Origin of the sequence: Chitiniphilus eburneus, assembly GCF_005048205.1 — a bacterium.
GTDB lineage: Bacteria > Pseudomonadota > Gammaproteobacteria > Burkholderiales > Chitinibacteraceae > Chitiniphilus > Chitiniphilus eburneus.
This window is the reverse complement of record NZ_SUMF01000008.1, coordinates 1-54966: the sequence shown is the minus strand read 5'-3', so window position 1 is coordinate 54966 and position 54966 is coordinate 1. Positions and strand designations below refer to the sequence as shown.

General features: G+C 63.6%; 59 protein-coding genes and 1 tRNA gene (1 of these 60 only partly in view). 32 read left to right on the top strand and 28 right to left on the bottom strand.

Annotated features, from left to right (window positions below; genetic code table 11):
* The 4 genes from FAZ21_RS09320 to argF form a co-directional block, all read right to left on the bottom strand.
* Window positions 1-190, bottom strand: the 5' portion of a protein-coding gene (locus FAZ21_RS09320; protein WP_211243420.1) for a DUF2788 domain-containing protein. 17 nt of this gene lie to the left of the window's left edge; 190 of the gene's 207 nt are visible here — the first part of the coding sequence; it begins with the start codon at window positions 188-190; its stop codon lies off the left edge, out of view.
* A gap of 57 nt (window positions 191-247) precedes the next feature.
* Window positions 248-1465, bottom strand: coding sequence for an argininosuccinate synthase (locus tag FAZ21_RS09315; RefSeq protein WP_136773172.1), 1218 nt, complete (start codon window positions 1463-1465; stop codon window positions 248-250).
* A 78-nt stretch (window positions 1466-1543) separates the two neighbouring features.
* A complete protein-coding gene (gene leuE / locus FAZ21_RS09310; protein ID WP_211243419.1) occupies window positions 1544-2170 on the bottom strand; it encodes a leucine efflux protein LeuE in 627 nt (208 codons plus the stop codon).
* Window positions 2171-2177: 7 nt separating this feature from the next.
* Window positions 2178-3092, bottom strand: a complete 915-nt coding sequence (gene argF, locus FAZ21_RS09305) for an ornithine carbamoyltransferase (RefSeq protein ID WP_136773171.1) — start codon at window positions 3090-3092, stop codon at window positions 2178-2180.
* Window positions 3093-3279: 187 nt separating this feature from the next.
* Here argF and FAZ21_RS09300 point away from each other — a divergent pair, with 187 nt between their 5' ends.
* Window positions 3280-3588 (top strand): DUF3579 domain-containing protein, encoded by a 309-nt coding sequence (locus FAZ21_RS09300; RefSeq protein WP_136773170.1) that lies wholly within the window; start codon window positions 3280-3282, stop codon window positions 3586-3588.
* A gap of 158 nt (window positions 3589-3746) precedes the next feature.
* Window positions 3747-4487: a 3-oxoacyl-ACP reductase FabG gene (gene fabG / locus FAZ21_RS09295; RefSeq protein WP_136773169.1), complete on the top strand. Its 741-nt coding sequence runs from the start codon at window positions 3747-3749 to the stop codon at window positions 4485-4487.
* A 71-nt stretch (window positions 4488-4558) separates the two neighbouring features.
* Here the strand turns inward: fabG and FAZ21_RS09290 are convergent, their stop codons facing one another.
* Window positions 4559-5839 (bottom strand): L,D-transpeptidase family protein, encoded by a 1281-nt coding sequence (locus FAZ21_RS09290; protein ID WP_136773168.1) that lies wholly within the window; start codon window positions 5837-5839, stop codon window positions 4559-4561.
* A complete protein-coding gene (locus FAZ21_RS09285) occupies window positions 5840-6928 on the bottom strand; it encodes a nuclear transport factor 2 family protein (RefSeq protein WP_136773167.1) in 1089 nt (362 codons plus the stop codon).
* 120 nt (window positions 6929-7048) lie between these two features.
* Between FAZ21_RS09285 and FAZ21_RS09280 the strand changes: the two genes are divergently transcribed.
* The 4 genes from FAZ21_RS09280 (at window position 7049) to FAZ21_RS09270 (ending at window position 9305) form a co-directional block, all read left to right on the top strand.
* A complete protein-coding gene (locus FAZ21_RS09280) occupies window positions 7049-7396 on the top strand; it encodes a DMT family protein (protein WP_136773166.1) in 348 nt (115 codons plus the stop codon).
* A gap of 96 nt (window positions 7397-7492) precedes the next feature.
* Complete coding sequence (locus FAZ21_RS20265; RefSeq protein WP_169307323.1) at window positions 7493-7654, top strand: hypothetical protein; 162 nt, start codon at window positions 7493-7495, stop codon at window positions 7652-7654.
* 8 nt (window positions 7655-7662) lie between these two features.
* Window positions 7663-8433, top strand: coding sequence for a histidine phosphatase family protein (locus FAZ21_RS09275; RefSeq protein WP_136773165.1), 771 nt, complete (start codon window positions 7663-7665; stop codon window positions 8431-8433).
* Window positions 8430-9305, top strand: coding sequence for an NAD(P)H-hydrate dehydratase (locus FAZ21_RS09270; protein WP_136773164.1), 876 nt, complete (start codon window positions 8430-8432; stop codon window positions 9303-9305). Before FAZ21_RS09275 ends, FAZ21_RS09270 begins: the two co-directional genes overlap by 4 nt.
* Window positions 9306-9315: 10 nt before the next feature.
* On the opposite strand, the gene FAZ21_RS09265 is transcribed toward FAZ21_RS09270, so the two are convergent.
* From FAZ21_RS09265 to ku, 3 genes are read right to left on the bottom strand one after another with little or no spacing between them, the layout of a single operon-like run.
* Window positions 9316-9753: a low affinity iron permease family protein gene (locus FAZ21_RS09265; RefSeq protein ID WP_136773163.1), complete on the bottom strand. Its 438-nt coding sequence runs from the start codon at window positions 9751-9753 to the stop codon at window positions 9316-9318.
* A 21-nt stretch (window positions 9754-9774) separates the two neighbouring features.
* On the bottom strand, window positions 9775-12336 hold the full coding sequence (gene ligD, locus FAZ21_RS09260; RefSeq protein ID WP_136773162.1) for a DNA ligase D: 2562 nt from the start codon (window positions 12334-12336) through the stop codon (window positions 9775-9777).
* Between the two features lie 13 nt (window positions 12337-12349).
* Entirely contained in the window at window positions 12350-13240 is an 891-nt protein-coding gene (gene ku / locus FAZ21_RS09255; RefSeq protein ID WP_136773161.1) for a non-homologous end joining protein Ku, read from the bottom strand.
* Between the two features lie 212 nt (window positions 13241-13452).
* Here ku and upp point away from each other — a divergent pair, with 212 nt between their 5' ends.
* Together upp and FAZ21_RS09245 are read left to right on the top strand one after the other, a co-directional pair.
* Complete coding sequence (gene upp / locus FAZ21_RS09250) at window positions 13453-14079, top strand: uracil phosphoribosyltransferase (protein WP_136773160.1); 627 nt, start codon at window positions 13453-13455, stop codon at window positions 14077-14079.
* Between the two features lie 373 nt (window positions 14080-14452).
* Window positions 14453-15694 carry a uracil-xanthine permease family protein gene (locus FAZ21_RS09245; protein ID WP_136773159.1) on the top strand — a complete coding sequence of 414 codons (1242 nt, stop codon included), beginning with the start codon at window positions 14453-14455 and terminating at the stop codon, window positions 15692-15694.
* A 73-nt stretch (window positions 15695-15767) separates the two neighbouring features.
* Here FAZ21_RS09245 and FAZ21_RS09240 read toward each other — a convergent pair whose 3' ends face one another.
* Window positions 15768-16340, bottom strand: a complete 573-nt coding sequence (locus FAZ21_RS09240) for a YIP1 family protein (protein WP_169307322.1) — start codon at window positions 16338-16340, stop codon at window positions 15768-15770.
* A gap of 231 nt (window positions 16341-16571) precedes the next feature.
* Here FAZ21_RS09240 and FAZ21_RS09235 point away from each other — a divergent pair, with 231 nt between their 5' ends.
* The 6 genes from FAZ21_RS09235 to yegS all read left to right on the top strand — a co-directional run bounded on the left by FAZ21_RS09235 (window position 16572) and on the right by yegS (window position 25375).
* Window positions 16572-18257: a glutamine--tRNA ligase/YqeY domain fusion protein gene (locus FAZ21_RS09235; RefSeq protein WP_136773157.1), complete on the top strand. Its 1686-nt coding sequence runs from the start codon at window positions 16572-16574 to the stop codon at window positions 18255-18257.
* Entirely contained in the window at window positions 18254-18688 is a 435-nt protein-coding gene (locus FAZ21_RS09230; protein WP_136773156.1) for a hypothetical protein, read from the top strand. The genes FAZ21_RS09235 and FAZ21_RS09230 overlap by 4 nt, the downstream gene beginning before the upstream one ends.
* A 135-nt stretch (window positions 18689-18823) precedes the next feature.
* Complete coding sequence (locus FAZ21_RS09225) at window positions 18824-20548, top strand: ABC transporter ATP-binding protein/permease (protein WP_136773155.1); 1725 nt, start codon at window positions 18824-18826, stop codon at window positions 20546-20548.
* Between the two features lie 55 nt (window positions 20549-20603).
* A complete protein-coding gene (gene hemE, locus FAZ21_RS09220) occupies window positions 20604-21668 on the top strand; it encodes a uroporphyrinogen decarboxylase (protein WP_136773154.1) in 1065 nt (354 codons plus the stop codon).
* 381 nt (window positions 21669-22049) lie between these two features.
* Window positions 22050-24218, top strand: a complete 2169-nt coding sequence (locus tag FAZ21_RS09215) for a primosomal protein N' (RefSeq protein ID WP_136773153.1) — start codon at window positions 22050-22052, stop codon at window positions 24216-24218.
* A 248-nt stretch (window positions 24219-24466) separates the two neighbouring features.
* A complete protein-coding gene (gene yegS / locus FAZ21_RS09210) occupies window positions 24467-25375 on the top strand; it encodes a lipid kinase YegS (protein ID WP_136773152.1) in 909 nt (302 codons plus the stop codon).
* Window positions 25376-25428: 53 nt separating this feature from the next.
* Here the strand turns inward: yegS and FAZ21_RS09205 are convergent, their stop codons facing one another.
* The 4 genes from FAZ21_RS09205 to gspL all read right to left on the bottom strand — a co-directional run bounded on the left by FAZ21_RS09205 (window position 25429) and on the right by gspL (window position 28210).
* The gene (locus FAZ21_RS09205; protein ID WP_136773151.1) at window positions 25429-25767 is read right to left on the bottom strand and encodes a P-II family nitrogen regulator; all 339 of its coding nucleotides are present in this window, start codon (window positions 25765-25767) and stop codon (window positions 25429-25431) included.
* A gap of 152 nt (window positions 25768-25919) precedes the next feature.
* Window positions 25920-26642, bottom strand: a complete 723-nt coding sequence (locus tag FAZ21_RS09200; RefSeq protein WP_136773150.1) for a type II secretion system protein N — start codon at window positions 26640-26642, stop codon at window positions 25920-25922.
* The gene (locus FAZ21_RS09195) at window positions 26639-27118 is read right to left on the bottom strand and encodes a type II secretion system protein M (protein ID WP_136773149.1); all 480 of its coding nucleotides are present in this window, start codon (window positions 27116-27118) and stop codon (window positions 26639-26641) included. The genes FAZ21_RS09200 and FAZ21_RS09195 overlap by 4 nt, the downstream gene beginning before the upstream one ends.
* A gap of 3 nt (window positions 27119-27121) precedes the next feature.
* Window positions 27122-28210, bottom strand: coding sequence for a type II secretion system protein GspL (gene gspL / locus FAZ21_RS09190; protein WP_169307321.1), 1089 nt, complete (start codon window positions 28208-28210; stop codon window positions 27122-27124).
* 181 nt (window positions 28211-28391) lie between these two features.
* Between gspL and FAZ21_RS09185 the strand changes: the two genes are divergently transcribed.
* Together FAZ21_RS09185 and FAZ21_RS09180 are read left to right on the top strand one after the other, a co-directional pair.
* Window positions 28392-28476 (top strand) — tRNA-Leu (locus FAZ21_RS09185).
* 156 nt (window positions 28477-28632) lie between these two features.
* Complete coding sequence (locus FAZ21_RS09180; RefSeq protein WP_136773147.1) at window positions 28633-29664, top strand: tyrosine-type recombinase/integrase; 1032 nt, start codon at window positions 28633-28635, stop codon at window positions 29662-29664.
* On the opposite strand, the gene FAZ21_RS09175 is transcribed toward FAZ21_RS09180, so the two are convergent.
* The 13 genes from FAZ21_RS09175 to FAZ21_RS09120 are packed head-to-tail and all read right to left on the bottom strand — an operon-like array spanning window position 29661 to window position 38718.
* A complete protein-coding gene (locus FAZ21_RS09175) occupies window positions 29661-29951 on the bottom strand; it encodes a helix-turn-helix transcriptional regulator (RefSeq protein ID WP_136773146.1) in 291 nt (96 codons plus the stop codon). The genes FAZ21_RS09180 and FAZ21_RS09175 overlap by 4 nt on opposite strands.
* Window positions 29951-32548 carry a DNA methyltransferase gene (locus FAZ21_RS09170; protein ID WP_136773145.1) on the bottom strand — a complete coding sequence of 866 codons (2598 nt, stop codon included), beginning with the start codon at window positions 32546-32548 and terminating at the stop codon, window positions 29951-29953. The genes FAZ21_RS09175 and FAZ21_RS09170 overlap by 1 nt, the downstream gene beginning before the upstream one ends.
* A complete protein-coding gene (locus tag FAZ21_RS09165; protein WP_136773144.1) occupies window positions 32548-33777 on the bottom strand; it encodes a phosphoadenosine phosphosulfate reductase domain-containing protein in 1230 nt (409 codons plus the stop codon). The genes FAZ21_RS09170 and FAZ21_RS09165 overlap by 1 nt, the downstream gene beginning before the upstream one ends.
* Window positions 33774-34679 (bottom strand): recombination-associated protein RdgC, encoded by a 906-nt coding sequence (locus FAZ21_RS09160; protein ID WP_169307320.1) that lies wholly within the window; start codon window positions 34677-34679, stop codon window positions 33774-33776. Before FAZ21_RS09160 ends, FAZ21_RS09165 begins: the two co-directional genes overlap by 4 nt.
* Window positions 34673-35197 (bottom strand): hypothetical protein, encoded by a 525-nt coding sequence (locus FAZ21_RS20260; RefSeq protein WP_169307319.1) that lies wholly within the window; start codon window positions 35195-35197, stop codon window positions 34673-34675. The genes FAZ21_RS09160 and FAZ21_RS20260 overlap by 7 nt, the downstream gene beginning before the upstream one ends.
* Window positions 35190-35597 carry a hypothetical protein gene (locus tag FAZ21_RS20565; protein ID WP_211243418.1) on the bottom strand — a complete coding sequence of 136 codons (408 nt, stop codon included), beginning with the start codon at window positions 35595-35597 and terminating at the stop codon, window positions 35190-35192. Before FAZ21_RS20565 ends, FAZ21_RS20260 begins: the two co-directional genes overlap by 8 nt.
* On the bottom strand, window positions 35594-36022 hold the full coding sequence (locus FAZ21_RS09150; RefSeq protein WP_211243417.1) for a recombination protein NinB: 429 nt from the start codon (window positions 36020-36022) through the stop codon (window positions 35594-35596). Before FAZ21_RS09150 ends, FAZ21_RS20565 begins: the two co-directional genes overlap by 4 nt.
* Window positions 36022-36252, bottom strand: coding sequence for a hypothetical protein (locus FAZ21_RS09145; protein ID WP_136773141.1), 231 nt, complete (start codon window positions 36250-36252; stop codon window positions 36022-36024). The genes FAZ21_RS09150 and FAZ21_RS09145 overlap by 1 nt, the downstream gene beginning before the upstream one ends.
* Window positions 36249-37040: a replication protein P gene (locus tag FAZ21_RS09140; protein WP_136773140.1), complete on the bottom strand. Its 792-nt coding sequence runs from the start codon at window positions 37038-37040 to the stop codon at window positions 36249-36251. The genes FAZ21_RS09145 and FAZ21_RS09140 overlap by 4 nt, the downstream gene beginning before the upstream one ends.
* Window positions 37006-37950, bottom strand: coding sequence for a hypothetical protein (locus FAZ21_RS09135; protein ID WP_136773139.1), 945 nt, complete (start codon window positions 37948-37950; stop codon window positions 37006-37008). Before FAZ21_RS09135 ends, FAZ21_RS09140 begins: the two co-directional genes overlap by 35 nt.
* Window positions 37947-38246 (bottom strand): hypothetical protein, encoded by a 300-nt coding sequence (locus FAZ21_RS09130; RefSeq protein ID WP_136773138.1) that lies wholly within the window; start codon window positions 38244-38246, stop codon window positions 37947-37949. The genes FAZ21_RS09135 and FAZ21_RS09130 overlap by 4 nt, the downstream gene beginning before the upstream one ends.
* A complete protein-coding gene (locus FAZ21_RS09125; protein WP_136773137.1) occupies window positions 38246-38494 on the bottom strand; it encodes a transcriptional regulator in 249 nt (82 codons plus the stop codon). Before FAZ21_RS09125 ends, FAZ21_RS09130 begins: the two co-directional genes overlap by 1 nt.
* Before the next feature lie 29 nt (window positions 38495-38523).
* Entirely contained in the window at window positions 38524-38718 is a 195-nt protein-coding gene (locus FAZ21_RS09120) for a Cro/CI family transcriptional regulator (protein WP_211243416.1), read from the bottom strand.
* A gap of 84 nt (window positions 38719-38802) precedes the next feature.
* On the opposite strand from FAZ21_RS09120, the gene FAZ21_RS09115 reads away from it, so the two are divergent.
* The 11 genes from FAZ21_RS09115 to FAZ21_RS09070 all read left to right on the top strand — a co-directional run bounded on the left by FAZ21_RS09115 (window position 38803) and on the right by FAZ21_RS09070 (window position 47798).
* The gene (locus FAZ21_RS09115) at window positions 38803-39534 is read left to right on the top strand and encodes a S24 family peptidase (RefSeq protein WP_169307318.1); all 732 of its coding nucleotides are present in this window, start codon (window positions 38803-38805) and stop codon (window positions 39532-39534) included.
* A 380-nt stretch (window positions 39535-39914) separates the two neighbouring features.
* On the top strand, window positions 39915-40289 hold the full coding sequence (locus FAZ21_RS09110; RefSeq protein ID WP_136773135.1) for a hypothetical protein: 375 nt from the start codon (window positions 39915-39917) through the stop codon (window positions 40287-40289).
* Window positions 40286-40417 carry a hypothetical protein gene (locus FAZ21_RS21060; protein ID WP_281279750.1) on the top strand — a complete coding sequence of 44 codons (132 nt, stop codon included), beginning with the start codon at window positions 40286-40288 and terminating at the stop codon, window positions 40415-40417. Before FAZ21_RS09110 ends, FAZ21_RS21060 begins: the two co-directional genes overlap by 4 nt.
* 108 nt (window positions 40418-40525) lie before the next feature.
* Window positions 40526-41332 carry a RecB family exonuclease gene (locus FAZ21_RS09105; protein ID WP_136773134.1) on the top strand — a complete coding sequence of 269 codons (807 nt, stop codon included), beginning with the start codon at window positions 40526-40528 and terminating at the stop codon, window positions 41330-41332.
* A gap of 10 nt (window positions 41333-41342) precedes the next feature.
* Window positions 41343-42350, top strand: a complete 1008-nt coding sequence (locus FAZ21_RS09100) for a recombinase RecT (RefSeq protein WP_136773133.1) — start codon at window positions 41343-41345, stop codon at window positions 42348-42350.
* A 10-nt stretch (window positions 42351-42360) separates the two neighbouring features.
* Window positions 42361-42645 (top strand): hypothetical protein, encoded by a 285-nt coding sequence (locus tag FAZ21_RS09095; RefSeq protein ID WP_136773132.1) that lies wholly within the window; start codon window positions 42361-42363, stop codon window positions 42643-42645.
* Window positions 42642-44414, top strand: a complete 1773-nt coding sequence (locus FAZ21_RS09090; RefSeq protein ID WP_169307316.1) for an AAA family ATPase — start codon at window positions 42642-42644, stop codon at window positions 44412-44414. The genes FAZ21_RS09095 and FAZ21_RS09090 overlap by 4 nt, the downstream gene beginning before the upstream one ends.
* 145 nt (window positions 44415-44559) lie before the next feature.
* The gene (gene dnaN / locus FAZ21_RS09085) at window positions 44560-45621 is read left to right on the top strand and encodes a DNA polymerase III subunit beta (RefSeq protein ID WP_136773130.1); all 1062 of its coding nucleotides are present in this window, start codon (window positions 44560-44562) and stop codon (window positions 45619-45621) included.
* 13 nt (window positions 45622-45634) lie between these two features.
* Window positions 45635-45985, top strand: a complete 351-nt coding sequence (locus tag FAZ21_RS09080) for a hypothetical protein (protein ID WP_136773129.1) — start codon at window positions 45635-45637, stop codon at window positions 45983-45985.
* Window positions 45986-46147: 162 nt separating this feature from the next.
* Window positions 46148-46573, top strand: coding sequence for a hypothetical protein (locus FAZ21_RS09075; protein ID WP_136773128.1), 426 nt, complete (start codon window positions 46148-46150; stop codon window positions 46571-46573).
* Between the two features lie 187 nt (window positions 46574-46760).
* On the top strand, window positions 46761-47798 hold the full coding sequence (locus tag FAZ21_RS09070; protein ID WP_136773127.1) for an SIR2 family protein: 1038 nt from the start codon (window positions 46761-46763) through the stop codon (window positions 47796-47798).
* Window positions 47799-47833: 35 nt separating this feature from the next.
* Here FAZ21_RS09070 and FAZ21_RS09065 read toward each other — a convergent pair whose 3' ends face one another.
* Entirely contained in the window at window positions 47834-48085 is a 252-nt protein-coding gene (locus FAZ21_RS09065) for a hypothetical protein (RefSeq protein WP_136773126.1), read from the bottom strand.
* A 620-nt stretch (window positions 48086-48705) separates the two neighbouring features.
* On the opposite strand from FAZ21_RS09065, the gene FAZ21_RS09060 reads away from it, so the two are divergent.
* From FAZ21_RS09060 to FAZ21_RS09040, 5 genes are all read left to right on the top strand, one after another.
* Complete coding sequence (locus tag FAZ21_RS09060) at window positions 48706-49116, top strand: hypothetical protein (RefSeq protein WP_136773125.1); 411 nt, start codon at window positions 48706-48708, stop codon at window positions 49114-49116.
* 1 nt (window position 49117) lies between these two features.
* On the top strand, window positions 49118-49762 hold the full coding sequence (locus FAZ21_RS09055; protein WP_136773124.1) for a hypothetical protein: 645 nt from the start codon (window positions 49118-49120) through the stop codon (window positions 49760-49762).
* 1 nt (window position 49763) lies between these two features.
* Entirely contained in the window at window positions 49764-51308 is a 1545-nt protein-coding gene (locus FAZ21_RS09050; protein ID WP_169307315.1) for a terminase family protein, read from the top strand.
* On the top strand, window positions 51308-53515 hold the full coding sequence (locus FAZ21_RS09045) for a portal protein (RefSeq protein ID WP_136773123.1): 2208 nt from the start codon (window positions 51308-51310) through the stop codon (window positions 53513-53515). Before FAZ21_RS09050 ends, FAZ21_RS09045 begins: the two co-directional genes overlap by 1 nt.
* Before the next feature lie 134 nt (window positions 53516-53649).
* Complete coding sequence (locus FAZ21_RS09040; RefSeq protein WP_136773122.1) at window positions 53650-54726, top strand: hypothetical protein; 1077 nt, start codon at window positions 53650-53652, stop codon at window positions 54724-54726.
* The last annotated feature ends 240 nt before the right edge of the window (window positions 54727-54966 follow it).

The following is a 54966-nucleotide window of genomic DNA, read 5'->3' as shown; positions in this document are numbered from 1 at the left end:
CGGTCAGAACGGTTTTGACGATGAAGCCGAACATGCCGAAACCCAGCACGAAGAACAATACCAGCGTGCCGTACTTGCCCGCTTTCGAGTCCTTGGCCAGCTTGTAGATGATGAAACCCATATACACGATCAGCGCGGTGCAGAAGATCGAGACGGTAAGCGTGGTGAAGGTTTCTTCGGACATGTTCATGGTGCGGTGCCGGACGATGGGGAAGGGCGGTGCGACCCGAGTCGCACCGCACAGTGGTTAACGGCCCTTTCTGCCCGCGATGCGCATGCGCAACGCGTTCAGCTTGATGAAGCCGCCAGCATCGGCCTGGTTGTAGGCGCCGCCGTCATCGTCGAAGGTGGCGATGGTCTGGTCGAACAGGGTGTCCTTGGAATCGCGGGCCACCACCGATACGCCGCCCTTGTACAGCTTGAGGCGCACCCAGCCGTTGACGCGCTGCTGGGTATGGTCGATCAGGACCTGCAGGGCGCGGCGTTCCGGGCTCCACCAGTAGCCGTTGTAGATCAGCGAGGCATAGCGCGGCATCAGGTCGTCCTTCAGATGCGCCACTTCGCGATCCAGCGTGATCGATTCGATACCGCGGTGCGCCTTCAGCAGAATGGTGCCGCCCGGGGTTTCGTAGCAGCCACGGCTCTTCATCCCGACATAGCGGTTTTCCACCAGGTCCAGGCGGCCGATGCCGTGCTTGCCGCCCAGCTCGTTCAGCTTGGCCAGCACTTCGTGCGCCTTCAGGCGCACGCCGTTCACGGCAACCACATCGCCCTGCTCGAACTCGAGATCGATGAATTCGGGGGTATCCGGTGCGGCTTCGGGGCTGACCGTCCAGCGCCACATGCTTTCTTCCGCTTCCGCCTTCGGGTCTTCCAGGTGGCGGCCTTCGAAGCTGATGTGCAGCAGGTTGGCGTCCATGGAATACGGCGCGCCGCCATTCTTGTGCTTCATGTCGACCGGGATGTCATTGGCTTCGGCATAGGCCAGCAGCTTCTCGCGGGACAGCAGGTCCCACTCGCGCCACGGTGCGATCACCTTCACGCCCGGCATCAGCGCATAGGCGCCCAGTTCGAAGCGCACCTGGTCGTTACCCTTGCCGGTGGCGCCGTGGCTGATGGCATCGGCACCGGTTTCCTGGGCGATCTCGACCAGGCGCTTGGCGATCAGCGGACGCGCGATGGACGTGCCCAGCAGGTATTCGCCTTCGTAGACGGTGTTGGCGCGGAACATCGGGAACACGAAGTCGCGCACGAACTCCTCGCGCACGTCGTCGATGTAGATGTTCTCAGGCTTGATGCCGAACTTCAGCGCCTTGTCGCGCGCGGGGTCGAGTTCCTCGCCCTGGCCCAAGTCGGCGGTGAAGGTGACCACTTCGCAGCCATAGGTATCCTGCAACCACTTCAGGATCACGGAAGTATCGAGGCCGCCGGAATAGGCGAGGACGACTTTCTTAACGTCAGACATGGTATTCCTCAAATTTGAAAAGCCAGTATGTTCCTGCGATCGGCGCGACTGGCGCTGCGCCAACCCGGTAAGCGGTGGTTAGCGGCTGGTGGCGAGCCTGATGCCAAAACTGACGAACAACAGCCCCGTCAGTCTTGCGGCCAGACCCGCCAGCCATCGTCGTTGCGCCAGCCGTTGCACGATGCGGCTGCCGGCAAGGATCAGCACGCTCAGGTAGCTCATGCTGGTGATCTGCACGATCAGGCCCAGCGCGACAAAGGTCACGGCCACATGGGGGTAGCCGGGATCGACGAACTGGGGGAAGAAAGCCATGAAGAACAGGATGGCCTTGACGTTCACCAGCGAGATGCCCAGTGCCTGCCGGAAGGCATGGCCAGACCCGGCCGCCTGCGGTGCCGGCGCCGCTGCGCCGCCCCGGGAGCACAGCAGTTTCAGCCCCAGCCAGGCCAGATAGGCCGCGCCGGCATAACGCACGAAATCGAACGCCACCGGATAGGCATGCATCAGCGAGGCCACGCCCAGCGCGGCAGCGGTCATCAGCACCAGGTCGCCGGCGAACACACCGCCAGCGGCGGCGAATCCCCTGCGCTGACCATGGCGGCCGGCCGTGGAGAGCACGCACAGCGAATTCGGCCCTGGGGTCAGGACAATGACCACGGTGCCGATCAGATAGGTAGCGAGATCGCTGATCCCAAGCAGGCTCACTGGCGCGTCAATCCTCGATCTTGCCGAGCAGCAGGTATTCCATCACTGCCTTCTGGGTATGCATGCGGTTCTCCGCTTCATCCCAGACCAGCGATTGCGGGCCATCGATCACTTCGGGATCGACTTCCTCGCCACGGTGCGCGGGCAGGCAATGCATGAAGACCGCGTCGGCCTTGGCTTGCAGCATCACCTTCTCGTTGACGCGGTAATTGATGAAATCCTTCTTGCGCTGGAGCGTCTCGCGCTCGTAGCCCATCGATACGCTCACATCGGTGGTGACGATATCGGCATTGCGCGCGGCCTGGTATGGATCGTAGAACTGCTCGAAGTGATCGGCGCCATAGGCCTCGTCGCCCAGCAGCGTCATTTCATAGCCGCGCGGGCAGGCCAGGTTCAGTTTGAAATCGAAAATGCGCGCGGCTTGCAGCCAGGTGCGGCTGACGTTGTTGGAGTCGCCGATCCAGGCCACCGTCTTGCCGGTGATGGGACCGCGATGTTCGATATAGGTGAAGATATCCGCCATGATCTGGCAGGGATGGTATTCGTTGGTGAGGCCGTTGATGACCGGCACCTTGGAGTTCTCGGCGAAGCGTTCGATGATGGTCTGCTCGTAGGTGCGGACCATCACGATATCGACCATGCGGCTGATGACCTGCGCCACGTCTTCTATCGGTTCGCCACGGCCGAGCTGGGTATCCTTGGACTGCATGAACATTGCGTGGCCGCCGAATTGCGCCATGCCTGCCTCGAACGACACCCGGGTGCGGGTGGACGATTTCTCGAAGATCATGCCGAGGACACGTCCCCGGAACGGCTGGTAAAGCTCACCGGCCTTGTGCAGTGCCTTGAGCTTGACGGTGCGTTCGAACAGGTAATCGTATTCCTCGCGGGTGAAATCCGTGAACTTCAGGTAGTGGCGCATAGGGGGTGCTGGCCGGGCGCTGACGTGCCGCAGGCTACTCTCTTGTAAAAACGACCATTATTCAGTTGGCGGGGGGCGGCTGGCAAGTGCCGGAAAGTGCCCGGTTTCTTTTTTCGCGCGGTGCAACAAGGCGAGTGATATACTCCGGCTGTCTTTGCCAGGACACTCCGCACCAGCCCGCCTCGTCATGATCTGCAATCCATACGAAATCATCATCCAGGGTCTTACCAGCAACGGTCGCGAATTCCGGCCCAGCGATTGGGCGGAACGTCTCTCCGGCATCCTCTCCACCTTCGGTTTCGATCAAAAGCTTTCCTATGCGCCTTACGTGCGGCCCATGGTCCACGAGAACGTGCGCTGCGTGGCGGTGGACAAGCAACTGGAAAAAATCGATCCGCGTGTCTTCGATTTCATCATGACTTTCGCGCGTGACAACGATCTACGCATCGTCGATTGCCGCACCTTGCTGAGCCAATACCAGCAGCCTTCCGCATAAGCATTGGCTGATGGCCATCCATTCCGATTGCCGCCCGTCAATGTTGCGACTCTTCTGATTACCGCATTGCACAATGCCGCCTATGCTTACTGACAATACCTGTCGCCGAGGGTGATGGGGTGTGTCTCTAAGTTTTTATTCACCGGAGGATTTCCAGCATGCGTCTTAAGGATAAGGTAACCATCATTACCGGCGGTGCCAGCGGCATCGGTCTTGCAACCGCCCAGAAATTTGCTGCCGAAGGCGCCAAGGTCGTGGTCTGCGACGTGAATCAGAATGGTGTCGACCAGGTTGTTTCTGGCCTGGCGGCAACCGGCGCAACGGTGGCCGGCTATCTGGTGGATGTCACCAACAAGGACCAGATTGCTTCCATGGTTGCTGACGTGAAGGCAAAGTTCGGCCGCATCGACGTGCTGGTCAATAACGCCGGCATCACCGCCGACGCCCAGTTCGTGAAGATGACCGAAGAGCAATTCGACCGCGTCATCGACATCAACCTGAAGGGTACTTACAACTGTGCCCGCGCCGTGATCGACACCATGGTCGAGCAGGGCAGTGGCGTGTTGCTGAATGCTTCTTCCGTGGTGGGCGTGTATGGCAACTTCGGCCAGACCAACTATGCCGCCACCAAGTTCGGCGTGATCGGCATGGTGAAGACCTGGTCCAAGGAACTGGGCAAGAAGGGCATCCGCGCCAACGCCGTGTGCCCCGGCTTCGTGGCCACCCCGATGGTCAAGGCCATGCCGGAAAAGGTGATCCAGGCCATGGAAGAACGCGTGCCGATGCGCCGCCTGGCCCAGCCGGAGGAAATCGCCAACGTCTACGCCTTCCTCGCGTCCGACGAAGCCAGCTATATCAATGGCGCTGCCATTGAAGTCACCGGTGGCGTGACGCTGTAACCGGCCACCTCCCAACAAAAAACCCCGGTTCCGAACCGGGGTTTTTTGTTGGGCAGCGCCGCCGCACGGAATCAGCCGGCGCGGGCGCGGCCTTCCCACTGGATCTTCCAGGCGCCATCTTCTTCCTGCCAGTACAGGCGTTTACGCATCTGGTTGTTCACCTTGTCGCTGCGGTAATCCTGGTCGAACGTGGCGACCCAGGTGGCGTTCTCGCCCGAGGTGCTGAAAATGCTGACCTGGCCCAGCGAAATCTTGCTCCAGGAACGCCCTGCGTTGACGGCCAGTTTCTGCTTTTGCCAGCTGGCCAGCGTTTTGCCGTCCTGATCGGTGAAGCGATCGCCATAGAAGGACAGGTAGCGTTCCGTATCCACCGATTCCCACGCGGTACGCCAGGATTCCAGCCGTGCTAGCGCACTGGCCCGGCGCGCGTCCCAACTGGCCCGGTCCAGCCATTCCACGCGGGTGACATTCACCACCGGCGTGCTGCCCGGCGAGAGCTGGCGCGCCAGCGCGGTCATGTCCTCGTTCGTCAGCGCCACGCAGCCATTGGAGGCCAGCGGCGCACGAGAATAGGTGTCGTACGGCACGCCGTGCAGCCAGATACCATGTCCGGTGCGGCCTTCGCGGCGATCCAGCTCGTTCGGATAGGAAATCGGCCACGCACCCACGCCATACAGCGATGCGGCGTCGCCGTAGATCTTATCCAGTTGCGGCCGCGACATATGGCTGGTCACGAAATACACGCCCAGCGGCGTGCGCTGATCGCCTTCCTTGTTCTTGTCGGTGCCCAGCTTGCCGATGGTGACGTAATAATCGGTCACGTAAGTGGGAACGCCGTCCACGTTCTTGAACAGGTAGGCGCGCGCGGCGCTGGTATCGACCACCACGGCGTGCGTCTGGGCGGGCGACAGCACCAGCAGTTGTGCCGGCAGGCGGTCGCTCGGTGGTGGCGCGACATGGCGCAGCAGGCGCATCTGCGCCTCGCGCTTCAGGTCATCCAGCCGATCGCGTGGCGCATCGACGGCGGCGCCGCCCAGGCTGGCCAGCGGCGCGGCACGCATCGCGTACAGGTCGGCTGACACCAGGTGCGCCAGGTTGTAGTTGGGCTCCTTCACCAGCAGCGCGTCGATGGTGGCGCGCGCATCGGCCATCCGGCCTTGCCGCACCGCGTCGATGGCCGCGACGATCATCTGCTCCGGCGAGCCGGACATCACCCTGCCTGGCTGCTCGAACACGGGGATGTGCTGCTGCGGCCACGGCGGCGTCAGACGAGGCTGCGCCGCCGGGGTGAAGAACAGCAACAGGACCAGACAGAGCGAAAACTTGGCCCAGGGCATGACACGCTTCTTCACTTAGGTTCGTTCCTCGCGAATCAGCCAGCGACCGCCGGTTTTTTCCAGCACCAGCGTCTTGCCCGTCGTGCTCGACAACCGGTCGGATTTATAGCTCTGACGGAACTTGACCACCGCCACGTCATCGCCCTCGAAGGTGACCTGGACACCGCTCAGTTTCACTTCGATGTACTTCGGCCCGACGACGCGCGGACGGCGTTCGTTGGCCCAGTCGGTGAAGCGCTGGCCGCCTGGCGCGTTGAACTTGCGCGAGTACGCGGCAAGGTAGGCATCGAAGTCACGGCGCGACCAGGCCTTGGCCCAGGTCTCCACTGCGTCGATCACCCGCTGGCGTTCGCGTTCGGCGGCATCCACCTGCACCGGGGTGGGCGTCGGGGTGGGAACCGGTGTCGGCACCGGCGTGGCGACCGGCTTCGGTGTCGGCGTTGGCGTCGGTTTGGGCGTCGGGGTCGGCTTGGGCGTGGGGGTCGGTGTCGGCTGCGCGGTGGGTGTCGGCACCTTGGTGGGGGCCGCCGCGCGTGTCGGGGTGGGGCGAGGGGCGGGCGTCGCGGCCTGCGCCACCTGGCGGGCCACCGGCTGCGCCAGCGCGCCGCTGCTGAACAACTCGCGTACCAGCGTCAGCTTGGTCTGGACCTGGCGGTTCTGACCTTCCAGTTGCAGGGCTTTGTCATAGGCTTGCGAGGCCAGCCGCGCATACAGGTCGCCCAGGTTCTCGTGCGCGATGGCGTAGCTGGGGTTGGTCTGGATCGCCAGTTGCAGCGCGGCCCGCGATTTATCCAGTTGATTCTGTTGCGCGTACAACACAGCCAGGTTGTTGTAGGGCTCGGGTAGTTGGGGGTAGTCCTCGGACAAGCCAGTAAAAGCCTTGATCGCCTCGTTGGTCCGCCCCAGCTCGGTCAGCGTCAGGCCGCGCAGGAAACGCACCTGTGCATCCTTCGGGTTGCGCGTCAGGTAACGGTCGGCACGGTCCAGGGCCGCATTGAATTCACGTGCCTGGACCAGGTGGCGGATGTCGTCGACCTCGCCGGCGGTGGCGGTGCCACAGGCGATCAGGATGACCAGAGGGAGCAACGCTCGGCGAAAAATCATGTAATGGCGGTTCCGTATCTGGAGAGAATGCCGCAGTGCAACGAAAGGACCGTCGGCCCCCGCGCGTGACTATCGTGCGTAAACTCGCGAATTCTAGCAAAACCCCGTCGAAAACGTCCCATGAACCTGCCCCCTGGTTTGATTTCCCCACTATTGCTGGTGGCTTCCAACATTTTCATGACATTCGCATGGTATGGCCATCTGAAAAACATGAGCACCAAGGCCTGGTGGATGGCCGCATTGGTGTCGTGGGGCATTGCATTGTTCGAATATCTGTTGCAGGTCCCGGCCAATCGCATCGGCTATGGCGTGTATTCCCTGGCGCAGTTGAAGATCATGCAGGAGGTCATCACGCTGTCGGTGTTCCTGCCGTTCGCCATGTTCTACATGGGCCAGCCATTCAAGCTCGATTACCTCTGGGCGGGGCTGTGCCTCGTCGGCGCCGTTTATTTCATGTTCCGGGGCTGAACGCGTCGCCGTCCTACGCGCCGCCGCGCCACTCTCCTATGGCCTGCGGCGCACGCGCCGGCAACACTGGAGGCCATGCCCAGCCGGAGTGTTGCCATGCCGCTACAGCCCCAACCCCCTCGCCATCCCGCCGAAGCCCAGCGCGATCTGACCGAATCGCAGCGGGTGGAGGAATCCAGCGGCGAGCCGGCCGCTGAGCCACCGCCGCGCCAGGCGCCTTTCGATCACGATACCGGCAAGCTTCATTCCCCACAGTGAGGCATGCCATGGCGGAGCAGAAATGGCCTGACCGGCTATGGCTGGTGCGCCACGGCCAGAGCGCGGGCAATGTAGCGCGCGACGCGGCCGAAGCGGCGCAGTTACCGATGATCGACATTGCCGAGCGCGATATGGACGTGCCGCTGTCGGACCTGGGGCGCCGGCAGGCGTGGGCGCTGGGCGAGTGGTTCGGCGCCCTGTCGCATGCCGAGCGGCCCAGCGTGGTGCTGACATCGCCCTATCTGCGCGCCATACAGAGCGCCCGGTTGTTGCTGGAAGGCGCCGGCATGCCCGAATCCGAGTTGACGTTGCGCCACGACGAACGCCTGCGCGAAAAGGAATTCGGCCTGACAGACCGGCTGACCAAGGCCGGCATCGCCGCACGTTACCCGGAGCTGGCGGAACAGCGCGCCCACGTCGGCAAGTTCTACTTCCGCCCGCCGGGGGGCGAAAGCTGGTGCGACGTGATCCTGCGGTTGCGCAGCGTGCTGGAAATGGTAGTGCGCGAATACCGTGGCGAGCGCGTGCTGATCGTTGGCCATCAGGTCATCGTCAACTGCTTCCGTTACCTGCTCGAACGCCTGGACGAGCGCCAGATCCTCGACATCGACCGCCGGGCCGACGTGCCCAACTGTTCGGTCACCAGTTACCGCTTCGATCCCGCGCTGGGCCGTACCGGCAAGCTGGTGCTCGATCAGGTGAACTTCATCGCGCCGCTGGCCGAGGCCCGCGCCCCGATTACCGCCGAACCGGATGCCCCGGTCGCACCCAAACCATGAATGCGCGCCTGAACCCGCTGGACGATGCCGCGCTGTTGCGCTGGCCGTTGCCGATGCCCGATCCCGATGGTGACAAGGAGTCGCGTGGGCATGTGCTGGTGGTTGGCGGTTCGCCGGAAATGCCGGGCGCGGCGATGCTGGCGGCCACGGCGGCGTTGCGGGCCGGCGCCGGCAAGCTCTCGGTGGCGACCGGCGAAAGCGTGGCGCAACTGGTGGCCGCCACCTTGCCGGAATCGCGCGTGGTGGCATTGCCCGAAACCGCTGCGGGCGGCCTGGCGCCCGAAGGCGCTGCCTTGCTCGCGCCGCTGGCGCGCAAGCTCGACGCGGTGCTGATCGGCCCCGGCATGCAGGATGAAGTCGCAGCCAGTGCGTTCGTCCGCGCCGCGTTGTCCCACTTGCCGGCCTTACCGCTGGTACTCGATGCCTGCGCCATGGCGGTGGTGCGGGGAGAGCCGTTGGCGCGCCCGCTATTGCTGACCCCGCATGCCGGTGAAATGGCCCACCTCACCGGCGTCGAAAAGACCGCGCTCCAGGCCGATTCGCTGGCCGCCGCGCGCTCGGCAGCCGCCTGCTGGCAGGCGATCGTCGCCTTCAAGGGCGCCATTACCCATATCGCGCGGCCGGATGGCACAGCGTGGCGACACGAGGGCGGCAATATCGGCCTGGGCGTGTCGGGATCCGGGGATGTACTCGCCGGCGTGATCGTCGGCCTGATCGCCCGGGGCGCTTCGCTGGAGCAGGCGGCCGCCTGGGGTGTCGCGCTGCACGCCCGGGCGGGCGAGGCCCTGGCGTCGCGCCTGGGGCCGCTGGGCTATCTCGCGCGGGAAATCGCCGACGAGATTCCCCGCCGCATGGCGCTGTTCTGCCGCTGAATCCGGGTTTTCATCCGCGTTGCCGTTCCGGTTCGTCGTGGATCTTGCCTGTCACGTGTTCGATCACGTCGTCCAGTTTTTCATGCGTGGCGGCGGCGATCTGCGCGTATTCCTGCTTCAGCTCGGCCAGTTCGCGATCATCCATTTCCTCGGCGCGCATCATGTGATTGCGCGCGCCGTGCACGGCGCGGATCAATTCGTCCAGCTTGAGCTGCAAGGCTTGCGTGTCGCGGTTCTGCGTGTGCTGGATCAGGAACACCATCAGGAAGGTGACGATGGTGGTGCCGGTGTTGATGATCAGTTGCCAGGTATTGGAAAAATGGAACAGCGGTCCGGTCACCAGCCAGACGCCCACCAGCGCCACGGCCAGCAGAAAGATGCCCGGGCTGCCCGCGGCACAGGCGGCCCACTGGGCGAAACGGCTGAAATGACGATTGATGTCCGGCATGGCGGGTTCCTTTTTTTGTGGTCATGGGCGGCGGCGCGCGGCATCCGTCAGCACGTCGCGCATCGCGGTGGTCAGGCGTTGGCGGGATGAGTCGTACTCAGCCCAGGGGTCGTCGGTGTCGCGCAGCCGGGCGGCCAGGTTGTCGATATTGAAATGCGCCGATTCGATGCCGTGGTCCAGTTCCTCCCAGAACAGCGGTGTCGCTACCGGCGCGCCCGGTCGTGCGCGGGTGGAGAACGCCGCCACCGCCGTGGCGCCCAGGCTGTTGCGCAGATAGTCGATGAAGATCTTTCCGCCCCGCCGGCTCTTGGCAAGCTTGGTGGTGAAGCGCTGCGGGATTTCGGCGGCTAGGTGCTCCGCGACGCCGCGCGCAAAGGCCTTGGCCTCGTTCCAGCCTGGCCCGCGTACCAGCGGCACTTCCACATGCAGCCCTTTTCCGCCGGTGGTCTTCAGGAAGCTGCGCAGGCCCAGTTCCTCCAGGAAGCCGCGCGTGAGTTGCGCCGCTTCCCTGACCCGGGCCCACGGTACGTCCGGCGCGGGGTCGAGGTCGAAGATCAGCCGGTCCGGCTGCGTGGGCGCGTTGCCGCGCGCACCCCAGGTGTGGAATTCCATCACGCCGAACTGCACCAGCGAAATCAAGGCTTCCAGGTCGTTCACCATCATGTAGGTGGCCGATTCGCCATCGCCGGTGGGGACGGTCACCGCGTTGACGCTGTCGGGTAGTGCATCGCCCAGGTGCTTCTGGAAGAAGCAGCCATGGGTGGCGCCCTGCGGGCAGCGCACCAGCGACAGCGGGCGGTTTTTCAGGTGCGGCAGGATATGGTTCGCCACGCGCTCGTAGTAGCGGGCCAGGTCCAGCTTGGTGAGATCGCCTTCGGCATAGACGATGCGCGACGGGTGCGTGATGGTCACGCCCGCGACCACGTCGTCGGTTCGCGCCGGGCCCTTGGTACGCTGTTCCACTGGCTGCTGGCGCGCCGCGGTACGTGTTCGCCGGGGGGCTGGTGGCAGCGGCTGCGCTGTTTCGCGAGTGATCGTGGCCGGCGGTTTGTCTTCGCGCAGGCCGATGAAGGCGGCCTGGCGCAACAGACCCTGTTCGGTCCAGTCGGCGAAGCGCACTTCGGCCACCAGCGTGGGCTTGACCCAATGTGCACCTGCCGCTTCGCGTCCGCGCGGCGGGTTGTCGAACGGCGCCTGACGTTGCTTCAATGGTTTGAGACGCGCGGCCAGCGTGGCCAGCGTGGCTTCGTTGAAGCCGGTGCCCACGCGGCCGGCGTAGACCAGGCGGCCCTCCGCGTCGTGCACGCCCAGCAGCAGCGCGCCGAAGCCGTTGCGGCTGCCGCTCGGCTCGGTGTAGCCGCCGATGACGAACTCCTGGCGCTGGCTGCATTTCACCTTCAGCCAGTTGCGGGTGCGCGCGGCGGCATAGGGCGCGTCAGCGCGTTTGACCACCACGCCTTCCAGGCCGTGCTGGCAGGCGTGGTGGAACACGTCGCCCAACTGGCCATCGATATGGTCGCTGTACCGCAAGGGGCTGGCATCGCCGGCCAGGCGCAGCAGGCGTTGCAGGCGGCGCTTGCGTTCGAGTTGCGGGCGTTCGCGCTGGTCCTCGCCTTTCAGGTAAAGCAGGTCGAACAGGTAATAAAGCAGGCGCGCGGGCTTGCCGCCTTCGGCAAACGCATTCTGCAGGGCCTGGAAGCTGATCCGGCCCTGCGTGTCGATGGCGACCACTTCGCCGTCCAGCCAGCTATTGCGGGTGCCCAGTGCTGCCACGGCCTGCGCGATGTCGGGCATGCGTCGGGTCCAGTCGTTGCCGTTGCGGCTGAAGAGGGCGACTTCGCCGTCGCCATTCACCCGCGCCAGGATACGGTAGCCATCGTATTTCACTTCGGCCAGCCAGCCCTCGCCCGACGGGGCCTGCGCCACCAGGCTGGCCAGTTGTGGTTGCAGCATCACCGGCAGCGTCGACGCCGATTTGCGCGGCGCGCGGCGCGGCCGGGCGCGATCCGGCCCGGTTTCGGCGCGCGGCGGCAGGCGCGGATGCAGGCCCTTCACGCTTTCAGGGCGCAGTTCGGTGATCTCGGCGTCGGGGCCATGGCGGGCCTCGTCGTCGTCGCTCTTGATCAGCAGCCAGTTTTCCTGCTTTTCGCCCTCGCGCGGCGCCATGCGCACCAGCGACCACTGGCCCGACAGCTTGTCGCCATCCAGCGTGAAGCGCAGGTGGCCCTTGCGATAGTCCGCCACCGGGTCACCCAGCGGTGTCCAGATGCCGCGATCCCACAGCAGCACGCTGCCGGCGCCATACTGGCGGGGCGGGATGGTGCCTTCGAAATCGCCGTAGTCCAGCGGGTGATCCTCCACCTGCACCGCCAGCCGCTTTTCGTGGGGGTCGAGGCTCGGTCCCTTGGGCACGGCCCAGCTTTTGAGCGTGCCTTCCAGCTCCAGCCGAAAGTCGTAGTGCAAGCGCCGTGCCGCATGCTTCTGCACGAAAAAGGCCAACCGTTCCGCGGGCTGGGCGACGGTGCCGCGCGGCTCGGGGGTCTGGGCGAAGTCCCGTTTTTGCCAATAGCGTTCCAGGCTCATGCGGCGCTCCCTGTCACGCACGTTTGCGTTGTTGGCGTTCGGCACCGGCCCTGGCCTGAGGCGACTTGCGGCGCGGGGCGGGTTTGGCCGGCCGGGGGGCGTCGCGGCCCGCGATGCTCTGTTTGAGCAAGGCCATCAGGTCCACCACGTTGTCGGCCGCGGGCGCGGTGTCGTCGTCGGTCTGCGCCGGGGCTGCGATGGCATGCGTCTGCTTGCTGCGTACCTTGCGGTCGATCAACGCCAGCACATCGTCGCGATAGGTGTCGTGGTACTGCTCGGGGCGCCAGGCTTCACTCATGCTTTCCACCAGCGAGAGCGCCATCTTCACTTCGCGCTCGGCGACGCCGGCGGCCTTGAGGTCGGCGTCGGGCAGGGGCAATTGCCCGCTGTCGCGCAACTCGTGCCGGTAGCGCAGCGTGTTGAGCAGCAGCACGTCGCCCACCGGCATCAGCGCGGCCAGGTGCTGGCGAGTGCGGATCACCACCTGGCCGATGCCCACCTTGTCGGCGCGACGCAGCGTTTCGCGCAACAGCGCGTACACCTTGGTGCCGCCACGCGTGGGGGCGAGGTAATACGGTTGCTCGAAATAGACGGGGCCGATGTCGGCGGCGGGCACGAAGGCGATCAGGTCCACGGTCTGCGTGGCCTTGACGTTGGCCGACTTCAGTTCGTCCTCGGTCAGCACCACGTATTGGTCTTCTTCGTACTCGTAGCCTTTGACGATCTGCTCGCGCGGCACTTCCTTTTCGGTGCGTTTGTTCACCCGCCGATAGCCGACCGGCGCGAAGTCGCGGCGGTCGAGCAGGGTGAGGTCCAGCTCATCGCGCTGTTCGGCTGGAAACAGCTCCACCGGGATATGGATGAGGCCGAAGCTGATCGCGCCTTTCCACAATGCGCGCGCCATGGGGAAACTCCATCGATACGTACCGTTGGGTTTCCAGCAGCTTTCGTGCCACGGCGCCAGCCATGATTCGGTGCGGTGCCGGCCGGTGGCGCGGTAGGTTTTACACCGCCGCGCGCAAACGCTGCATGGGCAGTACCGTGTTTCGGCAATATTCGGCGCGAGCGATCTGTCTAGAATGAGAGGGTTTGTCCGCCTATACGAGAACAGAAGCCATGCAGATCACCGTCGTCGAGCATCCGCTCGTCCAACACAAGCTCGCGTTGTTGCGCGAGGAGGATGTCAGCACCAACAAGTTTCGCCTGCTGACCGAGGAACTGGCCCGTTTGCTGGCCTACGAGGCCACGCGCGATCTCAAGCTGGAGACGAAGACCATCCAGGGCTGGTGCGGCGCCGTGGAGGTGCAGAAGATCAAGGGCAAGAAGCTGACGGTGGTGCCGATCCTGCGCGCTGGCCTGGGCATGCTCAATGGCGTGCTCGACCTGGTGCCGTCGGCCAAGATCAGCGTGGTCGGCCTGGCGCGCAACGAGGAAACCCTGCAACCGGAACCGTACTTCGAGAAGTTCGTCGGCAAGCTGGATGACCGGCTGGCACTGATCATCGACCCGATGCTGGCCACCGGCGGCTCGATGGTCGCCACCATCGACATGCTCAAGCGCAAGGGGTGCCAGCAGATCAAGGCCATCGTCATGGTTGCCGCGCCCGAAGGGGTGAAGCTGGTGAACGAGCGCCACCCGGACGTGCAGATTTATGCCGCCTCGCTCGACAGCCATCTGAACGAGCAGGGCTACATCATTCCGGGGCTGGGTGACGCGGGCGACAAGATTTTCGGGACGAAATGACCGTCCAGGCGTCGCGGGCCGGACGTCGCCGCCGGGGGGCGGCGGCGCGCTAGGGCGTGTCATCCAATGTTTCACGACAGCGTTCGGTGCAGTTCGGGATGCCGTGCCAGGAGCTGGACGCGCGGCGGTATGGATACCGCAAGCGGCCGGCGACGCCGCGTGGCGCCCGAAATGCGCTGAACCCGTAGGGCTGGGCCGAAAAAACACCCTCCACTGCGTTGCACTCCTTGCCAATAACCGGTTATTGGCTGCGTCATGCGCCTGGTGCCTAGTGCTTTTTCGGCCCAGCGCTGCCGCGAAACATTGGATGACACGCCCTAAGGCACGACAGGGCATTCCAACAACATCAATCACATCAAACAGGGGAGTCGAGATGTTCGCAACATTGAAAACGGCGATTTCGGGGGCGCAGATTCTGTTCGTCGCCTTTGGCGCGCTGGTACTGGTGCCGTTGCTCACGGGGTTGAACCCGGCAATGGCGTTGCTGGGCGCGGGCGTGGGCACGCTGGTGTTCCAGTTGCTGACCGGGCGGCAGGTGCCGATTTTCCTCGGCTCGTCGTTCGCCTTCATCGCGCCGATCATCGTCGCGATGCACACCTGGGGCCAGGCGGCCACGCAGTTCGGGCTGTTCTGTGCCGGCTTCATGTATTTCGTGATCGCGGCACTGATCAAGTGGCGCGGCATGGGCTTCATCCACAAGCTGCTGCCGCCGGTGGTGATCGGCCCGGTGATCATCGTCATCGGCCTGTCCGTGGCGGTGGCCGCGTCGGGCATGGCGATGGGGCAGGGTGGCGGCAAGCAACTGGTGCCGTACGAAACATCGATGCTGCTGGCGGGTATTTCGCTGGCGACCACCATTGTGGTGGCGGTGTTCGCCGGTGGCATGTTGCGGCTGGTGCCCATCCTGTCCGGTGTGATCGTCGGCTACGTGGTGGCCGCGTTGCTGGGCGTGGTCGATTTCTCCGGCATTGCCGCCGCGCCGTGGTTTGCCGCGCCGGCCTGGGTCAAGCCCGAGGTGAGCTGGGCCGCCGCGCTGTTCCTGTTGCCGGTGGCGATCGCCCCGACCATCGAACACATCGGTGCCGTGATGGCGGTGGGCAAGGTCACCGGGCAGGACTACACGGTCAAGCCCGGCCTGCATCGCACCCTGTCGGGCGATGGCATCGGCGTGTGTTTCGCCGGCCTGATCGGCGGCCCGCCCATCACCACGTACTCCGAGGTGACCGGCGCGCTGATGATCACGCGTAACTTCAACCCGGTGATCATGAGCTGGGCAGCGGTGCTGGCGGTGATCCTGGCGTTCTTCGGCAAGTTCAATGCGGTCCTGACGTCGATTCCGCTGCCGGTGATGGGCGGGATCATGGTGCTGCTGTTCGGTACCATCGCCAGCATCGGCCTGAAAACGCTGATCGACGCCAAGGTGGACCTGATGGCGCCGCGCAATCTGGTGATCGTCGCGGTGGTGCTCACCTGCGGCATCGGCGGGCTGACGCTCAACCTGGGCGGCTTCAGCCTGGCTGGCGTGGGGCTGGTGAGCGTGCTGGCGATCCTGCTCAACCTGATCCTGCCGGCGGACAAGCATCACGAAGGCATTGTCGAAGGCCAGGACATCTAGGCTCGGCAACAACATATGAAAGCCGCCCCTCGGGGCGGCTTTTTCTTGGGTGCCCGGCGCCCGGCCTGCGCGTTCAGCGGCCCAGCATCGGCAGCAGGATCAGGATACTGAGGATGGCCCAGCTTCCGGCGCCGATCCACATCACCAGATAGGTCATGTCGCGCACATCGTCGCGGCGCTCGTGGCCGGCCATGGTCGGCACGCCGTGATAGACCAGCGCGCACGCGGCCAGCAGGCCCAGCACCGCGCAGACGATGTTGAAGGTCAGGTTGGGCACGAACAGCGTCAGCGACGACAGCCACATCGGCACGGCGGCGACGGCCGCCAGCAGGTAGCCGCCGTCGTAGCTGTTGTCCACCGCCTGCCGCAAGGCAAGCTGGTGGATCACCCAGCCCATCAGCGTCACCGTGCCCAGCTCGGCCGCGAGGAAGACACCCGCCAGCAGCAGCCAGCCGCCTTCGGAAAGCAGCGGCGCGTAATAACTGCCATACATGGTGCCGGCATACAGGATCATGAAGGCGGGAATCATCGACAGCGGCAATACCAGCTTGTAGAACACCGCCTTGCGATCCGGGTGGGCCGCGACGAGCTGGTCCCAGCCTTCGTGGTAGGACACGAACATCTGTGAATAGTCAGCCAGTTTCATGGATCGACTCCTGGACAAGGCCCGCCAGGCACGGGGCGAGGCATGGCGGTGAGGCTCCCTGATCCACCGTTGCGCCGCACGGGGCCGTGGCGTCGCTCGGCATGTGGCTTTGAACTGTTGTTTAGACTGAATCGCATTTGCAAATTCAGCTGGCATGACCAACGGCGCGGGAGGCTCCGCCGCGGGCTTTCCGCTACAATCGCATTCTTTCGAATCGTCTCCGCTTACCCCATGAGCAACGAAGCACCGGCCAGCAATTTCATCCGCCACATCATCGAATCCGACCTTGCCAGCGGCAAGCGCAGCGAAGTGGTCACCCGATTCCCGCCGGAGCCCAATGGCTACCTGCACATCGGCCACGTCAAAGCGATCAATATCAACTTTGGCCTGGCGCAGGATTTCCAGGGCAACTGCAACCTGCGCATGGACGACACCAATCCCGAGAAGGAAGAGGACGAATACGTCCACGCCATCCAGGAGGACGTGCAATGGCTGGGCTTCGAATGGCAGGGCGAGACGCGCTTTGCGTCCGATTACTTCCAGCAGCTCTATGACTACGCCGAGGAACTGATCCAGGCGGGCAAGGCGTTCGTCTGCGAACTCACACCCGAGGCAATGCGCGAGTACCGTGGCGATTTCGTCAAGCCGGGCAAGGACAGCCCGTACCGCAACCGCAGCGTGGCGGAGAACCTGGACCTGTTCCGCCGCATGAAGGCCGGCGAGTTCCCCGATGGCAGCCGTACCTTGCGGCTGAAGATAGACATGGGCTCGCCCAACCTGAACCTGCGCGATCCGGTGATCTACCGGATCAAGCGCGCGCATCACCATCGCACCGGCGACGATTGGTGCATCTACCCGATGTACGACTACACGCACTGCATCTCGGATGCGCTGGAAGGCATCACCCACAGCCTGTGCTCGCTGGAGTTCGAAGACCACCGCCCGCTGTACGACTGGGTGCTGGACAACATCACCATCCCCGCGCACCCGCAGCAGATCGAATTCTCGCGGCTGGAGTTGCTCTACACCATCACCTCCAAGCGCAAGCTGATGCAATTGGTGCGCGAAGGGCTGGTCAGCGGCTGGGACGATCCGCGCATGACCACGGTATCCGGCATGCGCCGCCGCGGCTATCCGCCCGCCGGCCTGCGGCTGTTCGCCAATCGCGTCGGCGTATCCAAATCCGAGAACGTGGTGGATTTCAGCGTGCTGGAAGGCGCGGTGCGCGAGGCGCTGGAGGAATCCAGCCCGCGCATCATGGCGGTGCTCGATCCGCTCAAGGTCACGCTGACCAACTATGAAGAAGGCCGCACCGGCTCGCGCACGGCGCCATTCCATCCGCACCATCCGGAACTGGGCGAGCGCGACGTGCCCATCGGCCCGACGCTCTGGGTCGAACGCGACGATTTCGCCGAGGAGCCGCCGAAAGGCTGGCAGCGCCTGACGCCGGGCGGCGAGGTGCGGCTGCGTTACTCCTACGTGATCAAGTGCGACGAAGTGGTCAAGGATGCCGACGGCAAGGTGATCGAGCTGAAATGCAGCATCGATCACGATACGCTGGGGCAGAACCCGGTGGGCCGCAAGGTCAAGGGCGTGATCCACTGGTTGAGCGAAGCGCATGCCGTGCCCGCCGAGGTTCGCCTGTACGACCGCCTGTTCACCGAGCCCCGCCCGGACGCGGTACGCGGCGACGATGGCGAATATGTCGATTTCAAGCAGTTCATCAACGCCGATTCGCTCAAGGCCGTGACCGCCTACGTCGAGCGCGTGGCAACGCAGTTCCCGGCGGAGGCGCGTTACCAGTTCGAGCGCCTGGGCTATTTCGTTACCGATCGCCGCGACCATCGCGCCGGCGAGCGGCTGGTGTTCAACCGTACCGTCACGCTCAAGGATTCCTGGGCGAAGGAGCAGGCATGACGTTGTTGCAAGCTGTGGTCGGCGGCCTGATGGCTGCGACGTTGGCCGGCATGGCCCTGGCGGAGGACGAGGCGGCCGTCGCCGCGGCGACCGACATCCTGAAGCCGGTGCCGGTGATCCATCGCGGCGAGCCGGGCCAGACGCCGGTCGAAGTGGCGTATCGCTACCTGAAGGACCGCATCGCCGACGAGTACGGCGTGGCGGAATACCGCGACCTGCGCATCGGCCAACAGTCGAAGGGTGAAGACTTCAAGCACGTGGCGCTGGCCGTGCAGATGAGCGGGCTGGCGGATGATTCGGTCGCCACCCAGCGCTTCCAGTTCAAGCTGGCGTTCGACGATGCCAGTTCGGCCTGGGTGATCGACAGCGCGCGCCAGGATTGGCAATGCCGGCGCGGTGGCAAGGGCTGGACGCAACGCCCCTGCAAATAACGCCATGCCGCGCGACACCGGAGCGAATCGCTCCGGTGTCGTCGCGTTCGCCGAGCCGATATCCCGACGACACCACACGAAGCCACGCCCGCCGCCCCTGAGCGGCGAGGCTCGAGCACCCAGGGAGCAGCGAAGATGGATCAGCAGCAACTGCCGGCGCCGCGCATCCGCAAGCGCGACCTGTTCAAGAACTTCTGGCACCTGGCCAAGCCGTTCTGGGTCAGCGAGGAAAAATGGAAAGCCTGGGCGCTACTGGCGCTGGTGGTGGGGCTCAACCTTGGCATCGTCTACCTCAGCGTCCAGTTCAACGACTGGTACGGCAAGTTCTACCGCGCCTTGCAGACCTACGATGCCAAGGCATTCTGGGAACAGATGCAACGCTTCGGCATCCTGGCGTTCTTCTGGATCGCGGTGCAGGTCTATGCGCTGTATTTCCGGCAGATGCTGGATGTGAAATGGCGGCGCTGGATGACCGAGCGCTTCAATCGGCGCTACCTGGAAAACCAGGGCTACTACCGGCAGCAATTGGTCGATCGCCAGACCGACAACCCCGATCAGCGGATCGCCGAGGACGTACGCGATTTCGTTGCCACCACGCTGGGGCTGACGCTGGGCCTGATGCGCTCGGTGGTCAGCTTCTTGTCCTTCGTGTCCATCCTGTGGGTCTTATCGGGGCCATTGCGCTTCCACCTGGCGGGCAGTGAATGGGTGATCGAAGGCTTCATGGTCTGGGTGGCGCTGATCTACGCGCTGGTCGGTACCGTGATCACCGTGCTGATCGGCAAGCCGTTGGTGGGCCTGAACTTCGCGCAGCAACAACGCGAAGCCGATTTCCGTTTTTCGCTGATGCGCGTGCGCGAAAACGCCGAGTCGATCGCGCTGTATCGCGGCGAAGCCCAGGAAGAACAACGGCTCGGCCTGCGGCTGATGCGCGTGGTCACCAACTACTGGCAGATCATGCGCATGCAGAAGCGCGTGACCTGGTTCACGGCCTTCTGGGGCCAGTTCGCCATCATCTTTCCGTACATCGTCGCCGCGCCGCGCTACTTCGCCAAGGCCATCGACTTCGGCGTGCTCATGCAGATCAACAATGCGTTCCGCGAAGTCTACGACTCGCTGGAGTTCATCATCGCCGGCTTCTTTTCGCTGGCAGCCTGGAAAGCCATCATCGACCGTCTGGCTACCTTCGAGCAGGGTATGGCCGACATGCAGCAACTGCCGGTGCTGATGCCCGCCGATGCTGCCGGCAAGGCGACGGTGAAGGGGCTGGATGTCAGCAAGCCCGACGGCACGCCGCTGCTGACCGACCTGGCCTTGTCGCTGGTGCCGGGCGAGCGCCTGCTGGTGCGGGGGGCGTCGGGCTCGGGCAAGAGCACGCTGCTGCGGGTGCTGGGCGGTATCTGGCCGTTCGCCGAGGGCGAGGCCGCCATTCCGCGCCAGGGCGGCGTGCTGTTCCTGTCGCAACGGCCGTACATGCCGCTGGGCACCTTGCGCGAAGCGATGTCGTACCCGCACGAGCGGGCGGTCGATACTGGGCTGCTGCACAGCCTGCTGATCCAGGTGCGGCTGGCGCATCTGATTCCACGTCTGGACGATACCGACAATTGGGCGCACGTGCTCAGCCTGGGCGAACAGCAGCGTATCGCCATCGCGCGTGCGCTGTTGCATCGGCCGGCCTTCCTAGTGCTGGACGAAGCCACCTCGGCCATCGACGAAGACACCGAACAACTGCTGTATGGCGCGCTGCTGGCCGCGTTGCCGGGCAGCATCATGATCAGCGTGGGCCATCGTTCCTCGCTGAAGGCTTTCCACAACCGCTTCCTCGACTGCGAGGGCGAAGGCCGCTGGGCGCTAGCCTGACGTTGCCGCGAACGACAGCGCCCGCCCAGGCGGGCGCGCTGCTTTTGGGATACCCATGACCGCACTCAAGAACGATACCTTCCTGCGCGCGCTGCTGCGCCAGCCGACCGACTACACCCCCCTGTGGCTGATGCGCCAGGCCGGACGTTACCTGCCCGAGTACTGCGCCACGCGCAAACGCGCCGGCTCCTTCCTGCAACTGTGCAAATCGACCGATCTGGCCACCGAAGTGACGCTCCAGCCACTGGAGCGCTTCCCGCTGGATGCCGCCATCCTGTTCTCCGACATCCTGACCGTTCCCGATGCGATGGGCCTGGGCCTGTACTTTGCCGAAGGCGAAGGCCCCAAGTTCGAGCGGCCCTTGCAGGACGAAGCCGCCATTCGCGCGCTGGCGGTACCCGACGTGGGCACCGAGCTGGCCTATGTCACCGATGCCGTCGCCAGCATCCGTCGCGCGCTGGATGGCCGCGTGCCCCTGATCGGTTTTTCCGGCAGCCCGTTCACGCTGGCCTGCTACATGATCGAAGGTGGCGGCTCCAGTGATTTCCGGCGCGTCAAAACGCTGATGTACGACCGTCCGGCACTGCTGCACCATGTGCTGGAGATCAACGCCCGCGCCGTCACCGACTACCTGAACGCCCAGATCGCCGCCGGCGCACAGGCCGTGCAGATTTTCGACACCTGGGGCGGGGCACTGGCCTATGGCAAATACCAGGAATTCTCCCTCTCCTACATGCAGCGCATCGTCGCGGGCCTGACGCGCGAAGTGGAGGGCCGCCGGGTACCGGTGATCGTGTTCACCAAGGGCGGCGGATTATGGCTGGAGGACATCGCCGATATCGGTTGCGACGCCATCGGCCTGGATTGGACGATGAATCTCGCCCAGGCGCGCGCGCGCGTCGGCGATCGCGTCGCCTTGCAGGGCAATTTCGACCCCAACGCCCTGTTTGCCAACCCGCAGGCCATCGATGCCGAAGTGGCGCGACTGCTGGCCGACTACGGCCATGGCGGCGGTCATGTCTTCAACCTGGGGCATGGCATCAACCAGTTCACCCCGCCAGAACACGTGAGCGCGCTGGTCGAGGCAGTACATCGTCATTCACGCGCCTATCACGCATGAGTCACCCCAAATCCAGCGAAAACAACGATTTATCACCCCTAGTTAGTGCGCTGCTGGCGATTCCTTCAGTAAGTTATGCACAACGCGGGTAAGGCTCGGCAGCGCTTGTCAAGCGCTCAGGCCGAAAACCTTCGCATGAATCGCAAGTTTTTATAAGCATTTGAAATAAAACGATATTTTTTATTGGTTTAAAAAATAGGCAATCTAGCCATCCGCCTGAGAAACCAAGGGATGGGGGCGGATATCGCCGGATTGTTCACAAAGTTATCCACAAGAGCTGTGGGTAGTTGCCATCCTGACGGATACATCCAGTTTCATGCGGTTCCTACGCCCCACCGGCCAACTCTCTTACATGTTCCGGACAGATCGGAAGCCCTCGCGGTGAGCGAACGCTACGTTTCGGTCGCCCTCGACGTGCCGCTGCCGCGAGTATTCGACTACCGCCTGCCCGATGCGTGGCAGGTAGCGGTCGGACAGCGGGTGATCGTGCCGTTCGGCCGGCAGGTTCTGTCCGGCATTGCGCTGGCGCTGGGCGATACCGCGCCCGATGTGGCGACAGTGCGCGACGTGCTGGATGCGCCGGGCGACATGCCCCCATTGCCGGGCGATGTCCTCGACCTGTGCCGCTTCTGTGCCGACTACTACGCCTACCCACTGGGCGCCGTGCTGGCGGCCGCGCTGCCGGGCGCGTTCCGCCAGCCCCGGCCATGGCCCGGTCACGAAGAAGCGGGCGCTTACGTCGCACCGGACGTGGCCAGGCTGCTGGCAACGATCTCCGCGCGCGCGGCGAAGCAACGCGCACTGGCCGAACTGCTGACGCAGCCGCGCCGGGTGGACGCGATTCGTGCGGTGGCCGGCGATGCCATGCGCTGGCTGCGCGATTGGCAGGCGGTGGGCCTGGTGGAGCGGACCCGCGCCCCGGCAGTGGCGACCGAGGTCGCGCCGTCCGCGTCGCCCGAGCTGAACGCGGAGCAGCGAGCGGCCGTGATGGCGGTGACCGAAGCGCGGGGTTTCCAGCCGCTATTACTGTTTGGAATCACCGGCAGTGGCAAGACCGAGGTCTACCTGCAAGCCATCGAAGCCGTGCGCCGGCGCGGGGAACAGGCGCTGGTGCTGGTGCCTGAGATCAATCTCACGCCGCAACTGGAAGCGCGCTTTCGTGCGCGCTTTCCCGGCGAGCATATCGTCAGCCTGCACAGCGGGCTGGCCGACGGCGAGCGCGTGCGCCACTGGCTGGAAGCCGGAGACGGTCGCGCCGGCATTGTGCTGGGCACGCGGCTGGCGGTTTTCGCGCCACTGCCCGGGCTGGGGTTGATCGTGGTCGATGAGGAGCACGACGCGTCGTACCGCCAGGCGGAAGGTTTTCGCTACTCGGCGCGCGATGCGGCGGTCTATCGCGCACGTCTGCGCGACGTGCCGGTGTTGCTCGGGTCGGCGACGCCGGCACTGGAAAGCTGGAAGAATGCGCGCGACGGCCGCTATCGCCTGCTGCGCCTGACGCAGCGCGCGGTCAGCGGTGCGCGGCCGCCGCGCATGGAACTGGTCCCGACGCAGCGCATGCGGCTGACCGATGGTTTTTCCGATGCCGCGCTGGGGGCGCTGCGCGACACGCTGGCATCGGGCGGGCAGGCGCTGGTGTTCGTCAACCGGCGTGGCTATTCGCCGGTACTGTCGTGCCAGGACTGCGGCTGGATGTCGTCATGCCGGCATTGCTCGGCGCGGCTGGTGCTGCACCTGGGCGAGCGCAAGTTGCGTTGTCATCACTGCGGCCACGAAGAGCGCGTGCCTCATGCCTGCCCTGACTGCGGCAACCACGACCTGAAGCCCGTGGGGCACGGCACCCAGCGCGTGGAGGCGGCGCTGGAAGCGTTGTTTCCCGATGCCAACCTGCTGCGGATTGATCGCGACAGCACGCGTCGCAAGGGCGCGCTCGGTGAGATGCTGCGGCGGGTGCATGCCGGCGAAGCCGACCTGTTGATCGGCACCCAGATGCTGGCCAAGGGCCACGATTTCCCCGGACTGGCGCTGGTTGTAGTGCTCAACGCCGACGGTGGCTTGTTCAGCGCCGATTTTCGGGCCGAGGAGCGGCTGTTCGCCCAGTTGTTGCAGGTGTCCGGCCGGGCGGGCCGGGCCGGGCGCGAAGGGCGTGTGCTGATCCAGACCCATTACCCCGAACACCCGTTCTACGGCGCATTGCTGGCGGGTGACTACGCCGCGTTCGCCGATACCCAGCTTCAGGAACGCCGCGCGCTGGCGCTGCCGCCTTTCAGTGCCTGGGCGATCCTGCGCGGCGAGGCCAAACAGTTGCAGCCAGCGCTGGCGTTCCTGCGCGAGACCAAGGCGCTGCTGGCCGGCGGCGCGGTCCACGTTGCCGATCCGGTACCGGCCGCGCTGGCGCGCAAGGCGGGATGGGAGCGGGCGCATGTGGTGCTCAGTGCCACCGGCCGCGCGCCATTGCAGGCCGCGCTGCGCTATCTGGCGCAGACCCTGGCGGAAACCCCGCCACGCGGGGTGCGCTGGGCACTGGATGTGGATCCGCAGGAGTTCTGAGCGTCGGCAAAGCCCGTTTTCCTGATGGGCATTCGCATCTCGCGGTACCGCGAGCATTGGTGCCCGGCTTGCTGAATGTCCTTCCCTGACCGAATCACACCGCCGTTGGCAGTGCGCACTGCGTTGTACCGGAACTCCGGATGGCGTGCGCGTCACGGGCTGGGCGGATGGTTCGCGTGCATTTGTCCGCTTGGATAAGCGTCGCGTCACCGGTATATCTGATTGCAGGTCCATCCCCCTGGAAATGTATGACTCCGACGAGCGAAAACCGGATTCGATTGATCGTGAATGGCAAGGCCGCGCTGGCGCCCGAGTTGCGCGAGGCGGTTGCGCTTGCCCGAAACGCCGGGCAGGCGCTGGAGGTACGCGTGACGTGGGAAGGGGGCGATGCCGCGCGCTATGTCACGGAAGCGATCACCGATGGCGCGCGGAGCATCATTGCGGGTGGGGGCGACGGCACCTTGAATGAGGTGGCCGGCGCCTTGCTCGATCACGCGGCCGGGCAGCGTCCGGTGCTGGGTCTGCTGCCGCTGGGGACGGCGAACGATTTTGCGCGCGGCGTGGGGATTCCGACGGATCTGCCGGCGGCGTTGCGGCTGGCGCTCGTGGGTGAGCCGCGCGCGATCGACGCGGGCCGCGTCAACGACCGGGTGTTCCTCAACATGGCGACTGGCGGCTTCGGTACCCAGGTGACGGCCGAAACGCCCGACGAGCAGAAGTCCGCGCTGGGCGCATTCGCCTACCTGCTGACCGGGCTGAAGCGGTTGAACGCCATCCAGGCCGATCGCCTGCGCGTCGAAGGGCCGGGTTTCCAGTGGGAAGGGGAGTTCCTGGTGCTGGCTGTCGGCAATGGCATCCAGGCGGGTGGCGGACACCGGCTCTGCCCGCAGGCGCTGCTCGACGACGGCCTGCTCGATCTGCGCATCCTCGCCGGGGGCGAGTTGCTGCCGGCGCTGCTGGAGCGGTTGTTGGCGGGCGAGGAGGCCGAGCGCATGATCGGCGCCCGGCTGCCCTGGCTGACGCTGGAGACGCCGAGCGAAATCCAGCTCAATCTGGATGGTGAACCACTGGCGGGCACGCGTTTTCGCATCGAGGCCTTGCCGGCCGCGTTACGGATGCGCCTGCCGGCCGATAGCCCGTTGCTGGGCCAGCCATGAAAAAACCCGGCCTTGGCCGGGTTTTTTGCCAACATACGCTGGGGCGATTCGCCCTAGATGGCCTCTTCGTTGGTTTCGCCGGTGCGGATACGCACCACGTGCTCCACTGGCGTGACGAAAATCTTGCCGTCGCCGATCTTGCCCGTGCGCGCGGCCTGGACGATGGCTTCAATCGCCGGTTCGACCTGGTCGTCGGCCAGGATCACCTCGACCTTGGTCTTGGGCAGGAAATCGACCACGTATTCCGCGCCGCGATACAGCTCGGTGTGCCCCTTCTGCCGGCCAAACCCCTTGACCTCGATGACTGTCAGGCCGGAGATGCCCAGATCGGACAGCGCCTCGCGCACTTCGTCCAGCTTGAACGGTTTGATGATGGCTTCGATCTTTTTCATGGTGGATTCCTCTTCAACAAATACGTCTGGCGGCATCGGGCGGATGCGACCGGGCGGCCCGCCACATTCGATGCACGGGGCCGCGTGCTGTTATCGGTTTACCCGGCCGGGCCAGGTTTCGCCATCGGGTTTTTCGGAATGGGTGGCGTGGCTCAGCGCCCCAGCTTGAGGGTGCGGCTGCTGCCGCTGCCACCCAGCAGGTTCAGCAGCGGCGCGAACTGGGCTTCCTGGCCGGTCGCCGGCGTAAAGGTCAGCGCGCCACTGGGGCCCTTGTCGTCCACCTGGCCCTGGCCGGTGATCGCCAGCACGCCGCCCGTTGGCGCGATCTGCCAGGTCAGCGCCTGCCCGGCGCGGCCCAGCGTGATGCGGTAGTCGCCAAAAGGGTTCACCTGTGGCGTGACCATGGCGTTGGCACGCAGCCACTGCACCGTGGCGCCATGCCAGTCGGTTTGCGATACCCGGGGCGCGGCAATGTCGAGATCGCCGCCCAACTGGATGCCCGCCAGGCGCTTGTCCAGAGCAAACAACGGCGCGGCCGGCAATTGCACGCGGACCTGCTCTGCACGCGTGCCGCCCAGACCGACGGCGAGTCGGGCGCTGCCCCGCTGATCGCGATGGCGCGTTGTCAGTTGCCAGGCCAGGTCGCCGCGTAGCAACGCGCCCGGTTGCCAGTCCCAGCGCACATCCTGCAAGAGCTGCATGCCGTTCACGCCCAGTTGCCCGATGCGTCCATGCCACAAGGTACCTTCGACCAACCCCGCTTGCCAGGGCTTGGGCAATTGCGCCACGAACAGCGCCGCGGGCAGGCGCACGATGGCAAAGCAGATCAGCAGCGCGACAAACAGCCAGCCCAGGCGGGAGACGCGCCGCTTCATCGTTGTACTTCCAGGTTGAGCGACACGCGGCCGGGCTGGCCGGTGGCCTTGGTTTCGAACTTGACCACGTGGGCACCGCTGTCGCGCCGCACCGCACTCAGGAGTTCGAGCACCTGCGGGAAGGGCAGGTCGGGGGCATCGACGGCGACGCGCTGGTCTGGCAGGGCGCGCAGATCGGCCTTGATGCCGGCTGCGCTGACGACGGCCTGTACCGCGCTGCGCAGGTCGCCGCCGATGGCCGAGCCGACGGCGGGCGTGCCCTTGAGCAGTGCAATCTGGCGCTGCATTTCGGCCAGATCGGCTTCCAGGCGGGGCAACTGCTTTTGCAGGCGGGCACGGCCCTCGACGGCCGGCTGCCAGAGCAGCGCATAGAAAAGGGCAACGGCGATCACGGTGCCGCACAGCGCGAGAAACCGCCGTTCGCGCGGATTGCGCTGCAACCAGAATTGCCGGAGTCGGTGAAGGGCTGGATTCATCGCTTATTCCTGACGACGCAGCACGTTGTGCTGTTCGCCAGCGAGTTCAAAGGTCATGCCGGCGTCCGCCAGTTGTTTTTGCAGTGCGCTGGCATCGCCGGTCACTTCGATTTCGAGCTTGCCGTCGGCCAGGGCGATGCGAGTGAGCCGCAACTGCGCGCCGCCCAGGGCGTCCAGCTTTTGCAGTACGGCGGGCAGGTCGCCCGCCTGTGTGGCGGTCGCGCCGTCGGCGATGCCGGCTTCGCGCAGCCGGCTGGCCAGTTGCAACGCCGGATCGACGACGGGCACGCCCGGAAAGGCGGCAGCGAACGTCTGGCGCATTTCGCGTTTGAGCGCCTTTTCGCGTTGCGACAAACGCGCCCAGTCGGCCAGGTTGACCGTGGTAACCAGGATCAGCAGCAGCAAGGCCAACACGCCGGCACGGCGCCAGGGACGCCAGTCGAAACGCCACGAGGGGCCGGGGGTCAGCTCGCCTTGCAACAGGTTGGCGGCATTGCGCAACGGGCCGCCGCATGCCTCGCGCAACGCGAGCACGGACATCGGCTGATCCGCCGCCACCAGATCGGCGGTGGCACCGTCATCAAACAAGGCGGTTTCGCCTTCCGGACTGACCAGCAGTACCGCACCATCCGGCAGGGCAAGACGCAGCCAGGCTTCCGGATCGGGTGCCAGCAGACTGGCCAGCGGATAGGCTGCCTCGACCGAGCGGCCGGCGGTGGACAGGCGATCCAGCCAGTGCTTCAGCCAGGCCCGTTCCACCGCGAACACGCGCCAGCGATCGTCACCCAGCGGCAGCAGGGCGAAATGCAGCGTGGCGGCGGGGGTGAGCAGCTTGTCCTCGAGCGCCAGCGGCAACAACGCGCGGAGCTTGGCCTGTGGCTGGCGAGGCAGGGGAATGACATGCGCGCTGACGCGCGCTGGAGAAATCAGCAGTTCCAGCCGCGTTGCGGCGGGAAGACGCTCGATGGGGGCGCTGCCGCTTTGCTCAGTGCGACCGGCACCGTCCACGAGAAACCAGGACAGCGGCTGGTTGCTGTCGGGATCGGCGTCGAGCAACAGGCGAAGGCTGAGGGACTGGGTAGATACGCTCACGTGGGATTGCAGCAGGCTTGCCTGAAAGATGGCGGAGTATGACATAAACCCCCGGGGCCGACGAAGCCGGGCCGGGGCTGTTTTCGTACGGCAGGACTGGATACGACGGGAGTTTGAGATTCGTGTCGGCTTTCCCTATAATCCGCACTCCCCAAGCCGGTCATCGGCTTGCATGCACCGGGCGAGGGTGGCGGAATTGGTAGACGCAGCAGGTTTAGGTCCTGCCGCCGTTAGGTGTGGGGGTTCGAGTCCCCCCTCTCGCACCACTAGCATGTATCTCAGTAGTACGCTTTTGACACATTTACCCCGCAAATCAATGAGATAGGCGGGGTTTTTGTGTGCTGCACTTTCCGCCATTCCCCACAATTTTCCGCTGTTTTACACTCCTAGGTGTCCCAAAAGTGTCCTAAGGAGTGTCCCAAATGGCGACTTTTGAGAAGCGCCCTAACGGCTGGCATGTGAAGGTGCGCAAGGCGGGTGTCTACCGCACGGAAAGCGGCTTCAAAACTAAAGCGGAAGCAACGGCTTGGGCGACCCGTATTGAAGCGGAGATTATTTCCGCTGGTCGGGGGGACGTTCCCGATGTCACCTTTGCTCGCTTGATCGAGCGCTACATCGTTGAGGTTACGCCGGCCAAGCGCGGCGCCCGCGCGGAAGCTCTACGCCTCTCCCGATTGATTGGTCGGGAAGGGGGAGGTGGCCTTGCTGCGGTTGAGGCTGACCCCATTGCCGGCGTGGCGCTACGGGATTTGAACGAAACACACTTTGCGGCCTGGCGCGATCGGCGCCTCAGGGTTGTTTCGGTTGCATCGGTTCGTCGTGAATGGGCGACACTGAACAACGCTTGCAATATCGCGATTCGGGAATGGAAGTGGCTGCGCGAGAATCCGATGCGGCTGGTTCGAAAACCCGAAGCCCCACCTCCGCGACAGCAACGTGTATCCAGCGACGTGGTTGACCGCCTACTTGTTGCCACTGGCTATGAATACGACCAGCCGCCTGTCACGCAGATGGCACGGGTGGGGGCCGCTATGTTGTTTGCGCTGGAGACTGGCATGCGGGCCGGTGAGATTTGCGGCTTGCGTCCTGCTGACGTGAGTGCAGCTCGCCGGGTTGCTCATTTGGAACGTACGAAGAATGGACACTCGCGGGATGTGCCGTTGAGCAAGGAGGCGATTCGGATCCTGAAGCAACTGGAGCCCACTCTGGTGGATAACGGGACGACATTTGGCATCACGGCGGCAAACCTGGATGCCTTGTTCCGCAAGGCCAAGGCGCGCGCGCTGGTTTCTGGTATTCATTTCCACGATACGCGACGAGAGGCATTGACCCGTCTGGCTGCAAAGGTGGATGTCATGACGCTGGCCAAGATCAGCGGGCACAAGGATCTGCGGATTTTGCAGAATACCTACTATGCCCCTGATATGGCTGATGTCGTGGCGCTGCTTGATTAGGAGCGTTTCCTTTCCTGTTTGGATTCGGCCCACTTGATGACCTCGGCTGCTTTCCACCGGCGTGTGGAGCGCTGCCCTGTTGCGGTGGGGAGGTAGATCGGGCGCGGGAAATCCGGCAATGAGGCGTACCGTTCGGCCACTTGGCGGTCGCTGACGCCCAGATATTTTGCAGTTGCTTCAGCATCCCAGAGCGCTTTGTCTGGCGGAACAACTACCAGTCCTCGCGAAACGGCATCACATAGTGCGTCCAGTTTCCCAATCAGGGTTTCGATGCTCGCGGACCCCATCACGCGGCCTCCTTGTTTTTCTCTGGTATCAGGTCGAATAGTGTTGGCATGCTGGCTTCCATCTCGGCTGCTGCGCAGTAACCGGCGCCGTCAAGAAAATAGGCGTGGTTCAGTTCGCTGGCACGCCCCAGGCGGCCCAGCTTCAGCGCGCGGACCACTACTGTCATGAGCCCGCCGAACGGCTCATAAACCAGTTCATCGGGGTTGCTGTAGCGGTTGATCAGGCGATCAACGATGTCAAACTGGAGCGGGCAGACGTGGTTCTGCAAGCCGCGCTGGGTCTGAGCGCCGTTCAGGGTGCGCATGCGGTTGATGTCGTGCCAGACCTCGGCGTGATGGCTGCCGGGGGCCAGCGACATGAACGACGATGGCAGGCTGCCGCGCGCTTCCAGTGCTTCGCCGATGCGTACGTGATGCTGGTAGTCGTAGATGTGTTCCAGGCTGTATTCGGTGAAAGCCTTGGCCAGCTTGTCGGGGCCGAGTACGGCCAGTTCTTCGGGCGTCAGGTGACGATCTCCCGACGAGCGCCAGAACGCATGGGCGTCCACCTGCCAGCGGGCGCGGGTGTAGTCCGCTTTCGATTTCACCACCGGCACGTCGGCGTAGCTCTTGCCGAGGTTGGACTGGGGCTTGCGCATCAGCAGGATGTACTCGGGCGAGCCGACCCCCATCTTGCTGCCGTCCTTGCATTGCTCCGACCAGCCCAGGCGGTAGGTCTGGTTGTTTTCGCGCACGACGTCGGTGACGATGGTGATCATCCCCATGTACTGGAAACCATGAGAGATGTAGTGCTGGATGGCTTCGCAGTGGAACGGCGATACCGTGGGTACGCCCTGGCCGGTTACGTTGCCGAACAGGATCCGGTCCTTCACGTGGATGCAGGCCAGCCGGCCCGGTTGCAGGATCCGCAGCAGTTCCGGTGACAGGAAATCCATCTGGGCCCAGAACTGGGCGTTGTCCTCGGTGTGGCCGAAGTCATTGTAGCTGGGCGTGTATTCGTAGTGGTTGGCGAATGGGATCGAGGTAACGATCAGGCCGACGCTGTTTTCCGGCTGGAGCCTGGCTTCGAGCACGGCATCGTTGTTGGCGATGGTGTAGCGGTCCCCCGCGATTTCCACGCGTTCGACGCCGATGGTGCGTGCCAGGATCTCGGCCATGGCGATCTGATCCAGGCCGTACTTTTTGATGATGTCGGTCATCTTTCTCACCATTCCTTTGTGTTGCTCCCATTTGGCCATCAGCTCGCGCAGCACCTCGCGTTCCGCCTCGGAAAACACCAGGTGGATTTCGCATTCGCCTTCCTGAAGGAAGCGATAAATGCGGTGGATTGCCTGGATGAAATCGTTGAATTTGTAGCCAATGCCGGCGAATACGGCGCGGCGGCAATGCCGCTGGAAATTGCAGCCGCTGCCGGCGATGATGGGCTTGGTCGATAGGTGCTGGAGCCGGCCTTCGCTGAAGTCGATGATGGCCTGCTCGCGTACCTCCAGATCCTGCGAACCCCAGACGCTGGTGACGCCCGGAACCGCTTGCTGAATGGCGTGGCGCTCGTCTTCCAGGTCGTGCCAGATCAGCCAGTGCTCGTCGGGAGCAGTGGCCACGATCTCGGCGACCTTCGCCACGCGCACATCCAGCGAAGCGCGCTTCTCCGCGCTGGCGGCTTGCAAGCCGAGCGCGGCATCCCTGAACAGGAATACCTGTCCATCCCGGGTTGCATCGGCAGCAGTGGCGACAGCCGGCACTTCATGCAAGTGCAGCTTGAGCGGTGGCAGGTCATAGCCGGCATCGCTGAAGCCCAGGTCGGATGGCCGCTGAATGAAGCAGGCCCAGCTCGAAACCCACAACCAGAATTCATCTTCCTTGTGCGGGTATAGCGTCAGGTTGTTGGCCTTGGTGCTGTCGCGCTGGAAGAAGCGGGTCAGTGCCTGGCCGGTATCCATGACCCCGAGGAAGCCGGCGTAGTGGATCAGTTCCTTGTAGCGGTTCGGGCTGGGCGTGGCGGTGCAGACGAACTTGAAGCGCACCCGGTCGAACAGGCTCAGGAAGGTCTGGTAGGTCTTGCTGCCGAAGCTGCGAAGAACGCTGGCTTCATCCAAGCTGGCCACGGTGAACAGGTTGGGGTCGAGTTTCCCATCGCGCACCGTTTCGTAGTTGGTGAGATAGAACTGCTGACCAGGACGCACTGCCGCAGGGGAGCGGATGAAGGTGAATTCAACGGTGGCATGCTGACCCTGGCCGGCCCGCCATGCCTTCAATTCGGCGCGCTGGGCGTCGGTGATCTTCGGATGATCGCCAGTGGCCAGCATGCGCGCGTCCCGCGCGAACTCCTGGCGCACCCCAAGCGGCAGGACGATCAGCGCCTGGCCGCCGGCGTGCTTGACGATCAAGCGGATGATCTCGATCTGGATGACCGTCTTGCCCAGGCCAAATGCGGCGAACACCGCCCGGCAGCCGCCGCGCACCGCCCACAGGACGATGGCGCGGTGGTGCGGCAGCAACAGCGGGTTGATCTCGTCCGGTTCGATGTCGAAGCCGGTGAACTCGGCAAGCTTGATTTTCTGGCGGAGGAAATCGAGGTAGGGATCACGCGCGCCCATCAGTATTCCTCCAGCAACAGCATCGGCTGGATGCTGCCGTCCTGGTAGACGATATCCAGTGGCGTGGTGGCCAGTGGTTCATCACCCTCCCAGCCATCGGGCCAGGTACCGGCTGCGATCAGTTCGCGGATGCGCGCCTCTTCCTCTGCGTTGATCAGATCCACCTCCGGCCGACCGAGTGCACGGGCGGCGGCATTGCAGTCCGCCTGGATCCGAAGGATGCGATCGAGCGCCATCAGACGTGCCTCGAAAGTCAGGGGGCCCATGCGCTGGGGATTCTTGGCGATCGAGCCATCCTTCAGACGTTCTGCGCCGGCCTTGCGCAGCCGGTATTGCGGTTCTCGCAGTTCCCGCCACAACGGCTTGAGCCCCTTGAGCGGCGCGAGATAGGACCAACGCGGCTGCAACAAGATGTTGTCGAGCGCGGTATCCGTTTCGGTCAATGAACAGCCGGTGCACCCGGTGCGGGCATTGATCTCCTCTGCTTCGTCGCCGCCGTAGGCATCGGCGATGGCCGCCGTTGACCAGTCGCCGAACTGGGATTGTGGCGCCCAGTGCTTCAACCATTCCCACACATGGCACACTCGCCAGTGCAGCAGTGGTGCCAGCGTGGCGATGCGGCCGCGCAAGCCCTTGGCCTCGGGCAGTACCTGCTGGTACCAGCCTTGACCACATTCCGCTCCGTCCTTGCCGCAAGACATCTCGATGCGCCGATCACGGATGGCGCTTTCACCCTGACGCACGCCAGTGATCATCAGCACGTTGCCATCGAATTGCGCCAGTCGATGAGACAGCGCTTCCTGCATGGGGTCGATCTTGATCTGCCGGGTGCACCAGCGCATTGTGTTGTTGTTCGGCGGCGGCACGCCCCGGCCCAGGATGTAGACCATGAAGCGCTTGTCCATCGGCGCCATGACGGTCTCAACGTCGATACCGCGCTCCGACAGGTCGTCCATGATCTGGTGCGCAGCGATGGACAGCGGCAGCAGTTCCTGTCGCGTATCGGCGTAGAACACGGTGAGGGTTTTCGGACGCTGGATCCTGCCGGTTTCCATGAGATGGATGAGCAAGGTGAGCGTGGCGCTGGAATCCTTGCCACCGCTCCAGGCAATGCCCCAATGAGGATGGCCGTCGCCATAGGCTTGCAGGGACTGGATCGTGAGTTCGATGCTCTCCGTCATCTGTAGGCGCTGGCCACCTTCGAAAAAGCCGATCTGGGTTAGGCTCATGGCCGGACCTCGCCGCCCAGCGCGGCGATCAACGCCGGTACCAGCTTGCGCAGTTCGCCTAAGGTCAGCACCAGGTTGCTATCGAAGATCGCGGCCTGGTCGGCGGCGTCCGCGTCCTTCAACTCATCGCGTAGCACGTCGAGCATGGCCAGCTTCTTCAGCGCCAGTGTGCTGGTCAGGACGAACGACAGCCGATCCTGCCAGGTCAGGGCCAGGTGCTCGACCAGTTTGCCGGCGCCCAGGTGCCGGGTTACTTCATCGCTATCCATCGGCTGATGGGCTAGTTTCGCTTCGGCGCCTTCTGTTCCAGGTGCCCGCAGGTGCGCGGTTTGGCCCAGGTCGAAGTCGCCAGCGTCGGCGTTTTCCAGCCACAGCGTCATCGCTGTCTGCGGCGTGGTCTGGGTATCGATCAGGCGCGCGGGCAGGCTGCCCAGCACTTCGCGCAGCGCCGACAACAGTTGCTCGGCCTTGCTGGCCGCCGCGGCATCGACGATCACCAGCCCGGCTTGCAGATCGATGATGGCGCGTTGCACCCGGCTGCGGGTAAAGGCCTTGGGCAGCAATTCGTCGGCCACCCGCTCGCGCAGCGCCTTGGCCTCCTTGCGGCCCACCTTGCGGTGCTCCTCGGCTTCGATCTGCGCAATGCGATACTCGGCTTCCTGCTTGACCACGATGGCGGGCAGGATCTTTTCCTCGGTCTTGAGCGCGACCAGCACGGCATCCTGCTGGGCGTAGGCATACAGTTCCGGTGCGTGCGGCGCGGGCGGTACCCAGCCCTGGGTGGACAGATCCATCGCGCCACACGGCATCCACGGACGCTTGGCCAGGCAGTCGGCGATGCTGTCGGCCGACAGGGCGTGGTCGGGAGCGAGTCGGTAAAGCGTTGCGTTGCGGGTCAGCATTGGTACATCTCCCTCAGATGGTTGGGCAGGCGCGGCGCCAGGCTGTGCGCTGCGTGGTCCATGGCGGCGCAGTACCAGCCGTCGAGCACGTCGAAGGTGTCGCGGCGGAGGCGCCATGCGGTTTTGTGGTGGCGGCCGAGTACGGCGGCCAGGTCGGCGACGCTGTTGTGGTCGGCGCGGCGGCGTTCGGTTTTGAGGAACTGGAGCACCAGCAGGGTTGCGGCTGGCTGCGACAGGGCGCGGTAGCATTCGCGCAGTTCCGGGCCGAGTGCCACGGCGACGGCCTCGCGCTGGGCCATGCCGAGGCGTCCGTACACCAGCGCCCGGCCGGTCAATGGTTCGATCCGGGTGAGGCAGGCCACGGTCAGCGCGGCATCGCCGGCACTTTCCAGGCGGGACATCTCCGGCCGGCCGCCGCAGCCGTGGCGCACGGCGGCCAACTGCGACGGGACGGACACGCCATCGGCAATCTGGATCTGTTGGTGCAACCAGGTTTCGAGATGAGCGTAGTTACGCACGGTGTTCCTCCAGGAGCTGGAGGGTGTAGGCCAGCAGGTCCAACTCGTTGACCTTGGCGATGCGCAGTAACGCTTGGTCGCCGTGCACGCCATGGGGACCCTGATGACATCCGTCATGACAGAGGGGGATCACCAGAAAATCACTGGCGCGCTGTGCGGCACCTTGGCCGGTACGGAGGTGGTGGACGTCGGTCTTGCCCGACTGGGGTTGACCCAGCAGCCGACACAACACGCAGCCCAGTTCGGCGATGCTTGTCTTGTGTGCTTTCGTGGAAGGGCTCGAACGCTGTTGCCGACGCTGCTTGGTGGTTGGCAATGGGGTGGCATCCTCGCCGCTGGCGCTGCATGCGATTTGCCAGGCCGGGCGGCGCACGATTTTCGACGGGGTGGCGGCGCTCATGCGACGTCCTCGCGCTCGAAGAACCGCACTCCGAGTTCGGACGCGGCGTCGGCCTCCACGCGCGTCATGTACTCGGCGAACTCGCGCGAGCTCATCTCAGTGGTGCTCTTGCGACGCAGGATCAGCGTGCCGTCGGGCAGGCGCATCTCGTCGCAGATGCCGAACTTGCGGGCGTAGTGTTCGTGCCAGATTTCTTTCCCGTACTGGCGGCCATTCACCCATGCCTGCGTTGCGATCTGCTCCAGAACGCCTTTCCAGTAGCGCGCATTCGCTTCGTTGCTGCGTTTGCGCTCTGAACTGGTGACGATGATGCGCAGGGGTGATCCCTGGTGCAGGAAGGCGGCTGCATTGGCTTTGACGAATGCACCGAGGGCCTGCCATACGCTGGGTGCCGTGAGCACGAATTCCTTGTAGACGTGAGCCATCAGGCACCCCCTTTGGTTGTGCGGAATTTGGCGGCGCGGGCGGCGGCATCCGTGGCCGACAGGTGCTCGACTGCTTGCGGGAATGGCCAGGCGCCCAGGTAGTCGGCGCCGAGGTGGTCGCGGCCTTCCTGCTCGGCCTGTTCTCGGCCGATCTCGGGCAGGTAGGTGACCTGCACGTGGCGGGTGCGGCCGATGAACAGCCAGAGGAATGAGGTGGGCGCACGGGTCATGGCGTCTGCTCCGGAATCGCCACGCCCAGCAGGCGGGCCCGTTCCAGCAACTCGGGGAACCTGGCCAGGTCTTCGCCGAAGGTGTTCAGGGCGCCGAGCGCCAGTTCGACGCTGCACCGGGGGTAGCGCTTCGGTTCGCGGGCGATGTCGTAGGCCCAGCGGCGATGGGTGTCGCTGCGATGGCGGCTGACATCCAGCCCGATCTGCGCGGCCCGCTGTTGCGCCTCTTCTCGGGTCAGGGTGATGCGCCCCGGCGCCGGCAGCGCGCTGGCGGGATCGGCCGCCGGCGGGATCGGCTGGTCCTGCATGGCTGCGGCGCGGTCCCATGCGGCGAGCCAGCGGCCGCGCAATTGGGCTGCGGGCATGCCGAGCAGGTCACCGCCCATCTTCTGCGCTGCCCAGAACACACGCGGGCTGGGCCAGTTCTCCGGCTCGCCATTGCGTCGGGCAGCGGCGCATTCGATGGCGATGTGCAGCAGGGCTTCCGGCTCCAGGGCTGCGGTGGGCCGGCAGGCCTTGAGGAATTGGGTCAGGCTCGGTGGCTTGTCGTGCCGCTGGCGGCATTGGCCCAGGCCATGGCTGACCTCGGCGGGCGTGATGGCGTCTTCCTGAAACGCCTCGGCCCAGGTCAGTTCCCAGTTGTCGATCTCTTCCTGCGAGCGGAAGGACGAGCGCCAGATCGCCGGGTACATGCCGCTCAGGCGATTGAACAGGTGCGTAATGGCCGTGCGGCCATCCAGCGCAGTCCGCGACTTAAGCCAGACGTTGGTAGTCGGCATCGACGACATGGCCACTCTCCTCTGGGGGCATACGGTTGCGATTGGCGTAGGCGACAGGGTCGAAGGCCGGTGCTTTGCCTGAAGCGGGCTGCGTGGCGCCTCGCGCCTGGGGCAGTACGGTGTTGCGCAGGATGGAATCGAGGTAACCGGCGGTGATCGGCTGGGTACTGGCTTTGGCTTGGCGCGCGTTTGCTGCGATGTCCATCGCCTGACTGATCTGGGTGTCGGAGATGCCGTCTCGCACCCAGGCATGCAGTTCGGGATTGGCGGGTACCACGGCGGCGCCGCGCTCCCGGAGGTGACGAGCGATTCGCAGCGCTTCGGGCTGGGTATCCGTCGTCGCGGCGCTGTGGTTCAGTGCCACTGACGACGATGAACCACCAGAGGTTTTAGGTTGTTGTTTTTGTTCTTTCTGACTTCTGACGCCTGCGCGCACGAGGGGTGATGGGTGGGGTGTACCCTCTGGTGTTGCATCAAACCCTTCACCAAAGGGGGGCTTTGGTGCGTCGTCTGGTGTGTTGTCTGGTGCGTCTTTGGTGCCACCTCTGGTGAGGCGTTTGTGCTCGTCGATCACCATGCGGCTGCTGTACCAAAGTGGGCCCATTCGGGACTCGATCAGCACCACCGGCGGGCCAGGCTTGCGGCCGGAGACCGGCGTATAGATCAGCTCCGGTACGCGCTGTCCGGCGTCAGCGCCCTTGAGCACCCCTTTGTTCACCAGCGTGCGCAGGTCGGCGGCGCGGCAATTGATGGCCTGCGCGATCTCCTTCAACGGCCAGGGCAGCACGCCGTATTGAGCTGAGTCGTGCATCAGGCACATGACATCGAGCCAGTACGCGCGCTCCGCTGGCGTGCAGCGGCGCAGGTTGGCATTGGCCTGCCAGTCCGCCGGGTAGAAGGGGAACCAGGGTCGAGTCACTGCGCCCGCCCGGTTTTGGGCCCAAATTGGCCATTACCAGCGCACGTGGCGCCGGACGACAATTCGGCGGCGTGTGAGCGATTGAACTGGTTGAGCCCGCGGCGGAAGAAATCGGAGTGCGAGACGTAGCCCAGCGCATCAACGATGTGGCACAGGCTGATGTATTCCTCTGGGTTGAGGTACACCTTTACGCAGATGTCGCGCCCGCCCCTGGCGTAGACCGGGCGGTATACGGGAGTGGGAGGAGTGAGCCGTATGTAGCCGAATCGGGCGGCGAGCCAATCGAGGAGATGCATTACCGCGTCTCCTCTTGATCTGCATCGGCTGGCCAGATGAGATGCCAGTCTTTGGGCCTGAGCTTATCGAGGGGGATGCCGGTGATGCGGCTCAGCTTGGTGCAATGCCGGGGAGCGATGGGCCGCCTGGTGTTTACCCATTGCGAGATAAGGCCTTGGCTTACTCCGAGAGCATCCGCCAGACGTTGTTGCGTACGGTCTTTTTCATGGCAAAGCCAAGTGGTGATCGGGTGGGGGGTGTCGCGCATATCACGCCTCTCCTTTGAAAAAATTGGGTTCAGGTGGTGGCGCTGCGCTCGCACTGCTCGACCAGGCTCAGTGCCGCAGGACACTTTTCGACGAGCTGGTACGCGCGAAGCTCGGGCACGTATTCGCCCCACTGGTCTACTGCCTGCCAGGTGATTCCAAGCAAGCGCGCCAGGGGACCCCGGCCCTGCATGAGGGCAATGGCATCAGAGGTTTTGATTTTCATGAGGCAAGAATACAAGCATGCTTTTACAAGCGCAACAGGTATCCTTTCATTGATCGGTACAAGCTACCTTGTATCATGGCGAGCATGAGCACCTTTTCTGAGCGCGTAGCCCGCGCCGTTTCTATCGTTGGGAACATGAGCCGCCTGGCCGAGCGGGTTTCAGTGCTTTCCGGGCGAAAGGTTTCACCACAAACGATCCGATACCTGGTCAAGGGGGATTCGCGGCAGGGGAACAAGAGTCCTTCGTCCAGCGAGCTGAGCCCGTGGATTGCTCAGGCTGCGGGGCTTTCTCTGGATTGGCTGGTGACGGGGCGCGGGGAGGTGTTCGACGCCAGTACGACACCCCGCGCCGAAGGGAAGGGGGAATTCACCCCATCTGTTAGCGCGCCCAGTGGTGTTGCTGCGGGGGCAACGGGTATCCCGTGGGCTGTCGTTCGCAGTACCGGCGATCATCCGGTGCTGGAGAGTGAGCCTGGCACCGTTGCCGTCTATTCCATGGACAACTGGATCGCTGAGAAGGGATTGAATCCATCGGACCTGCTGGCGATGGATGTTCAGGATGACAGCATGGCGCCAGCGATACCTGCCGGCGCTCGTGTCGTGATTCAGCGGACGCGGGTTGTTCAGAGCGGCCGGGTGCACGTGTTATGGCGCGATGGCGAGTGCTACCTGAGACGGGTATTCAAGCAATTCGATGGGGCACTCCTGATCGCCAGCGAGAACAAGACCAACAATCGCGATGTGGTGCTGCGTAACGATGAACTAGCTCAAGTTCATCTGCTGGGTCTGGTGGTGTCCGTTGCATTCGATATCTAGCCCCTGAGCGAGCCTGCCACTGGTGGGCTAGCGCGCCAGCCTTCTTTTTCTGACCGGCCCCCGATTCTCGGGGGCTTTTTTTTCGTCTTCCATCCGCTCCTGAGAAAGCTCGCTTGCTTTTCTTCTTCGACGTGCGCTTTAAAAATACAAGCTTTCTTGTTGCAATAATGGAAGCGTGCTTGTATATTGGGCCTGTCGCTGCTTGTGCCGCGACGACCTCTGTCCTTTCTCTGGGTTGCCCCGTCTACGGGCGGGGCCTTTTTGGAGGCGCGACATGGACCCCGAACAAGTGCAGGCGCTGCTGGGCCTGATTCGCGATTGCGAACGTGATTTCGCAGCGCTGAACAGCCAGCCCATGGCCATCGATGAGGAACGTGAAGATGAATAGGGAAAGCGTTTTGCTTCAGGCGGCATCCCGCTTGATGGCGGCCGATGGCACCGACACCAGAACCATGGTGGCAACGGTGCGCGCGGTGCACGCGATGCTGGCCGACCTGCTGCGTCCGACCACGGTCGGCGTGGATGTGCCGGTGAGCCCGACCGAGTGCATGCGCCTGGATGTGCAGTTGACGCACCAGGGTGACGTTGAGCGGGTGTACCTGCCCGGCGCCATCGATCCGCTGCCGGCTGAGGATGGCTATCTCAGCGAAGTCGGCCGCTGGATGCCGAATCGCTGGCCGGTGTTGCTCGACACCGATGCGATTGCTGCTGCGCTGGAAGCAGCGCGCCCCAACCGCTACGTGGCGGTGGCATGATGGGCGCCCTGCGTGTGCTGGTGCATCCGGTGCTGGCCGGCCGTCGCGAACTGCTGCGCTCGCTCCAGACGGCCACCGGCATGGTGGTGCGCCGTCGCCGCGGTGTTCTCTACCTGGCGGAGTGCTGAGCATGCAGGCACTGAAAGCGTGCGCGGTCTCCCTTTTCTTTGGCGTGCTCTGGACCCTGGCCGGCCTGTTCTGGCTGGGGCTGGAGCAGGTTTTCACGGGGGGCTGAGATGTCCGATCCGATCCGCGTTCGTGCGTCCAGTTGGGGCCGGCTGTTCGACTGCGCCCATGCGTGGGAGGGCGCTCACCTGCTGGGCATGTACCAGGCATCTGGCCCACGTGCGCTGCTGGGGACTGCGCTCCACGCGGCGACGGCGGTGTTCGATCAAGCCCGCGTTGATGCTGCGCCGGTGTCGGTGGCGGAGGCCAGTGATGTGTTGGCCGATGTGCTGCGCGAGCCGCCCTATGAGGTGAGCTGGGCCGGTGAGGATCTGTCGCCGCGGCAGGCAATGTCCATCGGCCAGGGGTTGCTGGGCCGGTATTGCACCGAGATCAGCCCACGCTACCAGTTCACTGCCGTGGAACTGGCCACGGCGCCGCTGACCATCGATTGCGGTGGCGGGTTGCAGATCGAGTTGACCGGGACCATGGACCGCAGCCGGGCGCGCATCGTCGATGGCGCCGTCGGGATCAGCGATCTGAAGACCGGCCGCAATGCTGTGAGCCAGGGCAGGGCGGCGACCAAGGGCCATGTGGCCCAGCTCGGCACCTATGAATTGCTGTTCGAGCACACCACCGGCCAGGTGGTGACGGCGCCCGGCGAAATCATCGGCATGAAAACGTCCGGTGCGCCGGAGATTGCGGCCGCCGACGTTCCCAATGCACGCGCGCTGATGGTCGGCACGGCCAGGCAGCGCGGTCTGATCGAGTTTGCTGCGGAGATGTTTCGCAGCGGCCTGTTTCCCCCTAACCCGCAATCGCACGCCTGCCACGAGCGCTATTGCGCCCGATGGAAGGCTTGCCCGTATCACGACTGAAGGAAATTCTATGACCACCAATCTTGAAGCCCTGCGCGATAGCGCGGCGGAGCGCAGTGCCCCCCGCACTCTGATGCAGTTGCTGGGCGATGAGAAGACCAAGCGCCAGCTCGGCGCGCTGGCTGGCCAATACGCTACCCCTGATCGCATGCTGGCACTGTGCGTCAACGCGGTGCGTAAAACCCCGCGGCTCGCCGAGTGCGAGCCGAAGTCGGTACTTGGCGCATTCATGGCCGCGGCTGGTCTTGGCCTGGAGCCCAACACGGCGACTGGGCAGGCCTGGCTGATCCCGTATGGCCGCCGGGAAAAGCGCGGCAATGAGTGGGTGACGGTTACCGATTGCCAGTTTCAGATCGGCTATCGCGGCTACGTCACCCTGGCGTATCGCTCGCCAGTGGTGGCGTCGATCCAGGCCGAGGCGATCCATGAGAACGACCTGTTCGAACACATGCAGGGCAGTGATGCGTTCTTGCGGTTCCAAAAGGCGCTGAAGGACCGCGGCCCGCTGGTGGGCGCTTTCTGCCTGACCAAGCTGAAAACCGGCGAAGAGATCGCTTGCGTGCTCCCGCTGGATGAAATCCACAAGATCCGCGGCAAATCGGAAACCTACGTGAAGCTGGCCCGCGACGTGGAGGACGCCAAGATCGGATCCGAACGTGCGAAGGCACTGTCACGCCTGGAACAAACCCCGTGGGTGCTGTGGGAGGACGTGATGGCGGCGAAGAGCGCCATCAAGCGCGCCTTCAAACATTTGCCGCTGGCGGCCAACGATCCGCTACTGGTTGCTGCGCAACTCGACGAGGCGCGCGAGCCGCTGAGCGCATTGGCTGGAGACGAAGGCAGTGCCAGCCATTTATTCGAGCACGGCGTGTTGCCGGCGCTGGCGGACGAATCCTCCGACGAGTTCGAAATCCCGGGTGTCCTGCGCGAGGAAGAAGGCGATTTGGTGCCGGTGGAAGAACCCGCGCCGGCGGCGGTGACAAACCGCCAGCGCCCTGCGCGTCAGCCGCTGGAATAGGGGGACAGCCATGCGCATCGACCAATCCAGTTCGCTCTTCATCGAACTGCGCAACCGCGAGTTGCGCACCTTCAGCGAGATCCTGCGCCTGGCCAGCGAGCGCTTGTATGCGGTACCGGCCACGCCTTTGCATGGTTCTCCCCATCGTCGCCAGGCTGGCCTGGTGGCCAATGACCTGATCGACGTGGAAGTGATGCTCGGCTCGCTGGCGGAGGCGCTGGGCGTTCGCATCCAGGTTTTCCACACCAACGAGTCGCGGAACCATTCGCTGCCGCAATTGGAGAGCACCCCGTGAAGCTGAGCCATATCCAGATCGAAAACATCCTGGGCATTCGGCATGCCGATATCACGCCGGCTGCCCCGGTGGTGCTGTTTGCCGGCCGCAATGGCGCCGGCAAATCCTCGCTGCAAGACGCCATCGCCCTGGCCCTGACCGGTCAGCCGCGCCGCGTGAAACTCAAGAAGCAACTGGCGGAACTGATCAGTGAAGGCGGCAAGCGGGGCGGCGTGGTGATTCAGGCGGCCGGTGACACCGGAGAATCGACTTTCAGCTATCGCCTGCCCACCGGCGTGCATAGCGGGGCCGAGCGCCTGGCCGACAACCTGTTCGTTCCGCTGGTGCTGGATCCGACGCGCTTTGCCGCGGCCGATCCGGATCAACGTCGCCAGTGGCTGTTCGAACTGGTCGGGTGCGAGGCCAGTGCCTCGGTGGTGCGGGCGCGGTTGCTCAAGCGGGGCGCGACGTCGGAGCGGGTCGATTCGGTGCTGCCGCTGATCCACGCAGGGTTCCCCGAGGCCGCCAAGGCGGCGGCGCTGCGGGCCAGTGAGGCACGTGGAGCGTGGAAGAGCGTCACCGGCGAGGCGTATGGCAGCGTCAAGGCCGATGCCTGGTCCGCGCCGATCCCGCCGGCGGTGAACGGCGGGAATCTGGCCGAACTCGACGCGCTGTCGGTGGAACTGGACGGAAAGATCGAGGCGTTGCAGATCGATCTCGGCCGGGCGCTGGAAGCAGAAGAACAGGCGCACCGACGCGAAGCGGAATTGGATCACCTGCGTGAAACCGCCGAGCGCCTGCCGCGCTTCACGGCAAAGCTCGAAGCGGATCGCGCGGAGGTGGCGCGCATGTCCGCGTTGGTGGACGCTGCGCGTGCTGCGCAGGGTGGCGATCCGACCGGCCCTGCGCTGCTGCACCGCGTGGTTGAGGCGCTGCGCGCCATACCTGCCGACTGCCGGCCTGCCAACGTGGCTGACCTGTTCGCGGAGTACGACCGGGACTATGCCGCCCACCCGGGCAATCCTGAACTGGCGGCGCGCCTGGGTGAGTATGCGCATGCTTTGCAGGTGGTCCAGCGTGCGGTTACCAACGACGAACAGGATGTAGCCCGGGCAGAGCAGGCGGTGGCGCGGCTGGCAGAGCCGGCCCCGGCTCAGTCCAGGTTGGATACCTCCACCGCGCAGATGCAATTGGATGTGTTGCGCGCCGAGCGTGCGGAGGTGGTGCAGCGTCACGCGGCAGTTCGGGAATCCATGCACGCTGCGGCGCGTGCCGCCACCTTGACCGAGACCGCTGCCCGGCACCATGCCGACGTGCTGGCGTGGTGCGAAATCGCCGATGCGCTCGGGCCTGACGGTATCCCCGGCGAGATTCTGGCGGATGCGCTGGCGCCGGTGAATCGGTTGTTGATGACGCTCAGTCAGGTCGCGGGTTGGGGTGTCTCCGCGCCTGCACGCATCGACCCGGCCATGACGCTGACGCTCGATGGACGACCTTATGCATTGTTGTCCGAATCCGAGCGGTGGCGTGTGGATTGCCTGCTGGCGCTGGCCATCGCGGAACTGTCGGGCCTGCATTTTGTGATGCTCGATCGCATGGACGTGCTCGATCTGCTGGCGCGTAACCAGTTGCTCGATCTGTTGGCCGATCGCGTGGACAACGGCGCGCTGGCCGGGGCGGTGGTGTGCGCGACGCTGAAGGCGGCTCCTGCTGATCTCGGACCGCAATTCGACGTGCATTGGATCGAGGCGGGCAGGGTGGTCGCCGCGGCTGATTCGCTCATCGTGTAGCCATGGGCCGCCCGGTTGCGGCTTGCCCTGGGCCCTGGCGGCGCACTGCTGGCCAACCTCGTTATTGCCTACGTACTGATTGCCTTGTGTCTGCTCGGCTATTCGCTGGGTCGGGTATGGCACGCCAATCGAAGAGAGAAAGTAGATGAAACTAAAAATTGAATCGCGAGAATTGAAACGCCTGGCGGCGGTAGTGAAACCGGCCGTGATGCGATCCGGCCCGCTCGCGTCCATCGTCAATCAGGTATTGATCCGGGCAGATGGCGCTGAAATCACCATGGCCGGCACGGATACCAATATCCAGATCATTGCCCGAGGAAAAGCCGAGGCTGATCAATTCGCGGCGGTATTGAATATGGATCGGCTGATGACGGCATGCGCTGCTGCTGAGGTGCTGGAATTCACCGGCGAAAACGATGTGGTCAAGGTGAAGGCTGGCCGGGGACGGATGACGCTGGCCACATCGCCGATCGATCATTTTCCATTGCAGGATCCTCAGCGCAATCTGGTGCGGGTTGACGTGCAAAACCTGGCGGAGCGGCTGCGGTCCGTGGTGTTTTCCGCGTCACGCAACGACATCCGGCATTACCTGAATGGGGTCCACCTGGAGGCGGACTCCAAGAGTGGCACGGTCCATTTCGTTGCCACCGATGGTTTCCGGCTGGCCACTGTCAGCGATCACGCGGAAGGGCTGAGTCAATCCGTTGCCTGCATCATCCCCACTGCCGTGGTGAATCAACTCATCAGCATGCAGCCATCACTGCTCATGGTCAGCGACCGCGAGTTGGTGGCCTGCGGTGATGGGTACGAATTGCTGTCCAGATTGATCGATGGGCGCTACCCGGATTGGCGCCGTCTGATTCCGCGTGAATGCGAATACCGAAGTGCTGTGGATCGGGGCGAACTGCTGCGACTGCTGGGCATCGCCGCAGGATTTGTGCAATTCAAGAATCCGGCCGCGGCCATCAGATTGGACACGGAATTTCAAATATCCAGCTGCAACGACAACGCCGAGACATTTGAAAGCGGCGTCCCGGCTTCGGGCAATCAACGGCAATTCAACATGAATGTCGATTTCTTGCGGCAGGGACTGGAGTGGGTGTCCGATGAATCGGTGGTGTTGCAATGGGATACCACCGAAACCGCTGCTGCTATTGCAATCAACCAGGGCAAATGGTGGTACGTCGCCATGCCGCTGCGTGTGTAAGGAGCGATGCTTTATGTTTGCACTTGAATGCTATCAGCGTGCGGCGTTGGCCGCGGTCAAGGCGGGTCGCATCGCGCTGGCGGATCGACTGGAATTGCGGTGGCTGCGCCATACGAGCCAGCCGTGGTTCGAAGAGGACGGATGCCGGGTCAATTACTCGACCGGTGCTGTTTTGCAAGGGGGCGATATCGACCATGAATTGCTCGACGAGCCGGAGGACGAGGTAAGGATTTGGACACCGGTTGAGTTGCTGCATGGGCTCATTGCCGGGGGGCTTTCCGTGCGCTGGGTCGCCGATGACTTTGATGGCGTGATTACGAATATCGATGGCCAGGTGCTGGATGGTGACGGGGGTGAGCTGTGATCACCTACGCCACCGTTTGCTCGGGCATCGAAGCTGCCTCGGTGGCGTTTGCGCCCCTCTCCGCCATTATTAATTAAGTCATTGATTTATCAGGTTGTTTTTTCTTTGTGCCGCGCGACAGGTGTCCCGGACCGGTGTCCCATTTTTTGGGGATCACCTGTTTTGAAGCTAGCCTCACACCTCGCCAAGTCGCGCCACGGCGTCTTTTACTTCCGCCTGTCCGTCAGGGAAGGAAGCGCCACACGAGAGAAGCGGGTCTCCCTTCGCACCACGAACCCACAGGAAGCCCGGCTCAAAGCGGCATGTCTTTCCGGGATAATGGCAGTTCACAAACAGGAGCAGCAGCGGGCTATGGGAGAGGCACGGTTCAACGCAGCACAGGGCATTGCAGCCCAAGACCCGGACGGCAATCTCTTGCTGAACCTGTTGCGCCGCGTTGATCCTGAGCGACTGGCCGAACTGGCCGGGCGACCGCTGTCCGAAGTGAACGAACTGCTCAACGGGGCCAGCGAAACGGACGTGCGCAGGCTGGACATTGAACTGCCGGCCAGAAAAGGCTGTCGCAATTCAGAAGGCACGGCTCTATGATGTCCGCTGCCGGCCAAGAGTGGCCATTCCATCATTGGTTTTTGGCTCCAATCGCGAGATTTTTAGATTTTCCTGAAAGTTGGATTGCAGTTGCCCACTCTAATAAATCTAGCTAGATTCTTTTTTATAAGAAAAGTGAGTATTTGTGCCGGCCGTATAAATATAATTATGCTATTGGGGAATTGATATGAGTCAAGAAAAAAATGAATACGAGCGCCTTATGAAAAACCGGCCACATGTCGTTATCCTCGGTGCGGGCGCAACAATGGCGGCGATTCCTAATGGTGACAAAAACGGCAGGAAGTCATCTGTCATGAACGGATTCATCGAATCGCTAGGAATGACTGAAACCCTCAAGGAGGTCAGTCTTCAAACGAGTAGCAACAACTTAGAAGACATTTACTCCGAGCTTCACAATCGCCCTGAATGTGATGCCATAAGGGGGGAACTAGACAGACGAATACGCGACTATTTTTCGGAACTGGAGCTACCAGATGAACCGAATATTTATGACTTGTTGCTCTTGGCGCTGAGGAAGAAGGATATTGTCGCAACATTCAATTGGGATCCGCTGTTGTTGCAGGCGTATCAACGCGTTTCCAAGATCACGAAGGAATTACCCGATCTTGCATTCCTACACGGAAACGTACTTGTAGGATATTGCCGCAAGCACAAGTGCGGTGGAGTTCTTGCCGCGTACTGCCGAGATTGCGGTGCACCTCTTGATCCGGCTCCGCTACTCTATCCTGTTACAAATAAGAATTACGCTGCGGACCCTTACATTCAAGATAACTGGAAAGCCGTTCAAAACAAGCTGAAACGCGCATATTTAGTAACAGTCTTCGGCTATAGCGCTCCAAAGACTGATGCTGAGGCTATTGCTCTTATGAAAGGTGCTTGGAGGACTGTCGACGAGCGCAATTTTGAAGATTTTGAGTTCATTGATATCTGCGAAGAAGATACCATAATTACACGTTGGCAAGAATTTATTCATTCGCACCATTACCAAGTGCATAAAGATTTTTTCTCTTCGAGCTTAGCACAGCATCCACGTCGAACGACAGTGGAACTCTTCGATCGCACCATGAATTGTATGTTTACTGAAACACTTCGAAAATTTACTCCCGGCATGAAATGGGAAAACATCAATTCCCTTGTAATCGATCTTGTTATTGAAGAGAACGAGCTTTCGATAGACGGCTTTCTGGTCACACACACGACATAACATGGCATTCGAAGATGTGGTCCAGGTTGAGGCGACTACTTGCCTTCTTCAAATTTTGTCCATTCAACTTCAAATCGTGCCTTTGTATTGGTGGATGTTCTGGGTGACAGCGGAGCCGACATCGCATGACCTTTGCTGGTTACCATTTGCGTGGTGCCGGCGTCATCCATTACCTGGACTTTCGTTCCCTTTGGGCCGGGGGCATCGGGGCCGGCAAAGAACCGCTTGAAGTTGGTAGTTGAACCTACTGCTGGGAGCATGCCGGTAGGGTTGACCAGATCGCTCATGTGGACGCTATCTTTTCGGACCGTCATATGGGGGAAGGGCGAGACCGTCCCATCTTCACGCTTTGGACCATAAACAGTCATCTCATCGGTCGATTTGACGACTGCCGCGTCGCGCCCAGCGATTGTTTTCGGAACGTGAGTGGTGCGTAGGTCGGTGCTGCTGGTGCTGGAAGATGACATTATTAAGCCGGGCTGATTGTGGAAAGCACGGTATAGCAACGCTGTGGCAGAGATGCCAGGGGCATTTAGAAAAGTTGCAGTAGGGGCTTGACGGCAAAAATGTCCGATATTTACAATGAATCTGTATTCTGGTGATCATGCGTTCAGCGTGAACGGACACCAGAAAAGCCAGCGCCACCCGGATCAAACCGCGTGGCGTTTTTCGTTTCCGGCCCAGTGGTAGTGGGCCTAAATCGGTACCGCGCCGTGCGCCATTCGGGGTTGATCCCTGGGCAGCAGGTGCGGTCACAGTAGAGCCCGCCGTGAGCGGGCTTTGTCGTTTCTGGAGCCTGCATGACACACCTATCCATCGAGCATGAGATCCAGGCCAGGGGCCTGACTGCGCCGTGCATCACGCCGGCCTACGAGCTACGCACGCGGCTCCATCAGGGTGTTTGATCGTGCCTGAATCCATCCGTGGCGTGACCGGCGCTGATGAGCTGCAACAGGTGGTCGAGATGTTGCAGGGGCAATTGCGCGAGCGTGATCGCGTGCTCGACGGGCTGACGGCACGGGTCCAGCAATGGGAAGGGCGCGTCGCCGGCATCGATACCCGCCTGGAGGTGGGCACGGAGCGATTCAGCCGGCTGGAAGCGCATGTGGATGAGCTGGTGTCCACGCAGCGCGCCCACGCTGCGCACCTGAGCGAGGTACGGCAGATGCAGGCCGATATCCGCGCGCTGCTGGAGCTGTTCGGTGATCTGCGTGGCACGCTGCGCACGCTGTCGATGTTGGGCAATCTGATCAAGTGGTTGGGTGGCGTCGCGGTAGTCATCGGCGCCGGCATCGCCTGGTTCAAGTCGGGTGGCTGAGATGGCTGCACAAACCGATTGGGAGGTGATCGAGCGCGATTACCGCGCCGGCATCAAGTCGTTGCGCCAGATGGCTGAAGAGCACGGCATTACGCATGGGGCGATCAATAAGCGCGCCAAGCGTGATGGCTGGACCCGCGACCTGTCGGCGAAGATCCAGGCTCGTGCCGATGCGTTGGTATCCGCGCAGGCGGTATCCAGCCAGGTATCCGCGGAATCCAAAATTGCCGAGCGCGAGATTGTCGAGGCCAATGCAAACGCCATTGTTGCGGTGCGGCTGGCGCATCGGCGCGATATCGGCCGTGGTCGGGAACTGGTCTCCAGGCTGTTTTCGGAACTGGAATTGCAGTGTGGTGCGGATACCGTGGCGCTGCTGGAGCAACTGGGCGAGATGATGCGCGACCCTGACCAGTACGGCCGGGATCGCCTGAATGATCTGTACCAAAAGATCATCAGCCTGCCGGGCCGTGCCAAGACCATGAAGGATCTGGCTGAATCGCTCACCAAACTCGTGAGCATGGAGCGTCAGGCGTTCGGTATGGATGCCGATACCAGTGAGGACGACCGTGGTTCGACGTTGACCGAGGCGCAGCGCGTCAGCCGGATTGCGGCGTTGCTCGACAAGGCGAGGCGCCAGGATGGCTGACATGCTGCCTGCCGACATGACTCCTGCCGAGTTGATGGCGCTGATGAAGCGTTTGACGCCGGAAGAGCAGGCCGAACTGGATCGCCTGCTGACGGATGGGTTGCCCAAGTGGATGCCCCAGGTGGGTCCGCAGACCCAGGCGCTCGAATCCGAGGCCGACATCGTGTTCTACGGTGGTCAGGCCGGCGGAGGTAAGTCCGACCTGCTGCTGGGCGCGGCGCTGACCCGGCATGAACACAGCATCATTTTCCGGCGCGAGGCGGTGCAGTTGGTTGGCCTGGAGGAGCGTGCGGCCAAGATCCTGGGTTCGCGTGACGGTTACAACAGCCAGACCAAGGTGTGGCACGTCCCCGGCGAAGATGGCCGCATTCTGGAATTCGGGTCGGTCAAGGAGCCTGAAGACTGGATGAAATACCAGGGTCGCGCGCATGACCTGAAGGGCTTCGATGAGATCACCCACTTCTTGGAAATCCAGTTTCGCACGCTGATCGGCTGGATGCGCACCGACAACCCCTCGGTGCGCCAGCGCGTGATCTGTGCGGGCAATCCGCCGACCGATGCCGAGGGCGAGTGGGTGATCCGTTACTGGGCGCCGTGGCTGGACCCGCAGCATCCGAACCCTGCCCAGCCGGGCGAGCTGCGATGGTTCGTCACGGACGAGGATGGTAGTGACCGCGAAGTGCCCGGCCCGGATCCGGTCCTGATCGGCGGCGAATCGATGAAGCCCAAGAGCCGGACGTTCATTCGTTCCAGCGTGGACGACAACCTGTTTCTGCAACTCACCGGCTACAAGGCAACGCTGCAAGCGTTGCCCGAGCCGCTGCGCAGCCAGATGCTGCGTGGCAACTTCATGGCCGGCCGCACCGACCCGGTGTGGCAACTGATCCCCACCGAATGGGTGAAGGCGGCGCAGGCGCGCTGGCAGCCACGGGTTGAAAAAGGCCCGATGACCGCGCTCGGGCTGGACCCGTCGCGCGGCGGCACCGATAAGACCTCGGCCGCCCGACGCCATGACACCTGGTTCGATGAACTGGTCACCGCCCCTGGTCAAGTCACCTGCGACGGCCCGGCCGCCGCCGGTTTCGTGGCACCGCTGGTGCGCAATGGTGCCTGCATCTGCGTGGATTCGATCGGCATCGGTTCCAGCGCGCTGGATTTCATCAAGGGGCTGAATCTGCTGGTGCTGGCGGTGGCGGGCTCTGAGGCCAGCGCAGGTGCCACGGTGGCGGGCAATCTGCGCTTTCGCAACAAGCGCGCGGAGATGTACTGGCGGCTGCGTGAGGCACTGGACCCCGCCGCCGAGCGCCCGATTGCGCTGCCACCGGACAAGGAACTGCTCGGTGACCTGTGCTCGGTGCGCTACAAGGTTGTCCAGTTGGGCAAGGCTGCCGCGATCCAGATTCGCGATAAGGATGAGATCCGGGAAGTGCTGGGCCGCTCGCCCGACAAGGGCGACAGCGTGGCGCTGACCTTTGTTTCGGGCATTCCCGCGCCGGGCTCGATGCGCAATCGCGTGCCGCGCGAGGCAGCGGATTGGCGGCTGTGATGATCAAGGGAGATACCAATACCGTGGAGGCGGCAACGCGCGACGACGGCCTGAGCCTGCTGGAGTTTTCCGGCTGGCTACGCGAATTGCAGGAGCAGCCGGCCTGGCGTGCCCGGGCGGATCGGGAATCCGACTACTACGACGGCAATCAGCTCGATGCGGAGATCCTGCGCCGCCAGCGGGAGATCGGCATCCCCCCGGCCATTGAGCCGTTGATTGGCCCGACCATTGATGCGGTGTTGGGCGCGGAGGCCAAGAGCCGGACCGACTGGCGCGTGACCGCTGACCATGACCGCGAAGGTGTAGACGTGGCCGAGGCGTTGAACCAGCGGCTGAACCAGGCCGAGCGCCAGGCCAAGGCCGATGATGCCTGCTCCGCCGCCTACGCCAGTCAGATCAAGGTTGGCATCGGCTGGGTGGAAGTGGCGCGTGAGGCAGACCCGTTTCGCTATCCATACCGTTGCCTATCCATCCACCGCAATGAAATCTGGTGGGATTTTCTGGCGAAGGAGCCGGACCTGTCGGATGCGCGTTACCTGATCCGTCGTAAGTGGATGCAGGTCAAGCAGGCGGTGCTACTGTTCCCCGAGTGCGCGGAACTGATCCGCTCGGCGGGTGCGGGCTGGCATACGCTGGATCCGGCCACCATCGGCCTGGATGGCGGCGCCTCCACCGATCTGGCGATGTCCTGGAACATGGAACGTGGTTGGTCGATCGAGGAGCAGGAGTGGCGCGATAGCGCCAACCAGCGCGTGTGCTTGTTCGAATGCTGGTACCGGCAATGGGAAAGGGTGCTGGTGCTCAAGCTGGCTGATGGCCGCGTGGTCGAGTACGAGCCCGTCAACGAAGCGCATCAGCTTGCGGTCGCGCTCGGTGGCGTGGTGCCGGAGTATGCGGTGGTACCGCGCGTGCGACTGTCATGGTGGCTGGGCCCGCATCGCCTCAGCGACGCGCCGACTCCGTATCGCCACAAGCATTTCCCTTACGTGCCGTTCTGGGGCAAGCGCGAGGATCGTACCCGCGCGCCGTATGGTCTGATCCGGGGCATGATGTTTTTGCAGGATGAGGTGAACGCCCGCATTTCCAAGATGCACTGGGGTCTGGCCGCCACCCGCACCACCCGCACCGATGGCGCGGTTAAGGATGACGACACCACGTTCCGCCGTGAAGTGGCCCGGCCCGATGCGGACATCGTGCTGGATCACGATCACATGCGGAACGGCGGCGTGTTCAAGGTGGAGCGTGATTTCCAACTCAACCAGCAACAGTACCAGCGGCTGGCCGATGCGCGCGAAGGCATCAAGCGCACCGGCGGCATCTACAACGCCTTCATGGGGCAGGACGGCCAGGCCAATTCGGGCGTGGCCATTGCCGGGCTGGTGGAGCAGAGCAATCAGACGCTGGCCGACCTCAATGACAACGCCGCCTATGCGCGCAGCCAGGTGGGTGAGTTGCTGCTGTCCATGGTCATCGAGGATCTGATCGGCAAGCCCGATGAGGTGTTCATTGATGGCGAGGGGATTCGCGACGATAAGCAGATCGCGCTCAATGCCCCGCGCACTGACCCCGATACGGGCGTGCAGTATCTGGATAACGACGTGGAGCGGATCCGGCTGAAGGTGGGGTTGGAGGATGTGCCGAGCACGCCGACCTTCCGCGCGCAGCAACTGAACGCAATGAGCGAGGCCTTCAAGTCGATGCCACCGCAATACCAGCGTGTGATGTTCCCGTTCCTGCTGGTGCTGATGGATGTGCCGAACCAGCGCGCGATCATCGAGGCGATCCAGCAGGCGGACCAGCAGGAGACGCCGGAGCAGGTCGAGCAGCAGATGCAAGCGGCGATCGAGCGCGTGAAGAAGGATATCCAGTACGACCTGAAGCTGCGCGAGCTGGATCAACGTCAGCCATTGGTCGATGCCCAGGTGGCCCGGACTCGGCATGAGGCGGCGGGCAAGGGGGTGGAGAGCATGTTCAGCGCGACCCAGGCCGCGGCCAACATTGCCAATCAGCCGGATATCGCGCCGCTGGCCGACGAGATGCTGGCTTCCGCCGGCTTCGAGGACAGCAACGCCGCGCCGCTTGCCGTGACGACAACCCCTGTCGCGCCGCAGGTACCGCTGCCGCGCAATACCTCGCCGCAGTTCCCGGCCCGGCCCGCAACGGCTGCCGCTGGCTTGGACCGTGGCATCGAAGGCGGTGCGCTGTAGCGCTCCGCTCATCAACCCCACCAGATTCAGGAGGGCCGGCGTAAGCCGGCTTTTCTGTTGGTACGCTCATCACCGCACCCCAGCGATACGGGGCCGGCTCGACGTGATGTCGATCCCGGAATGGAGCGATTGAAATGGCGAAAGACCTGGAGTTCTTCATGGCCAATCAGGCGGAGTTCGACACCCTGAGCGATACCGACAAGGCGGCGCTGTTTGCCGGCGGTACCTTGGAAGGCGATACCCCCATCGATCCCGATCCTGCCGCTAAGGCCGGTGACGATGCGATCGGCGCGGGGGAAAGCAGCGAAGCGCCTGACGCTGCCGGAACGCAACAGGATGCGAGCAAGCCCGACGACCAGGAAGTGACACCGGTTACCCAGGCAGCCCAGGATGGCACCGAGGCGACGCAAGCCGCACCGGAAGCCGTGGTGCTGACCCGCGATGGCAAGCACACGATTCCGTTCTCCGAACTGCAATCGGTACGGGACCAGGTGCAGCAACTGTCGCAGGAAAAGCAGGTGCTGTTGCAGGCCCTGAGCAGCGCCACGGCGAAGGAGGCGGGCGTGACACCCCCGCAGCCGGCCGAATCTGCCAAGCCCGCTGGGTACGATTTCGCCAAGGCCGAACAGGCCATGATGGAAGCGGTCTACAACGGCGATCAGCAGGCCGAGGCCAAACTGCGAGCCGAAATCTTCGCCGAACAGCGCAAGGCATTGGAGGCCGAGATTGTGGCCGATGCCGAGCGCCGTATTGAAGCGAAGTTTGCCGAGCAGCGCACCCAGGAGCTGTATAGCGCCGCCATCCAGCGCACCCTGAGCGATCACCCGTACCTCAACGACAACGAGGCGGCCGTGGCCGAAGTGATCGAATGGCGTGATTTCTACGTGAGCAAGGGTGAGCCCATGCATGTGGCGCTGGAACGGGCGGCGGCCAGGATCGCGCCGCAATTCAAGCCGGCCGATCCGGCACCGCAGCAGGAAGTGGCGCCCAAGGATCCTGCCCCGGTTGTTGATGTCGCAGCCAAGGCAGCCGAAATCGTCGCCGCGACCAAGCCCAAGCCGCCCACCAGTCTGTCCCAGGTGCCGGCAGCGGTAGCGGCCCCCGGTGACGAACTCCAGGCCATGCGCGAAATGAGCGGTACCGGCCTGATCGATCGTTTCGCCGGCAAGTCCCCGGACCAGATCATGGAGTTGCTGAGCCGCCTGGTGTAACCGTCGCCTGATGGAACCGCTTCTATTCAACCCCTGACCCCAACCCGCCGCCGGCGGGTTTTTTCATGCCTATTTCCGGAGATGCATCATGCCCGAAACCACCATCCCCTACGGCTCGCCGCAGGCCGTCACGGTTCAGTCCGCCGGCCTGTTCGCAGCCAGTATGCAGCGCCCGACGGTGCTCAACCGGCTGACCGGCAAGCTGCCCCAGCAGGCCGATGCCAGCGCGACGCTGCGCTT

Coding starts and splice junctions, on each gene's coding strand:
- FAZ21_RS09285 (WP_136773167.1), bottom strand. CDS start 6,928: ATGATTTTTCGCCGAGCGTTGCTCCCTCTGGTCATCCTGATCGCCTGT.
- FAZ21_RS09230 (WP_136773156.1), top strand. CDS start 18,254: ATGACGTTGTTGCAAGCTGTGGTCGGCGGCCTGATGGCTGCGACGTTG.
- FAZ21_RS21060 (WP_281279750.1), top strand. CDS start 40,286: ATGATGGGCGCCCTGCGTGTGCTGGTGCATCCGGTGCTGGCCGGCCGT.
- FAZ21_RS09265 (WP_136773163.1), bottom strand. CDS start 9,753: ATGCCGGACATCAATCGTCATTTCAGCCGTTTCGCCCAGTGGGCCGCC.
- FAZ21_RS09245 (WP_136773159.1), top strand. CDS start 14,453: ATGTTCGCAACATTGAAAACGGCGATTTCGGGGGCGCAGATTCTGTTC.
- FAZ21_RS09140 (WP_136773140.1), bottom strand. CDS start 37,040: ATGTCGTCGATGCCGACTACCAACGTCTGGCTTAAGTCGCGGACTGCG.
- FAZ21_RS09225 (WP_136773155.1), top strand. CDS start 18,824: ATGGATCAGCAGCAACTGCCGGCGCCGCGCATCCGCAAGCGCGACCTG.
- FAZ21_RS09315 (WP_136773172.1), bottom strand. CDS start 1,465: ATGTCTGACGTTAAGAAAGTCGTCCTCGCCTATTCCGGCGGCCTCGAT.
- upp (WP_136773160.1), top strand. CDS start 13,453: ATGCAGATCACCGTCGTCGAGCATCCGCTCGTCCAACACAAGCTCGCG.
- argF (WP_136773171.1), bottom strand. CDS start 3,092: ATGCGCCACTACCTGAAGTTCACGGATTTCACCCGCGAGGAATACGAT.
- FAZ21_RS09150 (WP_211243417.1), bottom strand. CDS start 36,022: ATGGCTCACGTCTACAAGGAATTCGTGCTCACGGCACCCAGCGTATGG.
- FAZ21_RS09065 (WP_136773126.1), bottom strand. CDS start 48,085: ATGAGCGATCTGGTCAACCCTACCGGCATGCTCCCAGCAGTAGGTTCA.
- FAZ21_RS09105 (WP_136773134.1), top strand. CDS start 40,526: ATGTCCGATCCGATCCGCGTTCGTGCGTCCAGTTGGGGCCGGCTGTTC.
- yegS (WP_136773152.1), top strand. CDS start 24,467: ATGACTCCGACGAGCGAAAACCGGATTCGATTGATCGTGAATGGCAAG.
- ku (WP_136773161.1), bottom strand. CDS start 13,240: ATGGCGCGCGCATTGTGGAAAGGCGCGATCAGCTTCGGCCTCATCCAT.
- FAZ21_RS09095 (WP_136773132.1), top strand. CDS start 42,361: ATGCGCATCGACCAATCCAGTTCGCTCTTCATCGAACTGCGCAACCGC.
- FAZ21_RS20565 (WP_211243418.1), bottom strand. CDS start 35,597: ATGAGCGCCGCCACCCCGTCGAAAATCGTGCGCCGCCCGGCCTGGCAA.
- FAZ21_RS09300 (WP_136773170.1), top strand. CDS start 3,280: ATGATCTGCAATCCATACGAAATCATCATCCAGGGTCTTACCAGCAAC.
- FAZ21_RS09070 (WP_136773127.1), top strand. CDS start 46,761: ATGAGTCAAGAAAAAAATGAATACGAGCGCCTTATGAAAAACCGGCCA.
- FAZ21_RS09270 (WP_136773164.1), top strand. CDS start 8,430: ATGAATGCGCGCCTGAACCCGCTGGACGATGCCGCGCTGTTGCGCTGG.
- FAZ21_RS09050 (WP_169307315.1), top strand. CDS start 49,764: ATGCTGCCTGCCGACATGACTCCTGCCGAGTTGATGGCGCTGATGAAG.
- FAZ21_RS20265 (WP_169307323.1), top strand. CDS start 7,493: ATGCCGCTACAGCCCCAACCCCCTCGCCATCCCGCCGAAGCCCAGCGC.
- FAZ21_RS09120 (WP_211243416.1), bottom strand. CDS start 38,718: ATGAAAATCAAAACCTCTGATGCCATTGCCCTCATGCAGGGCCGGGGT.
- FAZ21_RS09170 (WP_136773145.1), bottom strand. CDS start 32,548: ATGGGCGCGCGTGATCCCTACCTCGATTTCCTCCGCCAGAAAATCAAG.
- FAZ21_RS09160 (WP_169307320.1), bottom strand. CDS start 34,679: ATGCTGACCCGCAACGCAACGCTTTACCGACTCGCTCCCGACCACGCC.
- FAZ21_RS09055 (WP_136773124.1), top strand. CDS start 49,118: ATGGCTGCACAAACCGATTGGGAGGTGATCGAGCGCGATTACCGCGCC.
- FAZ21_RS09280 (WP_136773166.1), top strand. CDS start 7,049: ATGAACCTGCCCCCTGGTTTGATTTCCCCACTATTGCTGGTGGCTTCC.
- FAZ21_RS09165 (WP_136773144.1), bottom strand. CDS start 33,777: ATGAGCCTAACCCAGATCGGCTTTTTCGAAGGTGGCCAGCGCCTACAG.
- FAZ21_RS09110 (WP_136773135.1), top strand. CDS start 39,915: ATGAATAGGGAAAGCGTTTTGCTTCAGGCGGCATCCCGCTTGATGGCG.
- FAZ21_RS09130 (WP_136773138.1), bottom strand. CDS start 38,246: ATGCATCTCCTCGATTGGCTCGCCGCCCGATTCGGCTACATACGGCTC.
- FAZ21_RS09175 (WP_136773146.1), bottom strand. CDS start 29,951: ATGGGGTCCGCGAGCATCGAAACCCTGATTGGGAAACTGGACGCACTA.
- FAZ21_RS09045 (WP_136773123.1), top strand. CDS start 51,308: ATGATCAAGGGAGATACCAATACCGTGGAGGCGGCAACGCGCGACGAC.
- FAZ21_RS09275 (WP_136773165.1), top strand. CDS start 7,663: ATGGCGGAGCAGAAATGGCCTGACCGGCTATGGCTGGTGCGCCACGGC.
- FAZ21_RS09180 (WP_136773147.1), top strand. CDS start 28,633: ATGGCGACTTTTGAGAAGCGCCCTAACGGCTGGCATGTGAAGGTGCGC.
- FAZ21_RS09145 (WP_136773141.1), bottom strand. CDS start 36,252: ATGACCCGTGCGCCCACCTCATTCCTCTGGCTGTTCATCGGCCGCACC.
- FAZ21_RS09240 (WP_169307322.1), bottom strand. CDS start 16,340: ATGAAACTGGCTGACTATTCACAGATGTTCGTGTCCTACCACGAAGGC.
- FAZ21_RS09040 (WP_136773122.1), top strand. CDS start 53,650: ATGGCGAAAGACCTGGAGTTCTTCATGGCCAATCAGGCGGAGTTCGAC.
- FAZ21_RS09080 (WP_136773129.1), top strand. CDS start 45,635: ATGTTTGCACTTGAATGCTATCAGCGTGCGGCGTTGGCCGCGGTCAAG.
- ligD (WP_136773162.1), bottom strand. CDS start 12,336: ATGAGCCTGGAACGCTATTGGCAAAAACGGGACTTCGCCCAGACCCCC.
- FAZ21_RS09235 (WP_136773157.1), top strand. CDS start 16,572: ATGAGCAACGAAGCACCGGCCAGCAATTTCATCCGCCACATCATCGAA.
- dnaN (WP_136773130.1), top strand. CDS start 44,560: ATGAAACTAAAAATTGAATCGCGAGAATTGAAACGCCTGGCGGCGGTA.
- FAZ21_RS09195 (WP_136773149.1), bottom strand. CDS start 27,118: ATGAATCCAGCCCTTCACCGACTCCGGCAATTCTGGTTGCAGCGCAAT.
- FAZ21_RS09205 (WP_136773151.1), bottom strand. CDS start 25,767: ATGAAAAAGATCGAAGCCATCATCAAACCGTTCAAGCTGGACGAAGTG.
- FAZ21_RS09100 (WP_136773133.1), top strand. CDS start 41,343: ATGACCACCAATCTTGAAGCCCTGCGCGATAGCGCGGCGGAGCGCAGT.
- fabG (WP_136773169.1), top strand. CDS start 3,747: ATGCGTCTTAAGGATAAGGTAACCATCATTACCGGCGGTGCCAGCGGC.
- hemE (WP_136773154.1), top strand. CDS start 20,604: ATGACCGCACTCAAGAACGATACCTTCCTGCGCGCGCTGCTGCGCCAG.
- FAZ21_RS09200 (WP_136773150.1), bottom strand. CDS start 26,642: ATGAAGCGGCGCGTCTCCCGCCTGGGCTGGCTGTTTGTCGCGCTGCTG.
- FAZ21_RS09125 (WP_136773137.1), bottom strand. CDS start 38,494: ATGCGCGACACCCCCCACCCGATCACCACTTGGCTTTGCCATGAAAAA.
- FAZ21_RS09115 (WP_169307318.1), top strand. CDS start 38,803: ATGAGCACCTTTTCTGAGCGCGTAGCCCGCGCCGTTTCTATCGTTGGG.